Source organism: Micromonospora sp. NBS 11-29, assembly GCF_002140155.1.
Taxonomy (GTDB): domain Bacteria; phylum Actinomycetota; class Actinomycetes; order Mycobacteriales; family Micromonosporaceae; genus Micromonospora.
The window spans coordinates 572,047-616,435 of sequence record NZ_NAPR01000004.1; the positions used below are offsets into that span (position 1 = coordinate 572,047).

Annotated in this window: 37 protein-coding genes, 2 tRNA genes and 8 pseudogenes (1 of these 47 cut by a window edge); 13 read left to right on the top strand and 34 right to left on the bottom strand. The window is 72.5% G+C overall.

Annotated elements, in window-relative coordinates:
- The 6 genes and pseudogenes from B1205_RS06740 to B1205_RS06770 form a co-directional block, all read right to left on the bottom strand.
- Nucleotides 1–430 carry the beginning of an acyl-CoA dehydrogenase family protein gene (locus B1205_RS06740; protein WP_089154788.1) on the bottom strand. It extends 719 nt beyond the left edge of the window, so 430 of the gene's 1,149 nt are visible here — the first part of the coding sequence; it begins with the start codon at nucleotides 428–430; its stop codon lies beyond the left edge, outside the window.
- A gap of 114 nt (nucleotides 431–544) precedes the next feature.
- Nucleotides 545–1,967 (bottom strand): annotated as a pseudogene (locus tag B1205_RS06745) (acyl-CoA carboxylase subunit beta).
- A 559-nt stretch (nucleotides 1,968–2,526) separates the two neighbouring features.
- Nucleotides 2,527–3,383 (bottom strand): annotated as a pseudogene (locus B1205_RS06750) (hydroxymethylglutaryl-CoA lyase).
- Nucleotides 3,384–5,071: 1,688 nt separating this feature from the next.
- Nucleotides 5,072–6,370 (bottom strand): annotated as a pseudogene (locus B1205_RS06760) (acetyl-CoA carboxylase biotin carboxylase subunit); the annotation flags it as partial.
- 83 nt (nucleotides 6,371–6,453) lie between these two features.
- The gene (locus tag B1205_RS06765) at nucleotides 6,454–7,068 is read right to left on the bottom strand and encodes a TetR/AcrR family transcriptional regulator (protein ID WP_089154790.1); all 615 of its coding nucleotides are present in this window, start codon (nucleotides 7,066–7,068) and stop codon (nucleotides 6,454–6,456) included.
- A 157-nt stretch (nucleotides 7,069–7,225) separates the two neighbouring features.
- Nucleotides 7,226–8,386 carry an FAD-dependent monooxygenase gene (locus B1205_RS06770; RefSeq protein WP_089154968.1) on the bottom strand — a complete coding sequence of 387 codons (1,161 nt, stop codon included), beginning with the start codon at nucleotides 8,384–8,386 and terminating at the stop codon, nucleotides 7,226–7,228.
- An 81-nt stretch (nucleotides 8,387–8,467) separates the two neighbouring features.
- Between B1205_RS06770 and B1205_RS06775 the strand changes: the two genes are divergently transcribed.
- From B1205_RS06775 to B1205_RS06785, 3 genes are read left to right on the top strand one after another with little or no spacing between them, the layout of a single operon-like run.
- Nucleotides 8,468–9,061, top strand: a complete 594-nt coding sequence (locus tag B1205_RS06775) for a TetR/AcrR family transcriptional regulator (protein ID WP_176308450.1) — start codon at nucleotides 8,468–8,470, stop codon at nucleotides 9,059–9,061.
- A 16-nt stretch (nucleotides 9,062–9,077) separates the two neighbouring features.
- A complete protein-coding gene (locus tag B1205_RS06780) occupies nucleotides 9,078–9,608 on the top strand; it encodes a SigE family RNA polymerase sigma factor (RefSeq protein WP_089154792.1) in 531 nt (176 codons plus the stop codon).
- Nucleotides 9,605–10,783 (top strand): hypothetical protein, encoded by a 1,179-nt coding sequence (locus tag B1205_RS06785; RefSeq protein WP_089154793.1) that lies wholly within the window; start codon nucleotides 9,605–9,607, stop codon nucleotides 10,781–10,783. Before B1205_RS06780 ends, B1205_RS06785 begins: the two co-directional genes overlap by 4 nt.
- A 41-nt stretch (nucleotides 10,784–10,824) precedes the next feature.
- Here B1205_RS06785 and B1205_RS06790 read toward each other — a convergent pair whose 3' ends face one another.
- The 9 genes from B1205_RS06790 to B1205_RS06830 all read right to left on the bottom strand — a co-directional run bounded on the left by B1205_RS06790 (nucleotide 10,825) and on the right by B1205_RS06830 (nucleotide 19,450).
- Nucleotides 10,825–11,727, bottom strand: a complete 903-nt coding sequence (locus B1205_RS06790) for a sulfurtransferase (protein ID WP_089154969.1) — start codon at nucleotides 11,725–11,727, stop codon at nucleotides 10,825–10,827.
- A gap of 80 nt (nucleotides 11,728–11,807) precedes the next feature.
- A complete protein-coding gene (locus B1205_RS06795; protein WP_140157991.1) occupies nucleotides 11,808–14,747 on the bottom strand; it encodes a hypothetical protein in 2,940 nt (979 codons plus the stop codon).
- Between the two features lie 144 nt (nucleotides 14,748–14,891).
- The gene (locus tag B1205_RS06800) at nucleotides 14,892–15,338 is read right to left on the bottom strand and encodes an imidazolonepropionase-like domain-containing protein (protein WP_089154795.1); all 447 of its coding nucleotides are present in this window, start codon (nucleotides 15,336–15,338) and stop codon (nucleotides 14,892–14,894) included.
- Nucleotides 15,339–15,341: 3 nt separating this feature from the next.
- On the bottom strand, nucleotides 15,342–16,112 hold the full coding sequence (locus B1205_RS06805; protein WP_089154796.1) for an SGNH/GDSL hydrolase family protein: 771 nt from the start codon (nucleotides 16,110–16,112) through the stop codon (nucleotides 15,342–15,344).
- Between the two features lie 166 nt (nucleotides 16,113–16,278).
- Nucleotides 16,279–17,400 carry a PD40 domain-containing protein gene (locus tag B1205_RS06810; RefSeq protein ID WP_089154797.1) on the bottom strand — a complete coding sequence of 374 codons (1,122 nt, stop codon included), beginning with the start codon at nucleotides 17,398–17,400 and terminating at the stop codon, nucleotides 16,279–16,281.
- Nucleotides 17,397–17,927 carry a SigE family RNA polymerase sigma factor gene (locus B1205_RS06815; protein WP_089154798.1) on the bottom strand — a complete coding sequence of 177 codons (531 nt, stop codon included), beginning with the start codon at nucleotides 17,925–17,927 and terminating at the stop codon, nucleotides 17,397–17,399. Before B1205_RS06815 ends, B1205_RS06810 begins: the two co-directional genes overlap by 4 nt.
- 81 nt (nucleotides 17,928–18,008) lie before the next feature.
- A complete protein-coding gene (locus tag B1205_RS06820; RefSeq protein ID WP_089154799.1) occupies nucleotides 18,009–18,524 on the bottom strand; it encodes a putative immunity protein in 516 nt (171 codons plus the stop codon).
- Nucleotides 18,521–19,102 (bottom strand): putative immunity protein, encoded by a 582-nt coding sequence (locus tag B1205_RS06825; RefSeq protein WP_176308451.1) that lies wholly within the window; start codon nucleotides 19,100–19,102, stop codon nucleotides 18,521–18,523. The genes B1205_RS06820 and B1205_RS06825 overlap by 4 nt, the downstream gene beginning before the upstream one ends.
- Before the next feature lie 15 nt (nucleotides 19,103–19,117).
- Entirely contained in the window at nucleotides 19,118–19,450 is a 333-nt protein-coding gene (locus B1205_RS06830) for a hypothetical protein (protein WP_089154801.1), read from the bottom strand.
- A 96-nt stretch (nucleotides 19,451–19,546) separates the two neighbouring features.
- On the opposite strand from B1205_RS06830, the pseudogene B1205_RS06835 reads away from it, so the two are divergent.
- Nucleotides 19,547–20,351, top strand: a pseudogene (locus B1205_RS06835) (helix-turn-helix domain-containing protein).
- Nucleotides 20,342–20,533: a DUF397 domain-containing protein gene (locus tag B1205_RS06840; protein WP_089154802.1), complete on the top strand. Its 192-nt coding sequence runs from the start codon at nucleotides 20,342–20,344 to the stop codon at nucleotides 20,531–20,533. The pseudogene B1205_RS06835 and the gene B1205_RS06840 overlap by 10 nt, the downstream one beginning before the upstream one ends.
- On the opposite strand, the gene B1205_RS06845 is transcribed toward B1205_RS06840, so the two are convergent.
- Both B1205_RS06845 and B1205_RS06850 read right to left on the bottom strand, forming a co-directional pair.
- Nucleotides 20,508–21,275, bottom strand: a complete 768-nt coding sequence (locus B1205_RS06845; RefSeq protein WP_089154803.1) for a class I SAM-dependent methyltransferase — start codon at nucleotides 21,273–21,275, stop codon at nucleotides 20,508–20,510. The two genes, B1205_RS06840 and B1205_RS06845, sit on opposite strands and share 26 nt — an antisense overlap.
- A gap of 28 nt (nucleotides 21,276–21,303) precedes the next feature.
- Entirely contained in the window at nucleotides 21,304–21,678 is a 375-nt protein-coding gene (locus B1205_RS06850) for a VOC family protein (RefSeq protein ID WP_089154804.1), read from the bottom strand.
- A 69-nt stretch (nucleotides 21,679–21,747) separates the two neighbouring features.
- On the opposite strand from B1205_RS06850, the gene B1205_RS06855 reads away from it, so the two are divergent.
- The 4 genes from B1205_RS06855 to B1205_RS06870 all read left to right on the top strand — a co-directional run bounded on the left by B1205_RS06855 (nucleotide 21,748) and on the right by B1205_RS06870 (nucleotide 25,141).
- On the top strand, nucleotides 21,748–23,517 hold the full coding sequence (locus tag B1205_RS06855; protein ID WP_089154805.1) for a proline--tRNA ligase: 1,770 nt from the start codon (nucleotides 21,748–21,750) through the stop codon (nucleotides 23,515–23,517).
- A gap of 55 nt (nucleotides 23,518–23,572) precedes the next feature.
- On the top strand, nucleotides 23,573–23,992 hold the full coding sequence (locus B1205_RS06860) for a CBS domain-containing protein (protein WP_089154806.1): 420 nt from the start codon (nucleotides 23,573–23,575) through the stop codon (nucleotides 23,990–23,992).
- A 70-nt stretch (nucleotides 23,993–24,062) separates the two neighbouring features.
- Nucleotides 24,063–24,488 carry a SufE family protein gene (locus tag B1205_RS06865; RefSeq protein ID WP_089154807.1) on the top strand — a complete coding sequence of 142 codons (426 nt, stop codon included), beginning with the start codon at nucleotides 24,063–24,065 and terminating at the stop codon, nucleotides 24,486–24,488.
- 20 nt (nucleotides 24,489–24,508) lie between these two features.
- Nucleotides 24,509–25,141, top strand: a complete 633-nt coding sequence (locus B1205_RS06870; RefSeq protein ID WP_089154808.1) for a DsbA family oxidoreductase — start codon at nucleotides 24,509–24,511, stop codon at nucleotides 25,139–25,141.
- Between the two features lie 36 nt (nucleotides 25,142–25,177).
- On the opposite strand, the gene B1205_RS06875 is transcribed toward B1205_RS06870, so the two are convergent.
- The 5 genes from B1205_RS06875 to B1205_RS06885 form a co-directional block, all read right to left on the bottom strand.
- Nucleotides 25,178–25,726: a YbaK/EbsC family protein gene (locus B1205_RS06875; protein WP_089154809.1), complete on the bottom strand. Its 549-nt coding sequence runs from the start codon at nucleotides 25,724–25,726 to the stop codon at nucleotides 25,178–25,180.
- A 96-nt stretch (nucleotides 25,727–25,822) separates the two neighbouring features.
- Entirely contained in the window at nucleotides 25,823–25,972 is a 150-nt protein-coding gene (locus tag B1205_RS29550) for a hypothetical protein (protein WP_176308452.1), read from the bottom strand.
- Nucleotides 25,973–26,041: 69 nt separating this feature from the next.
- A complete protein-coding gene (locus B1205_RS30995) occupies nucleotides 26,042–26,338 on the bottom strand; it encodes a hypothetical protein (protein ID WP_254909762.1) in 297 nt (98 codons plus the stop codon).
- A gap of 535 nt (nucleotides 26,339–26,873) precedes the next feature.
- Nucleotides 26,874–27,377: an MFS transporter gene (locus B1205_RS31000; protein ID WP_254909763.1), complete on the bottom strand. Its 504-nt coding sequence runs from the start codon at nucleotides 27,375–27,377 to the stop codon at nucleotides 26,874–26,876.
- Nucleotides 27,378–27,411: 34 nt separating this feature from the next.
- A complete protein-coding gene (locus tag B1205_RS06885; RefSeq protein WP_441338445.1) occupies nucleotides 27,412–27,738 on the bottom strand; it encodes a hypothetical protein in 327 nt (108 codons plus the stop codon).
- Nucleotides 27,739–27,830: 92 nt separating this feature from the next.
- Here B1205_RS06885 and B1205_RS06890 point away from each other — a divergent pair.
- Together B1205_RS06890 and B1205_RS06895 are read left to right on the top strand one after the other, a co-directional pair.
- Nucleotides 27,831–32,273, top strand: a pseudogene (locus tag B1205_RS06890) (HAD-IC family P-type ATPase).
- The gene (locus B1205_RS06895; RefSeq protein WP_089154810.1) at nucleotides 32,263–33,051 is read left to right on the top strand and encodes an MBL fold metallo-hydrolase; all 789 of its coding nucleotides are present in this window, start codon (nucleotides 32,263–32,265) and stop codon (nucleotides 33,049–33,051) included. The pseudogene B1205_RS06890 and the gene B1205_RS06895 overlap by 11 nt, the downstream one beginning before the upstream one ends.
- 10 nt (nucleotides 33,052–33,061) lie before the next feature.
- Here the strand turns inward: B1205_RS06895 and B1205_RS06900 are convergent, their stop codons facing one another.
- Nucleotides 33,062–34,009, bottom strand: coding sequence for an L-threonylcarbamoyladenylate synthase (locus tag B1205_RS06900; protein ID WP_089154971.1), 948 nt, complete (start codon nucleotides 34,007–34,009; stop codon nucleotides 33,062–33,064).
- 143 nt (nucleotides 34,010–34,152) lie between these two features.
- On the opposite strand from B1205_RS06900, the gene B1205_RS06905 reads away from it, so the two are divergent.
- Nucleotides 34,153–34,743, top strand: a complete 591-nt coding sequence (locus B1205_RS06905; protein ID WP_089154811.1) for a dienelactone hydrolase family protein — start codon at nucleotides 34,153–34,155, stop codon at nucleotides 34,741–34,743.
- A 9-nt stretch (nucleotides 34,744–34,752) separates the two neighbouring features.
- Here the strand turns inward: B1205_RS06905 and B1205_RS06910 are convergent, their stop codons facing one another.
- Nucleotides 34,753–35,139 carry a VOC family protein gene (locus B1205_RS06910; protein ID WP_089154812.1) on the bottom strand — a complete coding sequence of 129 codons (387 nt, stop codon included), beginning with the start codon at nucleotides 35,137–35,139 and terminating at the stop codon, nucleotides 34,753–34,755.
- Nucleotides 35,136–35,438 carry an ArsR/SmtB family transcription factor gene (locus B1205_RS06915; RefSeq protein WP_089154813.1) on the bottom strand — a complete coding sequence of 101 codons (303 nt, stop codon included), beginning with the start codon at nucleotides 35,436–35,438 and terminating at the stop codon, nucleotides 35,136–35,138. The genes B1205_RS06910 and B1205_RS06915 overlap by 4 nt, the downstream gene beginning before the upstream one ends.
- Nucleotides 35,439–35,550: 112 nt before the next feature.
- On the opposite strand from B1205_RS06915, the gene B1205_RS06920 reads away from it, so the two are divergent.
- A complete protein-coding gene (locus B1205_RS06920; RefSeq protein ID WP_089154814.1) occupies nucleotides 35,551–36,270 on the top strand; it encodes an LPXTG cell wall anchor domain-containing protein in 720 nt (239 codons plus the stop codon).
- Between the two features lie 76 nt (nucleotides 36,271–36,346).
- Here B1205_RS06920 and B1205_RS06925 read toward each other — a convergent pair whose 3' ends face one another.
- The 9 genes and pseudogenes from B1205_RS06925 to gyrB form a co-directional block, all read right to left on the bottom strand.
- A complete protein-coding gene (locus tag B1205_RS06925; protein WP_089154972.1) occupies nucleotides 36,347–36,910 on the bottom strand; it encodes a dihydrofolate reductase family protein in 564 nt (187 codons plus the stop codon).
- 96 nt (nucleotides 36,911–37,006) lie between these two features.
- Nucleotides 37,007–37,082, bottom strand: a tRNA-Ala gene (locus tag B1205_RS06930).
- A 10-nt stretch (nucleotides 37,083–37,092) separates the two neighbouring features.
- On the bottom strand, nucleotides 37,093–37,221 hold the full coding sequence (locus tag B1205_RS30220; protein WP_013283222.1) for a DLW-39 family protein: 129 nt from the start codon (nucleotides 37,219–37,221) through the stop codon (nucleotides 37,093–37,095).
- Between the two features lie 43 nt (nucleotides 37,222–37,264).
- Nucleotides 37,265–37,338: transfer RNA gene (locus B1205_RS06935), tRNA-Ile, on the bottom strand.
- 146 nt (nucleotides 37,339–37,484) lie between these two features.
- Nucleotides 37,485–38,402, bottom strand: a complete 918-nt coding sequence (locus B1205_RS06940) for a DUF3566 domain-containing protein (RefSeq protein WP_089154815.1) — start codon at nucleotides 38,400–38,402, stop codon at nucleotides 37,485–37,487.
- A 3-nt stretch (nucleotides 38,403–38,405) separates the two neighbouring features.
- Nucleotides 38,406–41,309 carry a DNA gyrase subunit A gene (gyrA, locus tag B1205_RS06945; RefSeq protein ID WP_369597263.1) on the bottom strand — a complete coding sequence of 968 codons (2,904 nt, stop codon included), beginning with the start codon at nucleotides 41,307–41,309 and terminating at the stop codon, nucleotides 38,406–38,408.
- 227 nt (nucleotides 41,310–41,536) lie between these two features.
- Nucleotides 41,537–41,716 (bottom strand): annotated as a pseudogene (locus B1205_RS33300) (hypothetical protein); the annotation flags it as partial.
- A pseudogene (locus B1205_RS32875) lies at nucleotides 41,708–42,075 on the bottom strand (DNA gyrase subunit A); the annotation flags it as partial. The pseudogenes B1205_RS33300 and B1205_RS32875, both read right to left, overlap by 9 nt.
- A gap of 131 nt (nucleotides 42,076–42,206) precedes the next feature.
- A pseudogene (gene gyrB / locus B1205_RS06950) lies at nucleotides 42,207–44,098 on the bottom strand (DNA topoisomerase (ATP-hydrolyzing) subunit B).
- Between the last annotated feature and the right edge of the window lie 291 nt (nucleotides 44,099–44,389).

The window sequence follows — 44,389 nt, forward strand, 5'->3', positions numbered from 1 at the left end:
CCAGGACGGCCCGGGTCTGCGTACCGCCCGCGTCCGAGCCGGTGCCCGGCTCGGTGAGCCCGAAACCGGCCAGCGCCTCGCCGCTGAGCAACTTCGGCAGCCACTGCGCCTTCTGCTCCTCGGAGCCGAACCGGTAGATCGGCATGGCGCCGAGCGACACCGCCGCCTCCAGCGTGATGGCCACGCTGGAGTCGACCCGGGCCAGCTCCTCCAGCGCCAGGCAGAGCGCGAAGTAGTCACCGCCCATGCCGCCGTGCTCCTCACCGAACGGCAGCCCGAACAGCCCCATCTTGCCCATCTGCCGGATGATCTCGTACGGGAAGGTGTGCTTCTCGTAGTGCTCACCGATCACCGGGGCGACCACCTCGCGGGCGAAGTCCCGGACGCTCTCCCGCAGCGCCTGCTGCTCCTCGTCGAGCCGGAAGTCCATGTCGATCCTCCTGGAAAGGTGCGGCCGCCGGCGCTCGTGACGCCGTTCTCGGCTCAAGCGTTAGGAGGGGCCCCTTCCTATGCACCAGGCGTTAAGAGGGGCCCTTCCTTACCGTCAGACGGGGGTGACGCCGTGGCGGCGGTGGGAGAAGTGGCGCTCCTTGTGCCGGGCGGCGGCGAACCGGCGAACCAGCTCGACGCGCAGCTCGTGCGGCTCGACGATCGCGTCCACCACCAGCTCGCTGGCCAGGCGCACCACGTCGATGTCGCGCTCGTACTCCTCGCGCTTCGCGGCGACGAACGCGGCCCGCTCGGCCTCGTCGGAGATCGCGGCGATCTTGTTGGCGTAGACCGCGTTGACCGCGGCCTCCGCGCCCATCACCGCGATCTTCGCGGTGGGCAGCGCGATCGTCGCGTCCGGCTCGAANAGATCTTGGGTACGGTCGCCTCGGAGATCGCCGTGATCATCTTCGCGCCGTGGCGGATGATGCCCTGCTTCTCCACCGCGCTGCCGACCATGAACCCGGGCACGTCGCTCAAGAACAGCAGCGGCACGTTGAACGCGTCGCAGAGCTGCACGAACCGGGTGGCCTTGTCGGCCGAGTCGACGAAGAGCACCCCGCCCTTGAACATCGAGTTGTTGCCGACCACGCCGACGACCTCGCCGTTCAGCCGGCCGAACCCGATGGTCAACTCCTTGGCCCAGAGCGCCTGGATCTCGAAGAAGCTGCCCTCGTCGAGCAGTCCCTTGACGTACCGCCGCATGTCGANCCCACAGCCTCGGCGGCCGGCGGTTCCTGCTTCCAGCTCGACGGCAGGTACGACAGGTACGTCCGCACCACGTCGAGCGCGTCGTTCTCGGTCTTGCAGAGGAAGTGACCCACGCCGGACTCGGCGCAGTGCACCTTGGCCCCGCCCATCGCTTCGAGGGTGGTCTTCTCGCCGGTGACCATCTCGACCATTCGGTCGGAGCCGAGATACATGCTGGCGTTGCCCTCGACCATGGCCACCACGTCGCAGAACGCCGGAATGTACGCCCCGCCCGCCGCGCTCGGCCCGAACAGCGCACACACCTGCGGAATCGAACCCGAGGCGCGGACCTGGTTCCAGAAGATCTTCCCGGCACCGCGCCGGCCCGGGAAGAGGTCGACCTGGTCGGTGATCCGGGCACCGGCGGAGTCGACCAGGTAGACCATCGGTACGCCGGTCGAGTACGCCCGCTCGATGATCCGGATGATCTTCTCGACGGTACGCGCGCCCCAGCTCCCGGCCTTCACCGTGGAGTCGTTCGCCATCAGGCAGACCGGCCGGCCGTCGATGGTCGCGGTGCCGGTCACCACCCCGTCGGCGGGCAGCCCGTCGGCCATCGCGTTGGCGTAGAGCCCGTCCTCGACGAAGGAGCCCTCGTCGACCAGGTAGGCCACGCGCTCACGGGCGAAGAGTTTGCCCTTGGCGGCGTTGGCCGCGTGGTATTTGTCCGCGCCGCCGGCGCGGGCGCGCTTGCGCAGCTGCTCCAGAGCCTCACCGTCGAGCGTCACGCCGACTCCCTCGCCACCCACCGACCTGAACGATCGTTAGGCTACCCCACCTCCATCCCCTCCGGCGACCCACCATCCNGCTCGCGGGCGGACGGGCTCGCGCGGCTCGCCACTTCGGTGAGGTGGCGCTATCGACCCCGCCGTGACCTGACCGCTTCTCCGAACTGGCGGCCACTGGCACCGGTTCGGCGAAGTGGCGCCAACCCGCTAGCTCCGGCAGCCTGCCTCCCCGATGAGGTGACAACCCGTCCACCAGCCGGCTCGGCCAGGTCGCGCCGCCCCACACCCGGCCCGCCGCCAGCTCGGCGAAGTGGCGCTTTCCAACACACCGGAACCAGCCACTTCCCCGAACTGGCGGCCCCGGGCACCGGTTCGGCGAAGTGGCGCCAGGCCCCACCTCGAACCGGCGGCATTCCCGGTCCGGCCCACCCACGATCAAGGGGTTTACGTCGTCCGAACCGTCGAATCGCGACACAAACTCCTTGATCAACAAGGCGGGACGGGAGGGCAAGGCTGAGGCAGGGCAAGGCGGGACGGAGGGCAAGGCGGGGAGGAGGGGTCAAGCGGGGAGGGGGGTGAGGCGGGTGCGGGGGCCGGCTCGGAGCACGCCGGAGGGGAGGCGCTTGCCGAGGAGGTGCTCGGCCAGTTCCGCCGCCTCGATCAGGGCGTCCAGGTCGATGCCGGTGTCGATGCCCATGTCGTGCAGCATGTGCACCGCCTCCTCGGTGGCCAGGTTGCCGCTGGCGCCCGGGGCGTAGGGGCAGCCGCCGAGCCCGCCGACGCTGGCGTCGAACTCGGTGACCCCCAGCTCCAGGGCGGTCAGCAGGTTGGCCAGGGCGGTACCGCGGGTGTTGTGGAAGTGGAGCAGTACGGGCAGGTGCGCGTTGCGGTCGNGCCGAAGGCGACGCGGTCCGCGCCGTCGCGGGCGACGCGGTCGACGATCGCGGCGACCCGACGCGGGTCGACGTCCCCCTCGTAGGGGCAGCCGAAGCTGGTCGCCACGATCACCTCGGCGGTCGCGCCCGCGCCGTGCAGCAGGTCGATCAACTCGGCGATGTCGTCGAGCGACTCCTCGGTCGAGCGGTTGACGTTGCGCCGGTTGTGCGTGTCGCTGGCGGACACCACCACCTCGATCTCGGTGAAGCCGGCGGCCAGGGCCCGCTGCGCGCCCCGGGTGTTCGGCACCAGGGCCGAGTAGCGCACCCCGTCGGCCCGGCTCGCCCGCTGCCACACCTCGTCGGCGTCGGCCATCTGCGGGATCGCCCTGGGGTGGACGAACGAGACGGCTTCGATGCGCCGCACCCCGGTCCGGGAGAGCGCGTCGAGCAGCCGCACCTTGGCGTCGGTGGGAATCGGCTCCTCGTTCTGGAGCCCGTCCCGCGGGCCGACCTCCCGGATGGAGACGACGTCCGGCAGTTGCGTCATAAGGGGTCACCTCACTGTGACGATCGTTCGTGGTCGGGGTACGCCGCACCGCCGACCCTCATGCTCCAGGGAAGCAGAGACGATCGCCGCGATGCCAGCGGGTCCGCCTATAGCGCAGGTCAGCGTGTCGCCGACAGACCGGCGGTGCGACGGCCGCCCGCCGGAGTCGTCCGTCCGGGTCGGCTCCCTGACGGAAAGTGTGAATCCCGGCGGGGAGCATGGATGGATCATCTCCGATCTCGTTACGTTGCCAGGGAGGTGAGGGAGCCGGTGGCACACCGACCCCCTTCCCCGACTCCGGAAGATCAGCGCGGCGACGGTCCTTCCCAGAGCTCCGCAGCGCACCGGAGGGTGGCCGAGAGGAGGCTGGCGCAGGCCGTCGCGTCCTCTCGGCCCACGATCATGGCCATCACCACGGCCCCGTTGGCGCAGTGCGCGAGTGCCCGGAGGCAGCCCGCGACGCATCGGCAGTCGATCGACCGATGCGAAGGGCGTTCCGACACGAGTTCCCCTCTCCTCGTCGCCGGGCGGTGAGTCCACCCGGCGTGGGACGACGGCCGACGGGTCCGCCGGCCGTACGCGCTCCCGGGCTGGTCCGGGGTGATCGCGCGAGGGGTCCAACGACGTGAGCGGATGCGGGCTACGAGCTTCGGTGCGGCTTTGGCCGGTCTTCCGCTGCGCTACCCGGCCAACATCCGCCCGGGAAACGCGAGTAAAGGGTCACATCCCATCAAATCGGGTGCACTCGATGGCCGAACCGACGGTCCACCCGGCCAAAACTGACCAGTCGCACAGGAAACGGCAGAGCGAGGTGGTACGGGGGCGGCAGAATGTGGGGCCCGACTCAGGGGCTCTTGGGGAAGGACCGAGATGACGATCGACGACGGCCCGCGTCCCGGCGGGGTCAGCCGAAGGCACCAGCTGATGCCCCGCGCTGAACTGAGCCGCGCCTACCTGAGCCGGTACGGCAGCCCGGCGGTGGCGGAGTACGGGCTCGCCGTACGGGCGCTGGTCGAGGAGCGGTTCGGCACCGTCGACACCTGGGGCAGGCTGGCGAAGCTCCACTGGGCGGGCAGGCCGAAGAAGTTCCGGGAGGGCCAACGCAAGCGGCTGTCCCGGCACTTCACGGCCGAGTGCAAAGGCCCGCCCTGGCTGACCGTCGAGCTGGTCCTGCGGTACACGGTGTCCGAGGACCGACGGGCCGAGGTCAGGGACGAGCTGGCCGCGTTGTACGAGGCCGCCCGGGGTGAACGCCCGCCCGACCGGTCCGGCCCGCCCGGCGTCGTCGAGGTGCCCCGTGGTCGGGCGCGAATCGACGCCCTGCAACGGGAGAACGACGCCCTGACCCGCCGAGTGGAGGTCCAGCGGGCCGAGATCGAACGGCTGCGGACCCTGCACTCCGGGCGGGGACAGGCCGCGGTCGGGCTCAGGGCCATGCCCCGCCCGCGCACCCCGGTCGACGCCCCCGCCCGCAACGCCGGGCAGTTCCACGACGGGCGCGTCCCGGCGCGTGCCGACGGCGTACCGAACGAGCGGTCGCCCCGGCTGGACCTCAGCGCCGTCCACGGTCTGCTGACCGCGCCGGGGCCGCACCGGTTTCCCGCCCACGCACCGATGAACCGCACGCTCCGCCGGCCGGGCTGAGCGCGCGGGGTCGCCGCCCGGGGCGGCGACCCCNCGGAGCGGAACTCCTGGTTGTCCAGCAGTTCGGCGAAGAACGGCAGGTTGCACTTCGGGCCGGCGATCTCGAAGCCCGCCACCGCCGCCTTCGCCCGCTCGATCACCTCGGCCCGGGTGGCGCCGCTGACGATCAGCTTGGCCATCAGGCTGTCGTAGAAGGGGGTGACCGTGTTCCCGGCGACGTAGCCGGAATCCACCCGTACCCCGGAGCCGAACGGCTCGTTCCAGGTGCTGATCACGCCCGGGCCGGGCAGGAACCGCTTCGGGTCCTCCGCGTTGATCCGCAGCTCGATGGCGTGCCCGCGCGGGGTGAGCGCGTCCGGGTCGAAGGTCGGTGGCAGGCCGGCGGCCACCCGGAGCTGCTCCTCGACCAGGTCGACGCCGTAGACGTACTCGGTGACCGGGTGCTCCACCTGCAACCGCGTGTTCATCTCCAGGAAGAAGAACTCCTGCGTCGCGACGTCGAGCAGGCATTCGACCGTGCCCGCGTTGCGGTAGCCGACCGCCTCACCGGCCCGGACCGCCGCCGCCAGGAACCGCGCCCGCAGCTCCTCCGAGACCGCCGGGGACGGCGACTCCTCGACCAACTTCTGGTTGCGTCGCTGCACCGAGCACTCCCGCTCGCCGAGCGCCACCACCCGGCCGTCGGCCAGGCCGAGGATCTGCACCTCGACGTGGCGTACCCGGGGGAAGTACCGCTCGATCAGCACCGAGCCGTCGCCGAACATGCGCTCGGCGAACGCGCGGACCTTGTCGTACTCGGTGCGCAGCGCCACCTCGTCGTTCGCCACGCCCATGCCCATGCCGCCACCACCGGCCGCGGCCTTGACCATCACCGGGTAGCCGATCTCCGCGGCGGCCGTCACCGCCGCGTCCAGGTCGGCCGCCGGGTCGGTGGTGCCGGGCGCGACCGGCACCCCGGCCGCCGCCATCAGGTTCCGGGCATTGATCTTGTCGCCCATCGCGGTGATCGCGTCCGCGCCGGGTCCGACCCAGATCAGGCCGGCCCGTTCGACGGTACGGGCAAAGTCGGCGTTCTCGGACAGGAAGCCGTAGCCGGGGTGGATCGCCTGCGCCCCGGTGCTCCGGGCCGCGTCGAGGATCGCCTCGACGTTGCGGTAGCTCTGCGCCGGGTTGGCCGGGCCGATGCAGACCGCCTCGTCGGCCTCGGTCACGAACGGCAGGTCGGCGTCGGCCTCCGAGTGCACGGCGATCGTTCGCACCCCCAACCGACTGGCCGTGCGGATCACCCGCCGGGCGATCTCCCCACGGTTCGCCACCAGCAGCGCTTCAATCATGTTCGGCAAGGAAGGGCCCCTTCTTAACGCCTGAGGTATAGCCGGGGCCCCTTCTTAACATGCGTTAAGGCACGCGCGGCGTGTCAGGTGGGGTCGGTGGGGGCCAGCAGGGCGGCCAGGGTGGCGCCGCGCAGCAGTTCGGCGCGGCGGCGGCGGTCCACCTCGCCACCGAGGAACGGGGTGGAGTTCATCAGGCCGAAGGCCGCGTGGGCGAGCACCCGGGCGGCCCCGTCCGGCAGACCCGGGTGCAGCGCGGTCAGCACGGTGACCCACTCCTCCACGTACATCCGCTGGAGCTTGCGGATGCGGCGGCGCGGCTCGTCCGGGAGCCGGTCCAGCTCGTGCAGGTGCAACGCAATGACCGCCGGGTTGGCCAACGCGAACTCGACGTGGAAGTCGATCAGGGACTCCAGTGAGCCACGCGGGTCGTCCGGGTGGTCGGCGGCGCGTTCCTTGCCGCCGGCGAGCAACCCCTCGCTGACCGGGATCAGCGCGGCGGCCAGCATCGCCTCCTTGCCGGCGAAGTGGTGGTAGAGCGCCGGCCCGGTCACGCCGGCGGCCGCGCCGATGTCGTCCATCGACACGCCGTGGTAGCCCCGCGCCGCGAAGAGGCCGACCGCGATCTCCAGGATCTCGTCCCGCCGGGACCGGCGCCGGGCCGCACCCGCCGCCCCCCGTGCCTGCTGTTCCACCGCCACCGGACCAGCCTAGACCTCGCCTCCCAGCCGAGGCAGCAGCGGTTACCGCCCAGTCGCCCGCCCGCCGCCCGCACCGCGTCGCCCGCGTGACGGCCACCGGCGTCGATCATGAGGTTGGCGGTGACGAATCGGACCGGATCCGCGGTCAACTTCATGGTCATCCCGCCGAAGCGGCGGCGGGTGGGGGGTGGGGTTCGAAGCCGGCCAGGCGGACGGCCAGGCGGTGTCGGGTCGGGGGGAGGGCGGAAGCCGTCCGCAGCAGCAGGTCGCGCAGGGGGCGGAGGGCGGGTGGGGCGGCGGCCAGCCGGGTCAGGCCGGCGGCGAACCCGAGCACCTCCTCGGCCCGGGGGCGCCGGTCGGCCGCGTACCCGTCGAGGGCCTGCGGGCCGGCGGCGAGCGCGTCGCCGAGGGCGACCGCGTCCCGCAGCCCCAGGTTCATCCCCTGCCCGCCGGCCGGGCTGTGCACGTGCGCCGCGTCGCCGGCGAGCAGCACCGGACCGCGCCGGTAGCTGTCGGCGATCCGGTGGTGGATCCGGAACCGCGACGCCCACGCCACCTCGACGACCCGGTCCGGCCGGCGGGCCGGGCCCCGCTCGTCGAGCAGCGCCTGGAAGTGCCGCGCCTGCGGCTCGCGCGGCGCGTCGGCGACGCTCGCGACCAGCCGGACCGTGCCGTCGGGCAGCGGCGCCCAGACCAGCGGTCCGCGCCGGGACAGGAAGAGCGTGACCTGGTCGCGCGGGAGCGCGCTCTCCACCCGGACGTCGGCGAGCAGAAACGACTCGCCCGGGTCGGCCGGTCCGCCGAAGCGGATGCCGGCCAGCTCGCGGACCCGGCTGTGCATCCCGTCCGCGCCGACCACCCAGCGGGCCCGCACTGTGCCGCCACCGGCGAACCGCGCGACGGCGCCGTCGCCGTCGAGGTCCAGGCCGGTCATCTCGTACGGCCGCAGCACGCGCCCGCCGAGCGCGGTGAGGCGGTCGGCGAGCACCGCCTCGGTCTCGGCCTGCGAGATCAGCAGCGCGTACGGGTAGCGGGACGGCAACCGGTCGAACGGGACGGTGGCCAGCACGCGATCCCGGTCGCGGACGACGAACCGGACCGAGTGCAGGCCCCGGGTGGCCAGCGGGGCGGCGACGCCGATCCGGTCCAGCACCTCCAGCGTGCCGGCGTGCACGACGGCGGCGCGCGAGGTGACCGGCGGTTCGGCCAGCCGGTCGACCACGGTCGCGGCGATGCCGTACCCGGCCAGGGTGGTGGCGACGGCCAGGCCGGTCGGTCCGGCTCCCACCACGAGGACGTCCGTTCGTTCGGGCAGCACCACTCCACCTCCGCCGGTGTCAACACTTGTTGACCAGAGGCTAGCGCCGATGTCAACAAGCGTTGGCCTACAGTCGTGGACATGACCGAACCGGCCTCCCGCCCCCGCCGTTCCGACGCCACCCGGGCGGGCATCCTGCGCGCCGCCCGGGAACGCTTCGCCGCCGACGGCTACGACCGGGCCACCATCCGGGCCATCGCCGCCGACGCCCGGATCGACCCGTCCCTGGTGATGCGTTACTACGGCAGCAAGGAGGGGCTCTTCGCCGCGGCGGCCGAGTTCGACCTGCACCTGCCCGACCTGACCCGGGTGCCGGCGCACCGGCTCGGCGAGACGTTGGCCCGGCACTTCCTGCACCGTTGGGAGGCCGACGGCACACTGGTCGCGCTGCTCCGGGCCGCCGCCACCAACCCCGGCGCGGCCGACCGGATGCGCGGCATCTTCGCCGACCAGCTCGCCACGGCGGTGTCCCGTACCGGCGCCGATCCGGGCACCGCCGCCCGCCGGGCCGGCCTGGTGGCCAGCCAGATGCTCGGCCTCGCGCTCACCCGGTACGTGATCCGGCTGCCTCCCGTGGTCGAACTCGACCCCGACGAACTGGCCGAATGGGTCGGCCCCACGATCCAACGCTACCTGACCCAACCTTTCACCCCGCCCCAGGCGTCTGCCGGGTGACGGAGGGAGGAGCCGGATGAGGCGTAGCGCGGACGACGGGCGAGCGGGATACCTCGCCTTCGTCGAGGCGCACCAGCACCGGCTGCTGCGCGCCGCGTACCTGATCTGCGGCAACCGGCACCAGGCCGAGGACCTGCTCCAGGACGCGCTGCTGAAACTGGCGCTGCGCTGGCCCTCGGTGCGCGACGGCGACCCGGCCGCGTACGTGCGCGCCATCCTCTACCGGGACGCGGTCTCCTGGTGGCGCCGCCGACGACGGGAACGGCTCAGCGCGTACCCGCCGGACCGGCCGGGCGCGGACGCCGACGACGCGCTGCGGCTCGCCGTGCGGGCCGCGCTCGACCGGCTGCCGCCGCGCCAGCGGGCGGTGCTGGTGCTGCGGTACTTCGAGGACCTGACCGAGGTGGCCACCGCCGAGGCGCTCGGGGTCACCGTGGGCACCGTCAAGAGCCAGTCCCATGCCGCGCTGCGCCGCCTCCGCGAGGTGGCCCCCGACCTCGGCGGCACCGGCGACGGCCTGGTCACCGGGATGGAGGCGAACCCGTGAACGAACCCGAGCTGACCCGGCTGCTGACCCGGGCCGTCGAGGACGTACGCCCGACCCGGCCGTCCTCCGCCGGCTGGGAGCGGGCCCGCCGGGTCCGCCGCGCCCGCCGCGCCGCCGGTGCCGCCGCCGTCGCGGTGGCCCTGATCGGCGGCGGTACGACGGCGATCCTGCACCGCGCCGGCCCGCCCCCGGTCACCCCGGCGCACCCCACGGTGAGCCCGGCCACCAGCGCGCCCCCGGTGCAGCGGCCCCCGGCCACGCTCGACCGGCTCGACGACCCGCTCGACCGGCTCGGTGACCGGGTGGGCGCGCCGCTCTCCGCCCGGCCGGTCGGCCGGGCGCTGGCGCTGCGCCAGCCGATCGACCCGGACACCGGCGAGGCCGGAGTGATCCGGGTCCTCGGCGACGACGGCATGGTGCGGGACCTCGACGTGGTCACGCTCGCCCCCACCCGGGACGCCGACGGCAACCAGGCGGTTCCGCTCAAGTCAGGCAGCCTGTCGCCGGACGGGCGGACCGCCGCGTTCGCGCAGACCGGCGAGGTGGTCGTGGTCGACCTGACCGGCCCCGCCGTCCGCCGGTACCCGCTCACCGGCTACCTGGAACACGTCCTCTGGGCCGGCGAGCGGCTGCTCGTCGGCGACAACGACACCACGTACGAGCTGGACCGGCGCACCGGGGCGGCCCGGAAGCTGGCGGTCGACCCCTGGGGGCTGGTCGTGCCCGAGCCGACCCACGCCGGCGACCTGACCGCCCTCGGCGGCGTCGAGGACACCCTGGCCGTACGCCGCTTCCCCGCCGCCGGCGGCACGCCGCAACGGCGGCCGGTGGGCACCGACGGGCTGCCCTCCGGCTACCGGCTGGACGGGGTCTACGGGCGGGGCTGGCAGCGCGGCGACCGGATCGCCCAGGCCGGCTGGACCACCACGGGCTCGATGAGCGGCGGCGAGGGGGTGGCGGTGGTGGACGCGCGCACCGGAGCGGTGACCCACCTGCTCGACCTGGGCCGCGACCGCCTGGCAAAGGCGTGCTGCGAGGTGCTCGGCTGGTCGGGCGACGGCGCGGTGCTGTTCCGCTACGACGTCGGCGGGCTGGCCCGTTGGCAGCCGGAGACCGGCGAGGTCGCCTGGGTGGCCCGGGACGTGCCCGGCCAGGTGGCACTCCCCGCCCGCTGACCGTCCGGCCCCGAAAACGGGACGGTCAGTGGGCGGGACGGTCAGTGGGACAGGCCGCCGGGCTGGTCGCCCCGGACGACGGGCGCCCGGACCAGGTTGCCCCACTCGGTCCACGAGCCGTCGTAGTTGCGCACCTGCGGGAAACCGAGCAGGTGATGGAGCACGAACCAGGTGTGGCTGGAACGCTCGCCGATCCGGCAGTACGCCACCACGTCGTCAGCCGGGCTCAGGCCGAGCTGGTCGGCGTAGATCCCGCGCAGCTCGTCGGCCGACTTGAACGTGCCGTCGTCGTTCGCGGCGGCCTTCCACGGCTTGCTCACCGCGCCCGGGATGTGCCCGCCACGCAGCGCGCCCTCCTGCGGGTAGTCCGGCATGTGCAGCATCTCGCCGGTGTACTCACCCGGCGAACGCACGTCGACCAACGGCCGGCCGGCGGCGACGTGCGCCATCACCTGCTCCCGGTACGCCCGGATCGGCGCGTCGTTGCGCTCCGGCACCGGGTACGACGCGCGGGGCCGGACGACCTTGTCCCGGGTCAGCTCCCGCCCCTCGGCGATCCACTTCTGCCGGCCGCCGTCGAGCAGCCGCACGTCCGCGTGGCCGAAGAGGGAGAAGACCCAGAGGGCGTACGCGGCCCACCAGTTGAAGTTGTCGCCGTAGAAGACCACGGTGTCGTCGCGCCCGATGCCCTTGGCGGCACACAGCTCGGCGAAGCTCGCGGCGTCCAGGTAGTCGCGGGTGACCTGGTCGTTCAACTCGGTGTGCCAGTCGACCTTGACAGCGCCGGGGAGGTGACCGGTGTCGTAGAGGAGCACGTCCTCGTCGGACTCGACCACCACCAGACCCTCGTCACCCAGGTGCTCGGCCAGCCACTCGGTGGTGACCAGGCGCTGCGGGTCGGCGTACGACTGGAGGCGGGGATGCGGATCGCTCGGCACAGGCATGATCCCCAAGGTACGCCGGATGTGACACCGGCCCCACCACCTCGACGAAGGTGGTGGGGCCGGTGCTTCCAGCGGATTCGTCAGCCCTGGACCACAAACCAGTGGTACGCGTAGTCCGACCGGTTACCGGCCTTGTCCACCGCGTACACCGAGATCGGATACCAGCGCGACTCGGTCGGCGTCAGCGTCACCGAGGCCGACCCGTCCGCGCCCGCCGGCACGGTGACCTCCGGGCCGTTGTCGAACTGGTAGACGTACCGCGTCACGTCGGGCATCCGGGGCGTGAACGTGAAGACACCGGGCACGCCCACCCCGCCGCCCGTCTCGCCAGCCGGATACGTCGTGGAGCCGACCACCGGCGCGGTGCTGACCACGAACGAGTAGGTCGCCTCCGGGGACAGCGCGCCGGACGCCGAACGGGCCCGGACGGTGAGCGTGTTCCGGAAGCCCCGGTCCGGGGTGACGGTCAGCTCGGCGGCGGTGCCGTCGTTGACGTCGACGGTCTGCTCCGGCCCGTCGTTGAGCCGGTAGACGAACGCGACGGTGTCCGGCAGCTCCGAGTCGAACCGGAACGCGCCGGGCACCCCGACGCCGCCCTGCGGGTCGTACTCGTTGTAGAGGTAGGAGATGATCGTCGGCTTCGGCTCGCGGACGCTGAAGGAGTATTCCCGCGGCTGGGTGGTGGTGCCGTCCGCGGTCTCCCCGACCACCGTGAGCTGGTGCCAGCCGGACCGCTCCGGCGTCCAGGTGAGCGACGCGGAGCCGTCGGCCGCCGCGTCGACCGTCTTCGTCTCCTCGCCCCAGAACGTGTAGTGGTACTTCACCACGTCGGGCCGCTGCGGGGTGAACGTGAACGTGCCGGCCACGCCGGGCAGCCCGCTGTTCGTCTCCTTCGGGTACTGCTCGGACGACACCACGGGCGCGTCGTTGACCAGGAACGTGTACGTCCGCTCGGCCGACACCGTGCCGTCGGCGGTGACGCTGCGCACGGTGAGCTTGTGCGTACCGCCCTGCTCGGGCGTCCAGCCGACGGTGGCGTACCCGTCGGCGTCGGCGTCGACGTTCTGCTCGGTGCCCCCGTCGAAGCGGTAGCGGTAGGCGACCGTGTCGGGCACCTCGGAGCTGAACCGGAACTCGCCGGCCTGCCCGGGGCCGCCGGCCCACTGGTCGGGTGAGTACAGGCTGGAGTAGACCCCGGGCAGCAGGTCCCGGACCCCGAAGAACCAGGTCGCCGGCTCCGATTCGGTGCCGTCCCGGCTCACGCTCCAGACCGCGAGGTTGGTCCAACCCGCCTCGGTCGGCGTCCAGGTGACCGAGGCGGTGCCGTCGGCGCCCGCCTGGACCGTGGCTTCCTGGTCGGCGAAGCGGTAGCGGTAGCTGACCGTGTCGGGCAGGCGCGGGGTGAACGTGAAGACGCCGGGCACGCCCTGCCCGCCGCCGGTCATGTACTCCTCGTAGACGGTCGCCGAGATCTTCGGCTCGGTGGGCAGCGAGAACTGCCGCGTGGTGGTGACCTCCACCCCGGCGGCGGTGATGCCGGTGACGGAGAGCGTGCGGTAGCCGCCCCGGGTCGCGGTGACGGTGAACGCGGCGGTGCCGTCGGCGGCGGCGTCGACGGTCCGCTCCGCGTCGCCGTCCAGGCCGTAGCGGTAGCGCACCACCCCGTCGAGCTGCGAACGCACCCGGAACGTGGCCGGCACCCCGATCTCATCGAGTCGGCCGTCGACGATCGGCGACACGTCCTCGGCGAAGAACGTGTAGTCGGTGGTCGCCGAGCGGTTGCCGACCGCGTCCAGGCTCCAGACGCGCAACGTGTTCATGAGGCGTCCGGGCGTCAGTGTGACGGTGGCCGAGCCACCCGGCCGGTCCGCGTCGACCGTCTTCTCGCTGCCGTAGTTCAGCGAGTAGCCGTACGTCACGACGTCCGTCGCGCCGTTGGCCGAGAACGTGAACGCGCCCGGCAGGCCCGGGTGCGACTCGTGGTCGTCCGGGAAGTCGGTGGAGGTCACCGTGGGCGGCGTCGCCGGGCCGCGGACGTCGTAGCGGAAGTAGCAGACCGGGCTCCAGTCGCCGGTGGCCCGGCTGTCGGCCGCCCGCATCCGCCAGGCGTACGTCCGGTCGTGCTCGAACGGCACCGGCCACATCTGGTCGAACCGGCCGACGGCACGCTCGCCGTCACGGGCGTAGTCCGTCCGCTCGATGCGCGCGTCCGGCTGGTCGACCGGCCATGCCTCGAACGAGACGGTGAGCTGGTCGGTGCCGCCGGTGTCGTTCCGGTCCCGGTCGTGCACCACGCCGGACAGCGTGGCGGAGCGCACCACCTGGTAGGGCTGGGCGGTGGTGCACGCCGTGCCGTTCGTGGTCTCCAGATCGGTCGGCACGCCGGGGCGGAAGTTGTAGTCGATGGAGATGCCGGCCTTGGGCGCGTACTTGCGGGCCAGCGTGGGGTCCTGCTCCACGTCGGCGGGCAGCCGCAGCGACAGGGTCAGCGTCGACCGGCCCTCGGCGAGCGCCTGGCGCAGCCCTTCGCTCGCGTCGAACTCCACCCGGGGCGCCGGGCAGACGGTCTGGTTGGTGAGCTGGCGGCTGTCGACCAGGCCCAGGTCGGCCGGGGGCTTCCGCCAGCTCGACTTCGCGGTGTAGGACGCGGTGCGCCACAGCTCGATCTTCGGACGTTTGGTGCAGTCCGCGCCGGCGGTTTCCTTGACGTCGAGCACCGCGCGCTCGATGTCGGCGCCCCGGTAGCGGGAGATGTCGAACGTGAGGTAGGCCCGCGACGTGTGCGGGTGGCCCTTGGCGTCCTTCCAGGTGCCGACCGGCAGGTCACCGGGCCGGTTCAGGTTGTTCTTGTCCGGCGTCTTGGAGTCGGTCCAGCCCCAGGCGGTGCTGGTCTCGTAGCGGACGTCGTACGCGGCGGCCGGCGCCGCGGTGGCGGCGACCGTGCCGGCGGCGACCACCATGGACAGCGCGGCGGCGAGCATGGTCCGCCCGCTTGTCCGAAGTGGATTTCTGTCAGGCATGAGGGTCATCCCTCATCCACCTTTCCCCGATTTCCCCCCCGTGTCGATCGACGGGGGCAGCGGATGCTATCGGGCCGGGCGGACATCGGGCTATCTGGATTAGCGGATGGCGCATAGGTTCGAGCCGTCCGGCTGACCGGGCGATCAGGCGCGGCGGTGCACCAGCCGGCCGGCGACCACGGTGGCCCGGCAGGAGCCGTCCGCGTCGAACACGGCGAGGTCGGCCCGGCCACCGACCACCAGCGCGGCAGGCCGGGCGGCGGACAGCACCGCCACCCCGTTGCGGGCCGCGGCGGCACGCAACGCCGGATCGGGGACGTGCGCGTCCAGCACCGCGGCGGCGCCCAGCCGGAACAGCGCGTGCACCCGCTCGCGCGGCGTGGGTGCCAGGGGCAGCGGGCCGTCGTGCACCAGCGCCGGCCCGAGCGTGCCGGCCCACCGCCGCACCCGCACCCCGGGGTACGCGCCGGTCAGCGCGTCCAGCGACGCGACCGCCTCGATCCGGTCGCCGTCCACCAGGACCGCCAGCCCGACGTGGGGCTCGTCGTCGAGGATGAGCCGCAACAGGTCCGCGGCGTGAACGGTGCGCACCGGTCAGTCGGCGTGCATCGGCCCGAGCACGGGCCGCTTCGCGGTGACAAAGTCGCCGGAGGACCGACCGGTCAGCCGGCGCTTGATCCACGGCGCCAGGTGCCGGCCGGCCCAGCGCAGGTCGGCGGCGCGGCCGGCCAGCCACGGGGTGGGCGCCGGGTGCGGCGGCACCAACAGCCAGTCCTCGTCGCAGCCGACGCCGAGCGCCGTGAGCACCTGCGCGGCGACCCGCCGGTGCCCGGCCGCCGACAGGTGCAGTCGGTCGGTGCTCCAGAGCATCGGGTTGAGGTAGGTCTCGTCGGCGTAGAGGTCGACCAGGATCGCGCCGTGCCGCTCGGCGACCTCGCCGACCGCCCGGTTGAGCAGCGTGACCCGGGGTGCCACCAGCCGCTGGCCGGGCAGCCGGGCCATCACGTCGGCGAACCGGAACAGCAGCACGTCGCTGCCGCCGCCCCGCAACCGCCCGACCACCGCGTCGAAGCGCGGCACGAACACGTCCGGGTCGAAGCTGCGGCGCAGCACGTCGTTGCCGCCCGCCGCGAAGCTGATCAGGTCGGGTTTCATGGCCAGCGCCGCCGGCACCTGCTCGGCCACGACGTTCGGGAACAGCCGGCCCCGGATGGCCAGGTTGGCGTAGCCGAAGTCGGGGCCCGCCTCGGCGGCGAGCCGGGTGGCGACCAGATCGGCCCAGCCCCGGTAGCTGCCGTCCGGATATGCGTCGTCCATGCCCTCGGTGAAGCTGTCGCCCACCGCCACGAAGCTGCGCCAGCGCACGGCGTTTCCCTCCGACGTCCCGGCAGAAGTGCGCCGCCCAGTCTGTCACCGCCAGTCCGCTCCCCGCCGCCCCGTCGGGCCGGACGTGGCGGAGGTCTCGGTGTCCCGTTCCGGGCGGCGGACAACGGGGCGGGCCGTGGTGACCCGCCCCGCGTCGTGGCCAGGCTCAGGGCACGTACGCCAGCAGCGCCCGGTTCCGGATCGAGGCCGGCTCGTCCACCGTCCCGAGCGGCCTGAGGTCACGGTCGAGGACCGTGATGCCGGTCCCTCGCCGGACGAGCACCGTTCCGTCGGCGTCGAACAGGACACCGTGCACCTCGCCCGTACCGGGCAGGTCGACCGTCTTGCTGCTGGTGGTGTCGACCACCGCGAAGCTGTCGTCCCGGCGGGACGGGTCGGTGCCGATCCAGCCCACCGCGACGAACCGGCCGTCCGGGGAGACGCTGCGTGCCTCCCAACCGTCCCACTTGACGGCCTCACGCTCCGGCGGCGTATAGGTGTACTGCCGCGAGTCGGTGCCGTCCGTGACGTACGGCTTGCCCTCCGACACGGCGGCCAGCCAGGTGCCGTCGGCGGACCAGCAGCGATTCGTCTCCTCGCCGGGGTCACCGCCGACCTCCTTGCGGGCCGCCGTGTCGTAGAGCACGGACCGCCCGTTCTTCCGCTGCGCCATCAGCAGGTCGTCGCCCTGCCAGCGCAGTGACCGGCTGCCGAGGCAGCTGATTCCCTCGGCCAGCGTCGTGCCTCCGCTGTCTCCGACGGTGGTGATCGACAGGATGCCGCTCACGGTGTCGTCGGTACCGTCCCGCACCCACGCCACCCGCTTGCCGTCCGGCGAGACGGTCACGGTGTTGGCCGCGCAGCCGCCGTCCTCGCGGACGACCTCGTGGACCACCCGGTCCTGCGTGCCGCGTACCGCGTGGATCCGGGACCGGCCGGACGTCTGCTCCAGGTAGTAGCGCGTCCCGGTCAGCGCCGACTGCGGCTGGCCGGCGCCCGCGCTCGGGTCCTTCGAGGGCGGCTCCGCCGTCGGGTTTGGAGTGCGCTCGACCGGCGGCGCGGTGCTGGTGATCGACGGACCGGCCGGCTCGGGCGCCCGGCCCTCCGGCCGGATCGCGAGCGCGGTTCCGGTCGCGGCGGCCAGCACCAGCAGCGCGGCGGCGGAGGTGGCGACGGCCCGCTGGATGCCCAGCCGTCGGGAGGTACGCAGGGCCCGGTCCCGCAGGTCGACCGGGGTGACCTCCTCGGCCAGGTCGGCCAGGTCGAGGCGCAGTCGGTCCTGGTTCATCGGGTGTGTCCTTCCCTGACGTACAGCTCGGCGAGTTCCGGGGCGACGCTGCGCAGCTTGACCAGCGCCTTCGAGGTCTGGCTCTTGACCGTGCCGACGGTCACGCCGAGCAGGTCGGCGGCCTCGGTCTCGCTGCGGTCCTCGAAGAACCGCAGTACCAGCACGGCCCGTTGCTTCGCGGACAGCCGGGCCAACGCGGCCCGGAGGGTGAGCCGGAGCGTGGTCTGCTGGGCGTGGTCGGGGGCCGAGCCGCCTCCGCGCGGCTCGGGCAGGTCGCCCGGCATCGATTCGGCCACCCGGCGACGTCGCCACCAGGAGACCTGGAGGTGGTACATGATCTTTCGGGTGTACGCCTCCGCGTTGCCGCTGTCGTGCAGCCGGCTCCAGCTTCGGTGGGTACGGGCGAGAGCGGACTGGACGAGATCCTCGGCCAGGTGCTGGTCGCCGGTGAGCAGGTAGGCCGAGCGCAGGAGCGCCGGCGTTCGGGTGCGCACGAACGAGTCGAACTCACTCAGGAGAGGGTCCACACGAGCCGATCCTTCGGGTCAGTGGTGCGTCGATGATGCCCCTCCTGACGCCACCCCGCCGCCCGATGGTTGCCGCCCCACTCAGTCCTCGAACACCGACCAGCAGATGTCGTTGCGTAACCGCTGGTCGTCGAGGACCAGCTCACGGATCGCCGCCGGGAGCTGCTCGCGCTGCCACCGGCACTCGCGTCGGCCCGCCGCGTCGGCCTGGCCGTCCGGGGCCGCCGCGCGTGCCGCCTTGATGGCGTACGCGGCGGCGCCGAGTTCGTGCGCGGCGACGTGCGCGACGGCCCCGGCCTGGCCGGCGGCGTACGCGGCGTGCCGTGCCGCCCCGCGCAGGTCCCGGGCCGCCCCCATGGCGTGGCCGCCCGCCGCGCGCGACTGCGTCATCGTGACCTCGCCGCGCACCCAGGCCCGGATGTGCTCGATCGCCTCGCGTGGACGCGGGTCGTCAGGCCGGACCGCCTCGAAGAGGCCGAGGACGTGCTCCGCGCACGTCGCGGCCCAGAGCGCCAGTAGCCGGTGGTCGTCGTCGGTGAGCGTCCCGCCCCGACGGATCGTCACGAAGCGGGGATCCCGGACCTGCGGCAGGATCACGCCCCGTCCCCCTCTCCGCCCGCGGGCGGCGTCCGCCGCAGGGCACCGTCCAGGTCGCTCATCAGCCGGGCCACCCGACTGCCGCCACCGGTCACCGGCGGATAGCGACGGAGCACGTCGACCAGCACCGGGGTGGCCCACCGCCGCGAGCGCTCCAGCAGGGCGTCGGCGACCGCCGGGTCGCCGCCGGCGGCCAGCTCCCCGATGTGCGCCGCGCTCGCGGCGGCCCGCAGGATGTGACCGACCTGGCTGGCCTGGGCGAGCGGGTGCAGATACGCGGCCGACGCGGCGTCCCCGGCCGAGCGGGCGGCCAGGCGCGCGGCCTCGGAGGGCGCGGTGCGGGCGGCCCGGTGCGCGTCGATGGACGCGACGCGTTGCCGGTTCGTCCGGTCGGCGCCCTCGACGAATGCCCACGCCGCGTCGATCGCCGCACGGGGACGCGGATCGCCGGGAACGGCCCGCTCGAAGACCGGCAGGACGTCCTCGGCATGCCGGGCCACATAGCGCGCCACGACGCGCAGCTCGTCGGTCGTGAGGTCGAAGTCTCCGGACCCTGCTCGCCCGCGTGATGGCGCCATGGCGGTGAATCGTATTCACCGACCGTGGCGCTCCGCTGCGCCGCGCCGGTAGGGGCCCCAGCCGACGAACCGGTCGAACAGCTCGCGGGGTGTGGGGCCGTCGTGCGGGTTGAGCCGGAACAGGTCGTGGGTGGCCTCGTGGTAGAGCCCGGACAGGTAGACGGCCAGGTCGACCGGGTGGTCGGCGTACTCGGCGGTGAGCAGCAGTCGGGCCTGGGCGCAGGGCCACGGGCTGCCGCAGGCACGACAGAGCCACAGTGGGCGGATCGGCAGGTGCGCCGGGTGGTCCGGCGGGTGGGCGCGCGGTCGGTCCGGGTGCGGCCCGAGCCGGGGTACGGGAAGACTCATGCGTGACAGTCTGCTAACCATGGCACTACGCTCGGAAGTCGACTTGGCGGGTGCGGGAAGAGGCCGAGAACCCGGCGGGCGAACTGAGGAGGACGGGTGGAAGACGAGCCGACCGCCGAACTGATCCGCGCTCAACTGCGTCGGCTGCGGCTGAAGGCGGAGCTGAGTCAGGAGGAGTTCGGGAAGCTGGTGCACTTCTCCAACTCCCAGGTGTCGGCCGTGGAGCTGGGCCAGCGGCCGTTGGACCGGTTCTTCCTGAAGCGGGCCGACGAGGTGCTGGGCACCGGTGGGCTGTTGACGTCGCTGCTCAAGCTCGCCGAGCGGGACGGCCAGCCGAGCTGGTTCCGCCCATGGCTGGAAGCAGAACGCCAGGCCCAGCAGTTGCGCTGCTATCAGCCGAGCCTCATCCCCGGCCTATTGCAGACCGAGAACTACGCGCGAGCCATGATTCACACCGACGACATGCTCGGCGCCGAGGAAGGTGACCGGCGGTTGGCGGTCCGGCTCGACCGTCAGTCCGTGCTCACCCGCCACCGATCCACCCAAGTTCGTCGCGGTGATCGAGGAAGCCGTGCTGCGCCGTGCGGACGAATCCTTCCGTGGGGTGATGAGCCAGCAGATCACGCATCTGATCGAAGCGTGCGAACTGCGCCACGTCGCCGTGCACGTCATTCCGACCGAGGTCAGCCTGCACATCGGACTGACCGGACCGTTCACGCTCGCCCGGGGTGGAGATGGCGGGTGGGTCGGCTACCTGGAGAACCAACTCGGCGGAACGCTGATCGACAAGGATGAGGACCTGGCTATCCTGCTGTCCAGATGGGAAAGCGTCCGGAGCGAGGCGCTTCCCCGTCGGCAGTCGATCGAGCTGATGAAGGAAGTGGTCGAGTCGTGGAGCTGACCGGCGCTGTCTGGCGGAAGTCCACCCGCAGCGGCCAGAGTGAGTGCGTCGAGGTGGCGGGGAATCTAACCGGCGTCGTCGGGGTGCGCGACAGCAAGGACCCGACCGGGCCGGTTCTCACCTTCACCCCCGACGCCTGGCGCGCCTTCGTCCGGTTCAGCGAGGGCCGCGCGTCGCGCTGATCAGCACCGAGTGCTTGCGTACCCGGAAAGTGCCCTCGGTTTCGATGCGGGCCCGGACCACGTCGCGGACGGCCGAATCCTGCGCGGCGGTGAGCGGGCCGGTCATGCTGGCGAGGTAGGCCACGACCGGCTCGACGGTCGGCACCGCCAGCTCGTCCGGGTAGCGCTCGACCGTCACGTCGGCGAAGTGGGCCGCGATCCGGGCCGGCGCCGTCTCGGCGTTGGTCTCGGCCCGGTCGAACCCGACGGTCAGGTCGGGGCGGCCGATGGCCGGGCCGAGCGCGTCCAGCTCGGCGAGATGGTCGCGGCCGTTCAGCGCGACGGCCAGCCGCCCGCCCGAGCGCAGCACGCGGGCGAACTCGCGCAACGCGGCGTCCGGCTCGTCCAGGTGATAGAGCATGTGGTTGGCGATCACCGCGTCGAAGACGCCGTCGGCGTACGGCAGGCGGGTCGCGTCGCAGCGGTGCACCCGGGCGTCGGGCAGCTCGCGCAACCGGTCACACATTGCGGGTGAGAAGTCGGTCAGCGTGAGCCGGGCACCGCGACGGTCCACCCGGCGCCACAGCTCACCGGTGCCGGCACCCACCTCCAGCACGTCACCGGCCAACGGCAGCCGCTCGCCGAGCCAGGCGTACCAGTCCTGCGGGTTGGTGCCGTAGGCGTGCAGCGCGATACGGGCGGTGAGGTTGCCGGTCGTCGTCGCATACTGGGCCGCCGCGCGGGCCGACGGTGTGGCGGTCACTCGGGCAGCGTAGCCCGGTGGGCCCTGCTCAGAGATAGAGGCAGAACGGGTGGCCGACCGGGTCGAGGTGCACCCGCACGTCGTCCTGAGGTTGATAGTCGGCGACCGTGGCGCCGAGCGACACCGCGTACGCCGAGGCCGCGTCGAGGTCGTCGACCTTGATGTCGAGGTGCAGCATCATCGGCGGATCACCCGGGCCGGCCGGCCACACCGGACGCACGTACGCCGGCTCGTCCTGAAACGCCAGCGTGGCGCCCCCGTCCGGCGGGGCCAGGACGACCCAGTCGTGCTCGTCCTCCCGTCGCGGCCAGCCGAGCAGCCGCTCGTAGAAGACGGAGAGTTCCTGCGCGGACGGCGCGTCGAGCACCGTGGACGTCAACGAGAACCGGGGACGCTCACTCATACCGCCTTCCTACCCCGCTAGCCCCGAAACGGATCGCCTCGCCGTCGACGTTCGCCGTACGCTGCGGCCATGCTGCTGCGCATGTCGACCCTGCTGCTCCGGACCCTGCGCGAGGACCCGGCCGACGCCGAGGTGCCGAGCCACCGGCTGCTGCTGCGCGCCGGCTACGTCCGTCGGGCCGCGCCGGGCGGCTACACCTGGCTGCCGTTGGGCAAGCTGGTGCTCGACCGGGTCACCGCGATCGTCCGGGCGGCGATGACCGCGATCGGCGACCAGGAGGTGCACTTCCCGGCGCTGCTCCCGGCGGAGCCGTACCGGACCAGCGGGCGCTGGACGGAGTACGGGGACGACATCTTCACCCTCGCCGACCGCAAGGGCGCCGAGCATCTGCTCGCACCCACCCACGAGGAGATGGCCGCGCTGCTGGTGAAGGACCTGTTCCCGTCCTACCGAGACTTCCCAGTGACGCTGTTCCAGATCCAGACGAAGTTCCGGGACGAGGCCCGGCCCCGGGCCGGCCTGCTGCGCGGCCGCGAGTTCCTGATGAAGGACGCCTACTCCTTCGACCTGGACGACGCCGGGCTCCAACGGTCGTACGACCGGCACCGGGCGGCGTACGACGCGGTCTTCCGGAAGGTCGGGTTGGACTTCACCGTGGTGCGGGCGACGTCCGGCGCGATGGGCGGTTCGGCGTCGGAGGAGTTCCTGGCGGCCACGCCGGTCGGCGAGGACACGTTCGTCGGCTGCACCGCCTGCGACTACGCGGCCAACACCGAGGCGGTGGTGACCCGCGCCCCCGCCGCCGGGGATCCGGACGCCCATCCGGACGCCCAGGTGCACGACACCCCGGAGACGCCGACCATCGCGGCTCTGGTGGGGATGGCCGACGCCCGCGCGCTCGCGGGCCGCACCGGCTGGACGGCCGCCGACACGTTGAAGAACGTCGTGCTGACCGTCCGCCGGCCCGGCGCCGACGAGGCCGAGTTGCTGGTCGTCGGCCTGCCTGGGGACCGCGAGGTGGACCTGAAGCGGGTCGGAGCGGCGCTGGCGCCGGCCACCGTGGCCGTCTTCGACGACTGGGCCGCGCACCCGGAGCTGGTCCGGGGCTATCTCGGGCCACAGATCCTGGCCAAGCACGGGATCCGCTACCTGGTCGACGCCCGGGTGGCACCCGGCACCACCTGGCTGACCGGGGCGAACGAGCGGGGGCGGCACGCCACCGACGTGGTGTGCGGGCGCGACTTCGTCCCGGACGGGACGATCGAGGCGGCCGAGGTGCGACCCGGCGACCCCTGCCCGGTCTGCGGTGACGGCGAGTTGACCCTGCGACGGGGGATCGAGGTGGGCCACATCTTCCAGCTCGGCCGCCGCTACACCGACGCCTTCGCGGTCGACGTGCTCGGCCCCGAGGGCAAGCCGGTCCGGCCCACCATGGGCTGTTACGGCATCGGGGTGTCCCGCTTGGTCGCCGCCGTGGCCGAGCAGCATCACGACGACCGGGGGTTGGTCTGGCCGGCCGCGGTCGCGCCGTGCGACGTACACCTGATCGTCGCCGGGAAGGGGCCGCAGCTCGACGCGGCGCTGGAGCTGGGCGGGCGGCTCGCCGAAGCGGGCCTGCGGGTGCTGGTCGACGACCGCACCACCGTCTCCGCCGGGGTGAAGTTCACCGACGCGGAGCTGATCGGCGTCCCGCGCGCCGTCGTGGTCGGCCGCCGCCTGACCGAGGGGTACGTCGAGCTGCGCGACCGGGCCACCGGCGACCGGACCGACGTCCCGGTGACGGGTGTCGTCGAGCGCCTGCTCGACGAGGTAGGCGCGACGCGCCGCGACGTGGTGTAGCGAGCGCGCCACCGGGTACCGCAGACGGATCGACCGAGGCGTTTCGGAGGCTCTCATGTACCGCGTCAGTGACGTGATGACAAAACAGGTGGTCTATCTCCCGGCGGAGACCATGTTGGACGAGGCGGCCCGGGTGATGAAGGAGTCGGACATCGGCGACGTGGTGGTGACCGACGGCGCCACCCTCGCCGGCATGCTGACCGACCGTGACATCGTGGTCCGTGCGGTGGCCGAGCGCGCCGACCCGGGCACCACCACGATCGGGTCGATCATCACCCGCGAGGTCGTCATGATCGAGCAGCACTGCACCGCGAACGAGGCGGCCGCGTTGATGCGGGAGCGCAACATCCGGCGGGTGCTGGTCTGCGACAGCGAGCGGAAGCTGGTCGGCATCGTCTCCCTCGGCGACCTGGCCATGCAGCTAGACCCCCACTCGGCCCTCAGCGACATCAGCGAAGCCGCCCCGAACGTGTGAAAGGCGGGGCCCCTTCTTAACGCCTCCGGTAGAGAGGGGGCCCCTTCTCACTGCCGGATAGCCTCGACGCATGCCCGAGATGCCGACCAAGCTGGTTGAGATCGTCGACGATTTCGCCACCGCCCCGCGCGACGTCGTGCTGGAGATGCTGCTGGAGTTCGCCGACGTGATCCCACCTCTGCCCGAGGGAGTCGACCGGGAGGAGTTGGAGCAGGTCCCCGAGTGCCAGACCGCGTTCTTCCTGCGCGCCGAGGTGAAACCGGACAGGACCGTGAGCACGGTCTTCGACTGCCCGCCGGAGGCGCCCACCACCCGCGCGTTCGCGGGCATCCTCGCTGAAGGGCTGGCCGGGGCGAGCGCCGAGGAGGTGCTGGCCGTACCGGACGACCTCTACCAGCGGATGGGCCTGGCCCAGGCGATCAGCCCGCTGCGGGTGCGCGGTGGCACGGCCATCCTGGCCCGGCTCAAGCGCCAGGTCCGGGAACAGATCGCCTGACCGGCGGGTTGTCGCTGGTCATGGAGATCGAGATCTACGCCGACGTCGTCTGCCCCTGGTGCTGGATCGGCAAGCGCCGACTCGAGCAAGCTCTGGCGGCGTACGACGGCGAGGTGACCGTCCGGTACCGGCCGTTCCAGCTCGACCCGACGCCGGTGACCGAGCCGCGCCCGCTGCTCGACGCACTTGCGGAGAAGTTCGGCGGACGGGACAAGGCCGAGGGCATGGCCGCCCACGTCTCCCGGGTCGCCGCCGACGCGGGCCTCGACCTGCGGTTCGATCGCGCCGTGGCGGCGAACACGTTCGACGCGCACCGGCTGGTGCGATTCGCCGCCGAGCGGGACCGCGCGGCGGAGGTGGTGGAGCGGCTCTACCGGGCGCACTTCCAGGACGGCGTGGACGTCGGGTCGGTCGACGCGCTGGTCACGCTGGCCGGCGAGGTCGGGCTGGACGAGGCCGAGGCCCGCGCGTTCCTGGAGTCGAGCCTGGGCCGCCGCGAGGTGGCCGGCGACCTGAGCACCGCGCACCAGCTCGGCGTCTCCAGCGTGCCGACCTTCGTGCTGGCCGGAAAGTACGCGGTCGTCGGCGCCCAGGAGCCGGAGACGCTGCTCGCCGCGCTGGGCGAGGTGGCGCAGCGCGAGGCGGTCGGTTGATGTTTCACGTGGAACGATATCGATGCGGGTGAACGGCTAGGCCGGGCGGGCCAGATCCTCCACCACCGTGGCCCCGGGCAACGCCCCGAGCGCAGGCCCGGGCAGGGCGATCTTGCTGTGCCGTACGCCCGACCCGATGATCACATGCGGGGTGGCGATCACCCGCGAGTCGACCAGGATCGGCCATTCCTCCGGCAGCCCGATGGGCGTGATCCCGCCGTACTCCATCCCGGTCAGCTCCACCGCCTCAGCCATCGGCGCGAAGCTCGCCTTACGCACGTCCAGCAGCTTGCGGACGACTCCGTTGACGTCGGCCCGGGTGGTGGCGAGCACGATGCAGGCGGCGTAACGGGTCTCGCCGCCCCGCTTGCCGGCGACCACCACGCAGTTCGCCGACTCGTCCAACCTCACCTCGTACGCCGCGCAGAAGGCCGCCGTGTCGGCCAGCTCGGCGTCGATCGGAGCGACCAGCACCTCGTCCACGTTCACCGGGGCCTCGTCCGGCCACCGTTCCACCGCCGCGGCGACCGGTGGTGCCAGCAGGTCCAGCCGGGCCCGCGCCGGCTCGGTCTTCAACGTCCCCATCACGGGGCGATCCTCGCACCTGCGCCGGAGATCCGCTCGCCAGCCTGTTAAGCGGGGCCCCTTCCTATACCGAATGCGTTAACAAGGGCCCCCTCCTTACACCTCGGTGAGCTGGCGCCGCTGGAGCGCCTCGGGGCGGTAAGCCTCGGCATCCTCGATGCCGTGCCGGACACCGACCCGTATCACGCCGTAGAGGAAGACGAAGCCGAAGACGTACAGCACCACGGTGACCACGAGAACCAGCATGGGGCCACGGTAGGGCGGCACCGGAACCGACCGGCTCTCATGTTCCGCCCGTTCCCCCGTACGTGTCGGTCAGGTGGCTTCCACCCGGCCGGCGAGCACCAGGCCGAGCAGGCCGCAGCCGGCCGCGACGGCCAGCGTCGCCGCGTAGCTCGCCGGGCCGGGCGACGAGCCGACGGCCAGCACCGCCCCGGTCAGTGCCAGCACGGTGGCGGCCGCCAGCGAGTCGCCCAGTTGCAGCGCCGAGGAGTTGCGGCCCTGCTCGGCCGGGTCGGACAGCTCCAGCGTGAGCACCGACAGCGACGGGTAGAGCAGGCCCATGCCCAGGCCGGCGACCGCCCAGGCGAGCACCGCGGGTGCCACCGGCATCCCCGGCAGCAGCGCCGACGCGACGCCCGCCGTGCCGGCGGCGATGCAGGCCAGGCCGGCTCGGGGCAGGCTGGCCGCGGGGNCAGCGACCAGGAGAGCGCCCCGACGGTGAGCACCAGACCGGCCCCGGTGGGCGTGAAACCACGCTGCCGGGAGAGCATCAGCGGGATCACCACCTCCGCGCCGACGAACGCCGCCGAGGCCAGCCCACGCAGGCCGATCACCGTCGGCAGCCCCCGTGCGGCCCGGAGGAAACCCGGCGGGAGAAGACGCGGTACGCAGGCGAGCAGTCCCACCAGCGCCGCCCCGACCAGGACGGCGGCGAGCGCGCCGCGCTGCTGCCCCCCGTAGTGCAGCAGTGCGGCGCTCGCCCCCGCCCCGCAGGCCCAGCCCATCCGGGCCAGCGCGCCGGCCGGCGGCCGGGTCGGCGTGGTGCCGGCGAACGCCCGCAGCCCCGGCTGGATCAGCAGCACCGCCGGCACGGCCACCGCCGGCACCGAGAGGAACACCCAGCGCCAGCCGAGGTGCTCCACGATCAGGNCCGGCCAGCGCGGGTCCGACCAGCGACGGCACCACCCAGGCCGCCGCGAACGCGGCNGAACATCCGCCGCCGCAACCCCTCCGGGTACGCGTGTCCGACGATCACGTAGAGCGCCACGGAGAGCAGGCCCGAGCCGAAGCCCTGCACCACCCGCCCGACGACCAGCACCTCCATGGTCGACGCGGCTCCCGCCGTCGCCAGGCCGGCGACGAACCACCCCACCCCGTGCCACATCGCCGGCCGGGGGCCGCGCGCGTCGCACCAGATGCCGGAGGCGACCATCGCCACCACCCCGGAGGCGAACGGACCACCGAAGGCCAGCGCGTACAGGCCGAGTCCGCCCAGGTTGCGCGCCACCGTCGGCATGGCGGTGCCCACCGCCAGGGCCTCGAACGCGAGCAGCGACACCAGGGCGACGCTGCCCACGGTCATCGCCCGCAGACGCGGCGACCACAGGCCGAGCGGTGCGGTCGCCGGTACGGCGGTGACGGTCGTCATGGGCACCAGCGTGCGACATCAACCCTGGTTCAGGTCAAGCGGTCTCCAGCGCCTTGCCCAGGCCCTTCGCCAGACCCGAGAAGTGCTGGTCGGCCAGGACGTGCCCGGCCGTGATGACCAGCGCCAGCGGCCACTCGATCACCTGCAACGCGGTGAGCACCCCGATGCCGGCGTAGTAGGCCAGCCTGTCCGGCGGGGGCACGGCCACCTCGCCCAGCAGCGGGACGTCCACCCGACGGCTGTACGCCCGGACCGTCTCCCGCGGCCCACTCAGGTGACGCGTCAACGTGCTCATCCCAGCCTCCCCGGTTCGCCTCGGCGGCATCGACCCGACCGGCATTCCACCGCCCGCCCCGTCCATGCCCCGGGCAGCGGGGAAAGTTCCCCTGCCCGAGGGGCATAACGGACGCCGCGCCGGGAAGTCGGGCCGCCGGGACGAGACCGGGAGGCGAGATGGCGTACGGGTTCGCCGCTCTCCTGTCGCCGGCTTCCGTGCCGGACACCCTCGCGCGGGTCGCGCGTACCGTCGGGTCGGCCCTGCCCGAGAACGCCGTGCCGCCGGCGGTCACCGAGGCGGCCGGGAACGTGGGCGCGGCGGCCGCCGGGCTGGCCCGCCTCACCGGGTTGACCCGGCGTCGGGTCTGGTCCCGACCCGGCCGGCACCACATCGAGGTGCACGGCGTCTGCCAGGACGGCGGGGACCGGCTGGCCCGGCAGGTCGAGGCGGCGCTGGAGGCGGTGCCGGGAGTCACCTGGGCGCGGGTGAACGCGCCGTCCGGTCGGGTGGTGGTGGCGACCGGGGAACCGGCGCCGAAGCTACGCGACCTGATCGCCACCGTGGCGCGGGCCGAGCGGACCTGCCCGTACGAGCCGGACCCGGAGATCCCACCGCCGCATCCGCCCGAGGAGGGCCCCCGCACCGCCCGTACGCTCGGCGCGCTGGCCTCCGACGCGCTCGGCCTGGCCATCTCCGGGGCCACCCGGATCCTGCCGTTCACACCGGTCCCCGGCGAGGTGGCGGGCCTGCTGACCGCCGTCGACCTGCATCCGAGGCTGCACGCGCTCGCCGGCCGGGGCCTGCGCGCCGACCCGCGCGCCGAGGTGCTCTTCCCGCTGGCCGAGGCGGTGGTGCAGGGGCTCACCGGCGGCTGGGCCGGCATCGTGCTCGACGGGGCGCAGCGGGTGGTGCAGTGGGGCGAGGCGCGGGCCCAGCTCGCCGCCTGGAGTCGCGCCGAGCCGGGCCTGACCGGCGACCCGGAGCGGGCGGTGGCCCGGGTGCCGGACGGCGAGCGGCCCTGCCCGGTCCCGGACGGCCAGGTCGAGCGCTACGCCAAGCGGGTGCTCGCCGCCGGCGCGGTGGCCGGTGCCGCGGCGATACCGGTGGCCGGTCCCCGGCGGGCCGCCGCGCTGGCGCTCTCGTCGCTGCCCAAGGCCCCCGGCAGCGGACGTGAGGGGTACGCGGCGCAGCTCGGCCGGATGCTCGCCCGACGTGGTGTCATCGCCATGGACCGCGGCGTGCTCCGCGAACTGGACCGCATCGACACGGTGCTGCTGGACACGGCGGTGCTCGGCTCCGACCGGGGTGTCCTGGCCGACCTGGCGCCGCTGCGCGGCGCCGACACCGGCCAGGTCGCCGCCCGTGCGTTCGCGCTGTTCGACCCGGACGAGCCGGACGCGGTACGGGCCGACGGCGGATGGCGGATCGGTCCACTGGACCGCCTCGACGCCGAGGACCCGGGGGACACCCCGGACAGCGGCCGGCTGCGCGACAGCGGTGGACGGCTGCTCGGGCTGGCCGAGGACGACCGGCTCGTCGCCGTGCTGCGAGTCGAGCCGGAACCCGCCCCCGGCGTGGACGCGCTGGTGTCCGCCACCCGCCAGGCNGCTCGTGGTCGCCGGCGCCGAGGACGGCCGGTACGACTTCGCCGACCTGCGCGTACCGGGCGGTCCCCGACTCGCCGCGACCGTCCGTGACCTGCAACGCGAGGGCGCGGTGGTGCTGGTGGTCTCCGGGGAACGGTCGGCGCTCGCCGCCGCCGACTGCGGCCTCGGCGTGTCCGCACCGGACGACCTGCCCCCGTGGGGCGCACACCTGCTGGTCGGAGACGACCTGCGGATTCCCGCCCTGATCGTCGACGCGGTCGGGGTCGCCCGGCGGATGACGGGGCAGAACATCCGGATCGCCATGGCCGGCGGTGGGCTCGGCGCACTCGGCGCGTTCACCGCCCATCCGCGACGGCTGCCCCGCCCGACCCTGGCCGCGGTGAACGGCGCCGCCGCGGTGGCGTTCGCGCACGGCGTGTTCCGGGCGCACCGGCTGCCCGACCGCACCGGCACCCCGGGGCCCACGGTCACCGCCTGGCACCTCATGCCGGTGGAGACCGTCCTCGACCAGCTCGGCACCCGCCCCACCGGGCTCACCGGCGCGGAGGCGGCCCGCCGCCGGCAGGTCGGGGCCGGTGACCGGCCGGGCCCGGCCGGGCTGCTCCGCGCGTTCGTCGACGAACTGTCCAACCCGCTCACCCCGGTGCTGGCCGCCGGCGCGGTGCTCTCCGCGATGTTCGGCTCGCTCGTCGACGCCGGCCTGGTCGGCGGTCTGGTCGGCGGCTCCGCGCTGGTCGGCGCGGTGCACCAGCGCAACACCGAACGTTCGTTGGCCGAGCTGCTGTCCCGCTCCGCGGTCACCGCCCGGGTGCGGCGCGACGGCGTGGCCCGGGTGGTGCCGGCGGAGGAGCTGGTGCCCGGCGACGTGATCGACGTCAGTTCCGGTGACGCCGTACCGGCCGACTGCCGCGTGCTGACCAGCGACGGTCTGGAGGCCGACGAGTCGTCCCTGACCGGTGAGTCGCTGCCGGTGGCGAAGAACCCCGAACCGGTGGTCGCCGCGGCGCTCGCCGATCGACGCTCGATGCTCTTCGAGGGCTCCACCCTCGCCGCCGGGCACGGCACCGCCGTGGTGGTGGCCACCGGCGCGGAGACGGAGTCCGGGCGGAGTCTGGCGCTGGCCCGGCAGGCCCCGCCGGTCAGCGGGGTGGAGGCGCGACTGGGCAAGCTGACCAGCACCGCCGTGCCGCTGGCCGCCGGCTCGGCCGTCGCCGTCGCCGGGGCGGGGCTGCTTCGGGGCGTACCCCTGGCCGAAACGGCGGCGACCGCCGCGAACCTGGCCGTGGCGTCGGTGCCGGAGGGGCTGCCGTTCCTGGTCAGCGCCGCGCAACTGGCGGCGGCGCGGCGGCTGGCCGAGCACCGCGCCCTGGTCCGCAACCCCCGCACCGTCGAGGCGCTGGGCCGGGTCGACGTGCTCTGCTTCGACAAGACCGGCACCCTCACCGAGGGGAAGCTGCTGCTGGCCGGCGTGGGCACCGGCGACGACCGGTACGCCCCGACGGACCGGCTCGACGGGCCGTTGCGGGCGACGCTGGCCGCGGCGCTGCGCGCCACCCCGGCCGCGGCCGACCCGGACGAGCTGCCGCAGCAGACCGATCGGGCGGTACGCCGGGGCGCGCAGGCGGCCGGTGTGGTCGAGCAGACCGGGGCGGCGGACTGGACCGCGACGGCGACCATGCCGTTCGAGCCGTCCCGGGGCTACAGCGCCGCGGTCGGCCGCACCGCCGACGGCTCGCTGCTCAGCGTGAAGGGCGCGCCGGAGTCGGTGTTGTCGCGGTGCGCGTCCCGGCGCACCGCCGACGGTGACCGGCCGTTGGACGCGGCCGGGCGGGACGAGGTGCATGCCATGCTGGCCGCGCGGGCCGGGGCCGGGCACCGCGTCCTCGCCGTCGCCGAGTGCCCGGTGTCCGCCGACTCGGTCGCCGACGAGCAGGTCGACGGGCTGGTCCTGGTGGGTTTCCTGACGCTCGCCGACGGGGTGCGGGAAAGCGCACGGCCCTCGGTGGAGCGGATCCGGGCGGCCGGCGTGCACACCATCATGATCACCGGTGACCATCCGGCCACCGCCGAGGCGATCGCCGCCACGATCAGCCCGGACCACGGCCAGCAGCGGGTGGTCACCGCGAGCGACCTGGACCGACTCGACGACGGCGCGCTCGCGGAGCGGTTGATGGCCACCGACGTGGTGGCCCGCTGCACGCCCGCGCACAAGGTACGCATCATCCAGGCGTTGCAGCGCCGGGGCCGGACCGTCGCGATGACCGGGGACGGCGCCAACGACGCCCCGGCGATCCGCCTCGCCGACGTCGGCATCGCGCTCGGCCAGCGCGGCACCCCGGCCNCACCCTGGTCGAGGGGCGGGCCATGTGGTCGTCGGTGCGGCACGCGCTGAGCATCCTGGTCGGCGGCAACCTCGGTGAGATCGCGTTCAGCGTGCTGACCGCCGCCTCGACCGGCCGGTCCGCCCTCACCGGACGGCAACTGCTGCTGGTGAACCTGCTCACCGACCTCGCACCGGCGCTGGCCATCGCGGTCCGTCCACCGGCCGACGACCGCACCGACCGCCTGCTGCGGGAGGGACCGGACTCCTCGCTCGGCGCCACCATGAGCCGGGAGATCGCCCTGCGGGCGGCGGCGACCACGCTGGGCGCGACCGCCGGATGGACGGTGGCCCGGTGGACCGGCACCCGACGACGGGCCGGCACCGTGGCGCTCGCCTCGCTGATCGGCACCCAGCTCGGGCAGACCGTGCTGGCCGGCGGCACCAGCCCCACCGTGCTGGCCGCTACGGCCGCCTCCGTCGGCGTACTCGTCGTCGTGGTGCAGACACCGGGGGTCAGCCAGTTCTTCGGCTGCACCCCGCTGGGCCCGGTCGGCTGGACCATCGCCACCGGCTCGGCGTTGGGCGCGACGTTCGCCAACGGCGCGCTGACCCGGCTGGTGGACCGCCTGCCTCAACCCGGTTCGCATGGGCGCGGCGACCAGGGGTACGGCGACGGACATGACGCCTGAGGTGACCTTCGTCGGTACGGCGACCACGGTGCTCCGGATCGGCGGGTTCACCCTGCTCACCGACCCGAACTTCCTGCATCAGGGGCAGCGGGCCTACCTGGGTCGGGGGCTGTGGTCGAAACGGAGCACCGACCCGGCGCTGACCATTCCCGAGCTGCCCCCTCTGGACGCGGTGGTCCTGTCCCACCTGCACGGCGACCACTTCGACCGGGTGGCCCGGCGCGGGCTGGACCACGCCCTGCCCATCCTCACCACACCCCAGGCGGAACGGAAACTGCGCCGCTGGGGCTTCGGCGCGGCGGAAGGGCTGCCCACCTGGCGCGCGTACGAGCTGCACCGGGGCGACGAGACGCTGCGGCTGACCGCGCTGCCCGGCCAGCACGGGCCGGGCCTGCTGGACCGGGCCCTGCCCGACGTGATGGGCAGCCTGATCGACCTGGAACAGGGCGGTGAGCGCCGGTTCCGCCTCTACGTGACCGGGGACACGCTGCGGCGTCCACAGCTCGCCGACATCCCGGAACGTTTTCCCGGCATCGACGCCATGCTGATCCACCTCGGCGGCACCCGCATCGCCGGCATCCTGCTCACCATGGACGCGCGGCAGGGCGCCGACCTGGTCGAGCTGATCCGGCCGCAGCTCACCGTACCGATCCACTACGACGACTACCCGGTGTTCCGGTCGCCACTGCGGCACTTCGTCGAGGAGGCCCGGCGGCGCGGCTTCGCCAGCCAGGTCCGGACCGTCCACCGCGGCGAGACGGTGCCGCTGACCCCCTGAGACGCCTGGGTCAGTGCCAGGTGGCGGCGGCCCGGCGCAGCCGGTCGTTGACCGCCCGCCCCAACCCCGCGTCAGGCACCGGCTCGGCGACGATCTCGGTCACCCCGGCCGCGTCGAGCCGGTGCAGCGCGTCGAAGAGACGCGCCGCCGCCGCCGTCAGGTCACCGTCGGGCGACAACACCTCCACCGCCGCCCAGTCACCGTCCGCCGGTGGTTCCCGGAACGCCAGGAAGCCCCGCCGGCCGCCGTCGCCCCCGGCCGCCGCGCCCAACCGCAACGGGGTACGCGGGGCGTAGTGCGCGGCCAGCGACCCGGGCGCGACCGGCTGGTTGGAGTTGCCCTGCCGTACCTCGACCGGCCCGACCGCCTCGATGAGCGCCTCCACCGGCAGCGCGCCCAACCGCAGCACCACCGGGCGGTCGCCGCGGGCGTCCACGATGGTCGACTCGATCCCGCACCGGGTGGGTCCGCCGTCGAGCACCACCTCCACCGCGCCGCCCAGCCCCGCCACCACATGCTCCGCCCGGGTCGGGCTGAGCTGGCCGAACCGGTTGGCGCTCGGCGCGGCCACCGGCACCCCGGCGGCGGCGATCAGCGCCCGGGCCGCCGGAAGGTCCGGCACCCGGACCGCCATGGTCTCCAGGCCGGAGGTGACGATCGGCGGGACCACCGCCGGCCGGTCCACGATCAGCGTGAGCGGGCCGGGCCAGAACCGCTCCGCGAGCGCGGCCACGGCCGGTGGCACGGCGCCGACCAGCGCCGGCAGGTCGGCGGCGTCGGCCAGGTGGCTGATCAGCGGGTCGAAGCTGGGCCGGGCCTTCGCCTCGAAGATCCGCGCGGCGGCGCGTGCGTCCAGCGCGTTCGCGCCCAGCCCGTAGACCGTCTCGGTGGGGAAGGCGACCAGCCCGCCGGCGCGCAGGACGGCGGCGGCCTCGGCGATGCCGCTGTCGGCGGGCAGGACGCGCGGGGATCCGGTGCTCACGCCCCGACGCTAGCCTGCGGCGACGGCCGTCCCGGCGGGACCCCGACTGGTCCGGATGGCAGACTGTGCGATCGCACGGTGCCGAGCGTTCGATGATTCCGCCGATCAGGAGTCCTGCGATGGCCGAGATCCTCCTCTTCCACCACCTGCGGGGCCTCACCGACGGCGTCCGCGCCCTCGCCGAGGCCCTGGGCGCGGGCGGACACACCGTGCACGCCCCCGACCTCTTCGACGGCGAGCGACCGGCCAGCCTCGAAGAGGGCTCGGCGCTCACCAAGCGGATCGGCGGTGACGTCCTCGACGAGCGCGCCGACCGGATCGCCGCCGGCCTCCGCCCCGACCTCGTCTACGCGGGCGTCTCCTGGGGCGCCGCCATCGCCCAGCGTCTCGCCCAGACCCGGCCCGGCGCCCGGGCCGCCCTCCTCTACGAGGCGTGCCTGCCGGTCACCGGCGAGTGGGCGATCGGCCCCTGGCCCGACGGCGTGGCGGTGCAGGTCCACGGCATGGAGCAGGACCCGTTCTTCGGGCTGGAGGGCGACGTGGACGCCGCCCGCGAGCTGATCTCGATCGTCGGCCCGGGCCGGGGCGAGCTGTTCGTCTACCCCGGCGACCGGCACCTGTTCACCGACCGCTCGCTCCCGTCGTACGACGCGGCGGCGACCTCGCTGGTGGTCAGCCGCAGCCGCGACCTCCTCGACCGGCTGGGCTGACCGGTTCCGCTACTTGTACTGCGCGATCTGGATCAGGTTGCCGCAGGTGTCGTCGAAGACGGCCGTGGCCACCGGGCCCAGGTCGACCGGCTCCTGCGTGAACAGCACCCCGAGCTGCCGCAACCGGTCGTGCTCGGCCGTCACGTCGTCCACCGCGAACTGCGTCAGCGGGATGCCGTCGCCGGCCAGCGCCTCCTTGAACGCCTTGGCGGCCGGATGCGCGTCGGGCTCCAACAGCAGCTCGACGCCGTCCGGCGCGTCGGGCGAGACGACGGTCAGCCAGCGGTGCTCGCCGGTCGGCACGTCGGTCTTCTTCACGAAGCCCAACACCTCGGTGTAGAAGCGCAGCGCCTTCTCCTGGTCGTCGACGTACACGCTCGTCAGGTTGATTCTCATGGCGTCTCCTGGGTGGGTTCGGACCGGAGCCATCGCTCGGTGATGGCACGCAGCGGCCGGGTGTCGAGGTGGTGGAACTTGTACCGCCCCTGCCGGCGCGTGACGATCAGGCCGGCAGCCTCCAGCACGCTGAGGTGCTGGGAGATCGCCTGCCGGGACGAGCCGACCTGGTGCCGGGTGGCCAACCGGCCGCAGATCTCGAACAGCGTCTGACCGTCTCGCTCGGTCAGCTCGTCGAGGATGAGGCGGCGGGTGGGGTCGGCCAGCGCCTGGTACAGATCGCCCACACCCGCCATCATAGGCAAGTCGCAACTTGCCTATCAAGCGTCCGACCGATAGCAATCGCCTTGCTTTTTCATCCACCGACGGTAATATCTTCGTGTTTTTGTCTAAACGGGGAGGAAAACCTACATGCGATGGAAGATCTCCGCCGGTGCCCTCGTGGCGCTGGCCTTTCTGATCCCGGCGGCACCGGCGGCGGCGCACACCGGATCGCCCGCACCGAACGGGGCCTGCCAAACGGTCGAACGCAAGGTGTACAAGGACATCCGCGAGCTGGTCACCATCGACCTGGACACCGCCACCACCACGCAACTGCGGCTGTTGGCGAACCAGATCCTCGCCGTGGCAAACACCGAGGCGCTAACCATCCTGCCCGGCGCGATCCAGGAGCGACTCGACGGCACCTCGGATGACCTCCGCGCCTTCCTCAAGACGAACCTGCAGGGCGCCTGGTCGACGGACCTACGCGTCGCCATCGCGCAGACGCTGGTGAACGCCGGTCCCAACGTGGACGCGGCCGCGCAGAAAGTGCTCCGCGAACCCTCCATCGACGCGTACCTGGCCTACCTGAACGACGGCCTGTACGCCGCACGCGCGAAAGACTGCGCGTCGCAGCCCACCCCCACGCCGACGTCCCGGCCCACTTCGACGCCGAGCGCCACGCCCAGCGCCACCACGACCGTCGCACCGCCCTCCGCTGAATCCGCCAGCCCCGGCGGCGAAGGCGGTGGGCTGCCCGTGACCGGCGCCGACACCGCAACCGTGGCCGGCATCGGCGGAGCGCTCCTGCTCCTCGGCGGCGCGGGCTACGTGATCGGCCGCCGACGCCGCTCCCGCTTCGTCGCCTGACCCACCCGCACACCCGGCGCGCCCCGCTCGACACGTCGTCGGGCTGGGCGCGCCGCGCCGTGTCCGGCCCGGGTCATCAGCGCCTGGTCTCGTACCTGGTCAGCATCACGCCGCCCGGGAACGCCCGGGACTCCACCAGGGTCAGGCTCACCCGATTGTCCAACGCCGTGAAGAACGGAATGCCACCACCCACCAGCACCGGGTGGGTGACGATCGCGTACTCGTCGATCAGCCCAGCCCGCATCGCCACCGCGGCGAGCGTGGCGCCGCTGATGTCCAGGGAGCCGCCCTCCCCAGCCCTGAGCCTGGTGATCTCGGCGAGCGCGTCACCGGTCACCAGACGGGTGTTCCAGTCGACCGGAATGGTCGTCGAGGAAAACACCACCTTCGGCATGTTCCGCCAACGACGGGCGTACTCGACCTCCGCCGGGGTGGCGCCCGGCCGCTGATCGGCGGTCGGCCAGTGGGAACTCATCGCCTCCCACAGCCTGCGCCCGTACAGCGCCGTACCCGTCGCCCCCACCCGGTCGGACCACCACTGGAACAGCTCGTCGCTCGGCGCACCCCAGTCGAGGTCGTCACCGGGCGCGGTGATGTAGCCGTCCAAGCTCAGGTTCATGCCGAAGGTCAATTTCCGCATGGTGTCAGCCTTCCGTGAGTCGGTACTCGGCGTACAGACCAGCACGGAACGGAAGAATCATCGGTCAGGGCCGCACCGACGGGCGGGTACAAGTGCTGGTGGAGCCCAGGGGACTCGAACCCCTAACCCCTGCCTTGCAAAGGCAGTGCTCTGCCAGTTGAGCTAGGGCCCCGCGACCGCGCTCAGCGCAGGTCGGGCGCGGTGGTCGCCTCGTGCCACAGGGCGCGCTCGTCGTTCGACGCCTTGACCTTCTTGGCCACCACGGCGGCCACGCCGACGATGCCGGCCAGGATCAGCAGCTTCTTGAACATGGGCTTGACCCCTCGCGCTCGACTGTCGTCGGACGGTGTGCGGTGGGGCTAGCTGGAATCGAACCAGCGACCTCAGAGTTATCAGCTCTGCGCTCTAACCGACTGAGCTATAGCCCCGCGTTGGCGACGAGCAAGGTTAACCCATCGCCGCCGCCGCCCCCAAATCGGGGGCCCGGTGGCGGAAACGCCCGCGCCACCACGAAACCTACCCGGACGCGCGACGCCGGGGCGACCGCTTTTCGCGGTGCCCCGGCGTCGTCCGATCAGTCCCGCTCGGCGAGCGTCAACTCGATCCCGCCGACCAGGTCGGCGCAGACGTTGTAGACGAACGCGCTCAGCGTGGCCAGCGCGGTGAACAGCACGACATTGACCAGGCCGACCAGCGCGGACGTCAGGATCACGCCCTTGGCGGTGATCCTGAAGCCGCCACCACCACCCTGAGCGCCGCCGGCGTTCACCAGGTCGGTCAGGCTGTCGTTGACGCTCTTGAACACGCCCATCGCGTCGAGCGCGAGGTAGAGCACCGAGGTGGCCACGACCACCACGATGAAGAGCACGACCGAGACCGCGAACGCGAACTTCATCACGGACCACGGGTCGATCCGCTTCAGGTTCAACCGGGCCCGGCGCGGTCCGCGCGACGCCGCCGAGCTGACCGAGGTACGCGCGGAGCGTACCGCCTCACCCACGCGCGCGGCCCCGACTGCCGTCGCGCCGCTGATGCCCGGCGGCAGGCCACCGCCGTTGGCGGGGCGGCCCTGGGGAGCCCCGGCCGGGCGGGTGGCGTCGGGGGACGCCTTGGGGGCGGCGCCCATCCCGGCGCCGACACGCGGCTGGGTGCCGGTCGTGCCGGTGGACGCCCTGGCGGTGGCGGTCGTGGTGACCGGCGGTGTGCTCGTGGCGGTCTTCGCTCCGGCCGGCGCGGCCAGACCGTCGGCCGACGTCGGCGCGTCGATCTTGGTCTCGTTCGCGTCCCGGGCGGCCGATTCCTCCCCCGGCTTGTCGGGAGGCGGCACCATGCCGGGGGCACGGGTGAACTTCGGGGCAGGCGCGTCGGCGGGGACCGTGGCCCGACCCACGGCGGCACGGCCGGCGGCTGGTGTACCGCCCTGCGCGGCCTCCTCCTCGACCGGGGTGGCCGAGGTCCCCTTGTTCCCCGACTTCGCCTGTGTCTCCGTCATCAACTAGTCCTGTTCGTCAGGCTCGTCGGCATTGCGAGCAATCGCCACGATAGTCACGCCGTCCGGGAGGTCCATCAGCTTGACCCCCATTGTGTTCCGGTCACGCGTACGGCGTACAGGCTTCACCGGAGTCCGGATGACGCCGCCGTTGCTCGTGATGGCGAACAACTCGTCCTCCGGATCGATCACGACCGCACCGACCAGACCACCGCGTCGCTCGGTGATCTTCGCAGTCAGCACGCCCTTACCTCCCCGGCCCTGCACCGGGTATTCCTCGATCGGGGTACGTTTCGCGTATCCCCCGTTCGTCGCCACGAGGACGTCCAGGCCCTCCCGGACCACCTCGACGGCGAGCAACTCGTCCTCACCGCTGAAGCGCATGCCGATCACCCCCGACGTGGCCCGGCCCATCGGACGCAACGCCTCGTCGGTGGCGTTGAAGCGGATCGCCTGAGCGTTCTTCGACACCAGCAACAGGTCGTCCTCCGGAGCCACCAGGACCGCACCGACCAGCTCGTCCTCATCGCGCAGGTTGACCGCGATGATGCCGCCGGAACGGTTGGAGTCGAACTCCTCGAGCCGCGTCTTCTTCACCAGGCCGTTCTTCGTGGCCAGTACCAGGTAGGGCGCCACCTGGTAGTTCTGAATTTCGATGATCTGCGCGATCTGCTCGTCGGGTTGGAACGCGAGCAGGTTGGCCACGTGCTGGCCCTTGGCCACCCTACTGGCCTCGGGAAGCTCGTACGCCTTCGCCCGGTAGACCCGACCCTTGTTCGTGAAGAACAGGATCCAGTCGTGGGTAGAGCATACGAAGAAGTGGCTCACGATGTCGTCCTGCCGGAGCGTCGCCCCGCTCACGCCCTTGCCACCGCGCCGCTGCGACCGGTAGAGGTCCACCTTCGTCCGCTTCGCGTACCCGGTCCGGGTGATCGTGACGACCACGTCCTCGCGGGCGATGAGGTCCTCCATCGAGACCTCGCCGTCGAACGGGATGATCTTGGTGCGACGCTCGTCGCCCCACTTCGCGACGATCTCCCCCAGCTCGTCGGAGACGATCTTCCGCTGCCGCTCCGGCTTGGCCAGGATGTCCTTGAGATCGGCGATCTCCAGCTCCAGCTTCGCCAGGTCGTCCAGGATCCGCTGCCGCTCCAGCGCGGCCAGCCGGCGCAGCTGCATGTCCAGGATCGCGGTCGCCTGCACCTCGTCGATGTCCAGCAACCGGATCAGACCCTGCCGGGCGTCCTCCACCGTCGGCGACCGCCGAATCAGCGCGATCACCTCGTCCAACGCGTCCAGCGCCTTGGACAGACCGCGCAGGATGTGCGCCCGCTCCTCCGCCTTGCGCAGCCGGAACGCGGTCCGCCGACGGATCACCTCGATCTGGTGCTCGACGTAGTAGCGGATGAACTGGGCCAGGTTGAGCGTGCGCGGCACCCCGTCGACCAACGCCAGCATGTTCGCGCCGAACGTCTCCTGGAGCTGCGTGTGCTTGTAGAGGTTGTTCAGCACCACCTTGGCGACCGCGTCGCGCTTGAGCACCAGCACGATCCGCATACCGGTACGACCGGAGGACTCGTCCCGGATGTCGGCGATGCCGGCGAGCTTCCCCTCCTTGATCAGCTCGGCGATCCGCTCGGCCAGGTTGTCCGGGTTGACCTGGTACGGCAGCTCGCTGACCACCAGCGCCGGCCGGCCCCGCTTGTCCTCCTCGACCTCGACCACCGCGCGCATCCGGATCGAGCCGCGCCCGGTCCGGTACGCGTCCTGAATGGCCTGCTGCCCGACGATCAGACCGTGGGTCGGAAAGTCCGGACCCTTGACGATCTCCAGCAGGGCTTCCAGCGTGGTCGCCTCGTCGACGTCCGGGTTCTCCAGACACCACTGCACCGCCGCGCCGATCTCCCGCAGGTTGTGCGGCGGGATCTTGGTGGCCATACCGACCGCGATGCCCTCGGAGCCGTTGATCAGCAGGTTCGGGATCCGCGACGGCAGGATGGTGGGCTCCTTGGCCCGGCCGTCGTAGTTGTCCTGCAGGTCGACGGTGTCCTCGTCGATGTCCCGCAGCATCTCCATCGCCAGCGGGTCGAGCTTGCACTCGGTGTTGTGGCTGACGAAACCGTCGGAGACGAAGGAGTGGTCGTCGGTGTCGACCCGGATGCTGTAGACCGGCTGGACACCCGCGTCCGTGACCTCGGTCACCTCGGCGTAGTAGAACCGACCGTCGACCAACGGCTCGACCACGTCGAGGATCCCCGGCTCGGTGATCCGGGCGGCGATCTCGTCGCGGTCCCGCTCCCACCGCTCCACCCGGTCCACGTTGTACCGACGCAGCCAGTCGCGCTCGGTCCAGCGCGTCGCGCCGTGCTCCCGGATGAAGTCACCGACGAACGGCACCATGTCGCCGGAAAGCGCGGTGCTGCTCGCCGGCACCTGGGCCAGCTCCGACTCCAGCTTGGTCTGCTTCCGACCGAGGAAGCCGACGTGGGCGGCGAAGATCCGGGCGTCGCGTCGGTTGGTGACAACGACCTTGATCTCGCCGTCGTCGTACCGGCACTGCCTGCTGATGACGCCGAACTCCAGCAGGAGCTGCTGCACCTCGCGGGCCAGGCGCTCACTGCGGGTGGAGTACGAGACCTGGATCGTGTTGCGCGGCAGCAGCGAGGACGAGCCGTCGCCCTCGAACAGTGCCTGGAGGAAGGCGCGCTTGACCGCGGCGGGCCCNCCAGCAGGCTCGACCGCAGCGCGGTGAGGTTCTGCACGTCGAGCTCGTGCAGCCTGCTGCCGGAGGCGATGACCCGCTCGGAGACATACCGGGGACCACCGACGGCGAGGTCGTAGGCGGCGAGGACCCGGACGAAGAACTCCCGGTCCACGTTGTTGAAGCCGGCCCGCTGCTCGGACACCCAGCCCTCGGACACGAACGCGCCGGCCAGGACGGCCGCCTCGACGTGCTCCAGCATCGGGTAGCCGATCTCGTCCGGCACGGTGCGCTGGAGGACCACCCGGTCACCGGGGGAGATCTCCGCGAGCAGCTTCCACAGCAGGGTCGGTACGCCCGCCACGCTCACCAGGCAGAGCACCGGGTGGTTGTGGGTGCCGGTCAGCTCGTACCCCTCGCGGGTGCGCAGCCGCAGCGTCGGGTGCTCGCCGGAGTGGAAGAACTTCGAGGCGCGGGCCAGGTCGCCGTTGCGGTCGCGGACCTTCAGCTCGACGTCGGTCTCGCTGCTCGGCGCGGCGCCCGGCACGATATCGCCGATCCGGACACTGCCATCAAAGGTACGAATACGGACATCTGCCGTAATGCAGTATCTCATGGCCGCAGCCGGGTCGTTTCCGGGCGAACCGAAGTTGCCGTTGCCGTCGACCAACGGGTAACGCAGCGCCCAGGACTGCGCCATCCGGACCAGCGCGTCGTAGATGGCCGAGTCGCCGTGCGGGTGGAACTGGCCCATCACGTCNACATGGCGTAGAGGATCTTGCGGTGGACCGGCTTGAGCCCGTCCCGGACGTCCGGTAGGGCCCGCCCGACGATCACGCTCATCGCGTAGTCGAGGTACGAGCGCTGCATCTCGACCTCGAGGCCGACCGGCTCGATCCGGTCGTGCTGGACGACCGCGGCCGTTGTCTCCGGGGTCTCCGGCTCGGTCGGGATGGACTCGGGAGTATCGGTCACTGTTAACCCTTATCAGACTCTTCAGTCGTGGTCTCGCTGTGGATAACGGCTGTGGAAAGCGTTCAAGCTGTGGATAACTCTGTGGACGGCCGAACCGACCGGTGGACTCCCGGCCGGCCCGGCGTGGCCCGTCAGATGTCCAGGAACCGCACGTCCTTGGCGTTGCGCTGGATGAACGACCGGCGCGCCTCGACGTCCTCGCCCATCAGGACGCTGAACAGTTCGTCGGCGGTGGCGGCGTCGTCGAGCGTGACCCGGCGCAGGGTACGGGTCGCCGGGTTCATCGTGGTCTCCCACAGCTCGGGATAGTTCATCTCGCCGAGGCCCTTGAACCGCTGGATGTCGTCCGGGCGGGCGTTCGGCTTCTTCTGCTGGCGCAGGGCGATCAGCCCGTCGCGCTCCCGGTCCGAGTAGGCGTACTGGGCGTCGTCGCCCTTCTTGTTCCACTTGATCTTGTAGAGCGGCGGGGCGGCGAGGTAGACGTGGCCCAGCTCGACCAGCGGCCGCATGAAGCGGAACAGCAGGGTGAGCAGCAGCGTCTGGATGTGCTGGCCGTCGACGTCGGCGTCGGCCATCAGCACGATCTTGTGGTAGCGCAGCTTCTCGATGTCGAAGTCGTCGTGGATGCCGGTGCCGAGCGCGGTGATCAGCGCCTGCACCTCGTTGTTCTTCAGCACCCGGTCGATCCGGGCCTTCTCCACGTTCAGGATCTTGCCGCGGATCGGCAGGATCGCCTGGACCCGCGGGTCGCGGCCCTGCTTCGCCGAGCCGCCGGCCGAGTCGCCCTCGACGATGAAGACCTCGGACTCGCGCGGGTCGGTGGACTGGCAGTCGGCGAGCTTGCCCGGCATCGNATGCGGGCGCGGGCCGCCTGGGACGCCTTGGTGATGATAATCTTCGCCTCGGCCGGGTTGCGGTCGAACCAGTCGACCAGCGACTCGTTGCAGACCCGCTGGACGAAGCCCTTCACCGGGGTGTTGCCCAGCTTGGTCTTGGTCTGGCCCTCGAACTGCGGGTCGGTCAGCTTCACCGAGATGATCGCGGCCAGGCCCTCGCGGATGTCCTCCCCGGAGAGGCGCTCGTCGCCCTTGAGCAGCTTCTTCTCGGTGCCGTAGCGGTTGACCACGCTGGTCAGCGCCGCCCGGAAGCCCTCCTCGTGGGTGCCGCCCTCGTGGGTGTTGATGTTGTTGGCGAAGGTGTAGACCGACTCGCCGTACGACTCGTTCCACTGCATGGCGATCTCGACCGACATGCCCGACTCCTCGGCGCCGAACTCGACCACCGTCTTGTGGATCGGGTTCTTCGAGGCGTTGAGGTGCCGGACGAAGTCGGCGATGCCGCCGTCGTAGTGGAAGGTGACCTCGCGGGTCTTGCCCTCCTCGTCCTCCGGCACCCGATCGTCGAGCAGGTGGATGGTGAGCCCTCGGGTGAGGAAGGCCATCTCCTGCAGGCGCCGGTAGATGGTCTGGAAGTCGAAGTCGACGGTCTCGAAGACGTCGGGGTCGGGCCAGAAGGAGACCGCCGAGCCGGTGCGGTCGGTGGGCTCGCCCTTCTCCAGCGGGGTCGGCTTGGAGTGATCGTACCGCTGCCGCCAGACGAAGCCGTCCTTGTGGATCTCGACGGCCATCCGGGTGGAGAGCGCGTTCACCACGGAGACGCCGACGCCGTGCAGGCCACCGGAGACCGCGTACGCCTTGCCGTCGAACTTGCCGCCGGCGTGCAGCACGGTCAGTGCGACCTCGACGCCGGGCTTCTTCAGCTTGGGGTGCAGGTCGACCGGGAAGCCGCGGCCGTTGTCGGTGACCCGGACGCCACCGTCGGCCAGCAGCACCACGTCGATGGTGTCGCAGTATCCGGCCAGCGCCTCGTCCACCGCGTTGTCGACGACCTCCCACACCAGGTGGTGCAGACCGCGTTCGCCGGTGGACCCGATGTACATACCGGGCCGCTTCCGGACCGCTTCCAGGCCTTCGAGAACGGTGATGGACTCGGCACCGTACTTCTTGTTGTCCTCCGCTGCCACGCTCGGCCACTTTCTCGCACCGGCCGCGCGTGGGCGCGGGGGCGCGGGTTCGGCGGGCAGGACGCGACGTCGGCGCACGCGGGCCGCCCTGGGTCGACCAGGTCGCGGATCGGGTGCGCCGGCCGCCACGGTTGCCCGCGGATCGCGATCGGCTCGGACCCGGGNAATGATCAAGGGCCCTGAGGGCCCGTGTTCCGTCGCTCCGCGTCGGGTCTTTCGTCTCGCCCTCAATCTTACTGTGCGCATCCGACCAAACCGCCACTCGGCACCCTCTCCGAGGCGGCTGAGAAT

Coding starts and splice junctions, on each gene's coding strand:
- B1205_RS06775 (WP_176308450.1), top strand. CDS start 8,468: ATGACCGAACCGGCCTCCCGCCCCCGCCGTTCCGACGCCACCCGGGCG.
- B1205_RS06780 (WP_089154792.1), top strand. CDS start 9,078: ATGAGGCGTAGCGCGGACGACGGGCGAGCGGGATACCTCGCCTTCGTC.
- B1205_RS06790 (WP_089154969.1), bottom strand. CDS start 11,727: ATGCCTGTGCCGAGCGATCCGCATCCCCGCCTCCAGTCGTACGCCGAC.
- B1205_RS06795 (WP_140157991.1), bottom strand. CDS start 14,747: ATGCCTGACAGAAATCCACTTCGGACAAGCGGGCGGACCATGCTCGCC.
- B1205_RS06810 (WP_089154797.1), bottom strand. CDS start 17,400: ATGAACCAGGACCGACTGCGCCTCGACCTGGCCGACCTGGCCGAGGAG.
- B1205_RS06825 (WP_176308451.1), bottom strand. CDS start 19,102: ATGGCGCCATCACGCGGGCGAGCAGGGTCCGGAGACTTCGACCTCACG.
- B1205_RS06830 (WP_089154801.1), bottom strand. CDS start 19,450: ATGAGTCTTCCCGTACCCCGGCTCGGGCCGCACCCGGACCGACCGCGC.
- B1205_RS06850 (WP_089154804.1), bottom strand. CDS start 21,678: ATGAGTGAGCGTCCCCGGTTCTCGTTGACGTCCACGGTGCTCGACGCG.
- B1205_RS06855 (WP_089154805.1), top strand. CDS start 21,748: ATGCTGCTGCGCATGTCGACCCTGCTGCTCCGGACCCTGCGCGAGGAC.
- B1205_RS06860 (WP_089154806.1), top strand. CDS start 23,573: ATGTACCGCGTCAGTGACGTGATGACAAAACAGGTGGTCTATCTCCCG.
- B1205_RS06865 (WP_089154807.1), top strand. CDS start 24,063: ATGCCCGAGATGCCGACCAAGCTGGTTGAGATCGTCGACGATTTCGCC.
- B1205_RS06870 (WP_089154808.1), top strand. CDS start 24,509: ATGGAGATCGAGATCTACGCCGACGTCGTCTGCCCCTGGTGCTGGATC.
- B1205_RS06875 (WP_089154809.1), bottom strand. CDS start 25,726: ATGGGGACGTTGAAGACCGAGCCGGCGCGGGCCCGGCTGGACCTGCTG.
- B1205_RS29550 (WP_176308452.1), bottom strand. CDS start 25,972: ATGCTGGTTCTCGTGGTCACCGTGGTGCTGTACGTCTTCGGCTTCGTC.
- B1205_RS30995 (WP_254909762.1), bottom strand. CDS start 26,338: ATGCCGGTGGCACCCGCGGTGCTCGCCTGGGCGGTCGCCGGCCTGGGC.
- B1205_RS06885 (WP_441338445.1), bottom strand. CDS start 27,738: ATGGACGGGGCGGGCGGTGGAATGCCGGTCGGGTCGATGCCGCCGAGG.
- B1205_RS06895 (WP_089154810.1), top strand. CDS start 32,263: ATGACGCCTGAGGTGACCTTCGTCGGTACGGCGACCACGGTGCTCCGG.
- B1205_RS06905 (WP_089154811.1), top strand. CDS start 34,153: ATGGCCGAGATCCTCCTCTTCCACCACCTGCGGGGCCTCACCGACGGC.
- B1205_RS06910 (WP_089154812.1), bottom strand. CDS start 35,139: ATGAGAATCAACCTGACGAGCGTGTACGTCGACGACCAGGAGAAGGCG.
- B1205_RS06915 (WP_089154813.1), bottom strand. CDS start 35,438: ATGATGGCGGGTGTGGGCGATCTGTACCAGGCGCTGGCCGACCCCACC.
- B1205_RS06920 (WP_089154814.1), top strand. CDS start 35,551: ATGCGATGGAAGATCTCCGCCGGTGCCCTCGTGGCGCTGGCCTTTCTG.
- B1205_RS06925 (WP_089154972.1), bottom strand. CDS start 36,910: ATGCGGAAATTGACCTTCGGCATGAACCTGAGCTTGGACGGCTACATC.
- B1205_RS30220 (WP_013283222.1), bottom strand. CDS start 37,221: ATGTTCAAGAAGCTGCTGATCCTGGCCGGCATCGTCGGCGTGGCCGCC.
- B1205_RS06940 (WP_089154815.1), bottom strand. CDS start 38,402: ATGACGGAGACACAGGCGAAGTCGGGGAACAAGGGGACCTCGGCCACC.